The sequence below is a fragment of the Ensifer adhaerens genome, from assembly GCF_001270265.1.
Classification (GTDB): Bacteria; Pseudomonadota; Alphaproteobacteria; order Rhizobiales; family Rhizobiaceae; genus Ensifer; species Ensifer adhaerens_B.
In genome coordinates this window covers 114,927-170,573 of record NZ_LGAP01000013.1, presented here as the reverse complement: position 1 = coordinate 170,573, position 55,647 = coordinate 114,927, and the positions used below count along the sequence as shown (strand labels likewise).

Sequence of the window (55,647 nt, the reverse complement as noted above, 5' to 3'; positions counted from 1 at the left end):
CCTTGTCCGCACCCGCCCCGGCTTCGATGACGTCGTTGCCGGCGTCGCCGTAGATCAGGTCGTCGCCGCCATTGCCGAACAGCATGTCGGCCCCGGTGCCGCCGTGGATCTCGTCATCGCCCGACCCGCCCGAGGCAACGTCTTCGCCGTCACCGCCGGTCAGCACATCCTCGCCGTCCTCGCCGCGCAGCACGTCGTGGCCAGCATCGCCCGACAGGATGTCGCCGGAAGCCCCGCCGAGCAGCACGTCCGCCGCCGCACCCCCCAGCAGCACATCCGCTGCGGACGTGCCGATCAGCGTGCGCGCCGCAACCGGCAACGGTGTCTCACCACCGTCGCCATCGCCATCACCACTACCGTCGCCATCACCGTCACCGTCGCCGGAACCGCAGGTGTCATCATCATCGTCGTCGTCATCGCCGCCGCCAACGGGATCGCCGTCGTCATCATCATCATCATCATCATCATCGTCTTCAGGCTCCTCGGTCCTGAAGATGTGCTCCGGGAGATCCGTCATGCCGGTATTGCGAGCGACGATGTCGGCGAATTCCTCACCGTCGACAATGTTTTCGTAGAAGTCGAAGTTGTCGAAGCGGCTGATGTAGTAGAAGCGGTCGGCTTCCTGCAGGCGGTCGAACTGCTCATGCAGGACGATCCAGAAGGTTTGCCCGACCATGCCGCCGTTGACATGCTTTTCAGCAAGGCCGCCGACCCACAGATCGACGCGGTCAATGCCCTTGACGATGCCGGTGCCATTGGCCTGCATCGCCACCTGGATGTCTGGATTGATCGACTGGAACGCGGCGATATCGCCGGGTTGCAGCACCAGATCCGGATAGGCCTGGCGGAACTGGTTGATGACCGCCTGGCTCAGCCCGTTGCGTGCCTGGAAATCCTCCCAGGAGCTGTAGGGCGAGAGGTTGCCGGCAAAGCCGCGTGCTTCCGAGACATAAGGATCCTGGGAGGCCGCCAGATCCATGCGGACCTGGTTGAGTGTTCCGAGCCCGACATCCCAACCGCGCGCCACGTTGAAGGCGAACAGGTCGGCATTGATGCGAACGAGGTCGTTGCGAACCGCGTTGACGATGTTGAAATCCACCTCTTCGGCCTGCTGGGTTATGATCCCGCCGAGAATGGAGTTGACGCCGAGCTGTTCGTAGCCGGGTTGCGGCACGTACCCGGGAGGCAAGGGACCGGTGAACACGCCGGCTTCATTGCTCGGGTTGAGGAAGGCATCAAACAGAGCCACCTGCTTCGGCTGTCCGTTGGCATCGAGAACGGTCATCGTCTGGCCGATCAGCGAATGTCCGACGCGGTAGACCGCGGCTGCGAACTCATGCGAGATGCCGGCCGTTGCATCCGGGTTGTATTCCTCGAAGCCGTGGGTGCCGTCACCACGCATGCCGCCGAGCAGCATGTCGGCGAACTCGTTGAAGACCACCCGCTGGTATTCGGCCTCGTTGAGCATCTTGGCGGCCTGGAACAGTTCTTCCGCCGTTCCCTCAAAGCCGGCTGCCTCCAGACCTTCCACATGGAAGTTGTGGTTGCGAGCCCAGATCGTATGCATCGAGGTCAGCGCGAAGTTCTCGTTGCCGCGCCCGTCGCCGACCACATAGTGGTCGAGCAGCTTGATGAAGGGGTTGGTATCGAGAAGCAGCGCATGGGTGCTGCCCATGAAGTTGGAGGTCATGGCCGGCAGCATCGCTTCGTTGATGACGCCGTTGTTGACCAGCCCGGCAAAGTAAGTCTGGAACGCCACCTGGCCGCCCGGCAACGAAGCCGAGTGGAAGACCGTGTTGTTCTCCCAGTGGTGCAGGATCAATTCGCGCAGCGTCGGCAGCAGTTTGAAGTTGCTGTTCGACGGATCCGCCGCGCCCTGAAGCAGATGCGAGCCGAGTCCGCCCGAACCGTTGCCCTCACGCAGGAACTGGCCGACCAGGTCGTTGGAACCATAGGCCTGGTTCTGATCGACGAAGGGCGAGGTCTTGTTCAGATGCTGCGGTACCCCGTCGACGATCGAGTTCACCGTCCCGCGGGTGAGATCGGCCGGATTGCCCGATCCCGGTGCGTCGTTGCCCGGTGCGCCGATCTGGATCGTGCCGTTGCCGCCCTTGCCGAGGAAATCCAGGCCGTGGTCGAAATACTGGCCGAACGCCATGAAGAAGATGTTGGCGTCCTTTTCGTTCTTCGGCAGGTCGAGTTCCTGGCTGCCAAGGATGTTGCTGATGTTGCGCGGGTCGAGCCCGGCGAACATCGGATTGACGTTGTGGTTGCCGGTCGCCGGATTGTAGGCGCCGAAATGGGCATTGGTGATGCGGATGAACGGCGTGTCGGCCGCGCCCCATGTGGGGTTGTCGATGTTGTTGCCGTGACCGGATAGCGTCCGCACACCTTCGAAGCCTTCGGTGTCGTCGTCGTCGTCAAAGGCCGGAAGCCCGTTCACGAGGTTCTTGAGGCCGGCAAGGTCGGCCGCCGTGTAAACGAATGGACCAGCGGCCGGGTCGTCTTCTGACGGCAAGAATTGAGGCGGCACCGTACCGGTGAAGGTGATCGAGTGCGTCCCGTTCGAAAGCGTCCTGCTGCCGTTTGCACTGCCGCTCAGCGTGTAGCCCGAGAGCACCGTCCCGGAGGCCAGTTCCACCACGTCTTGTGGGCGCAATGTACCAATAATCGTGTCGTCTCCGCCGTTCGAGCGGAATACGATACGGTGCTGCGAATCGAGCGCCGTGATGTCGATCGTGTCATCGCCAGCGGTGCCATCGATGGTGATCGTACTAGGATCAAGGTCCGTCCCCGCAAAATTGCCGGAGACGACGAAGGTGTCGTTACCGCCGCCACCGTTAACGTCGATCTCATCGATGCCGTTGAGTTCGGCAATCACGGTGCTCGGCCCTACGCCGACGCTGCGCGAAATCACGATGTCGGTAGCTGCCTGCAGGGCGTCAGCCGCGATGCCGGTACGGCTCAGGTAGTCGGCCTTCGATTCGATGAAGAAGGTCTCGTCCTCTCCGGATCCACGGATCCGCAGGCGGTCTGTGCCGGCACCGCCCTCAATGATGTCGCGTCCTTCGCCAGCCTCCCACAAGATCACGTCGTCACCAGCACCGGCGTCGATGGTATCATTTCCGAGGCCACCGACGATGGTATCGTCTCCTGCGAGTGCATTGATCGTATCGTTGCCGCCGAGCGCGTCGATATCGTCGTCGCCCGCCGTCCCCACGATGGTGTCGTTGCCCTCCGTTGGTTGTGTCGGCAAGCCGGCGAGCGCCTGCGCAAGGGTGACGGTGACGTCGTCGAACTGGAATGCTTCGATCCCGATGACGGCATCCTCTTCAGCGACCACCGTGCTGACGACTTCGAGTTGACCTTCCGCGTTGAATTCGAAGGTGTAGTTTTGCCGCGCACCGCTAAAGACGGCAGTATCCTGTCCGTCGCCACCGTCGAGGATGTCGTTGCCGACGCCGCCGGCCAGCGTGTCGTCACCCAAGCCACCGAAGATTTCGTCGTCCCCCGTGCCACCGATCAGTTGATCGGCACTGGCAAGGCCGAAAATCACGTCATTGCCCCCGAGGCCGTCGATCGTGTCGCTCAGCGGGGTCCCGACGAGGACGTCGTCGCCTTCGGTTGCTGCGAGATTGGTCGCGGGAACCAGCGGATCGGTTGGAACGGAGGGAACCGAACTCGGGATGCCGTCGCCATCGGTGTAGCGAACAATTGCGCGGACGCGAACGTCCGCTCCCACCTCGAACTCGCCTTCCGTCGATGGCGTAAACGACACGCCGCGGAAACCGGTATCCACGAAGACGCCGGGATCGGTCTCGATCTGCCACTCAACAATGAAGGGCGAGAAGATCGCACCGGACGGGTTGGTACCACTGACGTTGTCGGCGTCGGTCACGCCGAACAGGGAACCGTCCGCGTTCAGCCGCAGGGTGAGCACCTGGCCCACTTGCGCCAGGCCGTCGATGACCGGCTGCCCGACCGGCAGCGCGTTCAGCCCGGGAACGAGTTCGACAGTTTCGTCGGCGAACTGCAACCGCTCGATGTTGCTGACCCTGTCGACGCCGTCGCTGACCGCTGTCACGGGATCGACGAGATGGCGAACGATCGTCTGCCCGTCGTTGTCGTCGTCGAAATCGATGCCTTCGATCTCATACTGCGCTCTGTTGCCACGGTATACCGCGGTATCGATACTCTGGGGGGCGCCCGGCTCGCCATCGAGCACTTCGCGCACGATGTGCAGTTGGTCGGGCACGATTGTGCGCGATATCATCAGATCGAACAGCGACCTGCCGACCCAGGAGGCAGTCGCGGGATTGCCGCCCACTTCAGCCTGCGTGAACACATGCTTGAGGCTGTCGACGGTTGCAAGCTGGTTACCAGCCGTGTTGGCCTGACCGGTTCCGGTGATGCGGATGCGGACGTTGAGCCAGCGATCGCCATCAATGATGTCGTCGCCGCCGTTGCCTTGTATCAGGTCGCTGCCGGCGCCGCCGAGCAGAATGTTGCCGCTCTCGAAGAAGCCTGTCGTCGGGTTCACGCGGACGATCGCCTCAAGACCGGTGATGCGGTTGAGGCCAGCCTGGTCGAGGCCGTCGTTGAAGAAAATGCCTTCGGTGGTCGCCACCGTCGCATCGGGTCCGACTTCGCCAAAGGTGCGCTCATCGCCGATCAGAGTATCGTTGTGCATCCACCCGGACAGCGCCTCGACCTTGTCGAAGCGGTTGCGCAGGACATCCTCGGCCTCCGTGGTGAAGATGGGAATGCGCATGTCGGCATAGCCGTTGAGTGCCATGCCCTTGAAGATCGCCCAGTCGAAACCGAACATGCCTTCGTTGCGCATGACGCTTTCGCCCTGGACCATGATGTCGTCGCCGGATTCGGCGTCGAAATCCATTTCTTCGTTGCCGGCGAACATGACGTCGTGGCCCTTGATCGCCGAATTGAAGAACAGTTCGGAGTTGTCGCCGGCGATCGTGTCGAAGCCGCCGGCACCTTCGAGCCAGTCGTTGCCCTCGTTGCCCATCAGCAGGTCGACGCCCTCGCCGCCAGCGATGAAGTCGTCACCGGCACCGCCGAACACTTCGGTGTCGTCGACGCCGACGAAGACGACGTCCTTGCCATCGCCACCCATCAGGATGTCGATGCCGTTGGAGTTGGCGATGACGTCGTTGCCTTCCTCGCCCTTGATGAAGTCGCCGGTGTCGCCGCTGTCGGTCAGGATATCGTCGCCACCACCGCCATTGACGAGGTCGACGCCGGCGCCGGATTCGACGCGGTCATTGCCATCGTCGGCCCAGATGGCATCGTCGCCGAAGTCGGTGATGATCGTATCGGCATTGTTGGTGCCGCCGACGACGATGTGTTCGCCACCGGTAAAGCGCAGATAGTTGGCATCCGGACCCACCGTGCCGGGGTTATTGCGGATCACCTTGCCAAGGCCCATGGCCTCGAGCACGGGATCGTTGCCGGTCGGATCGGCATAAGCCTGGTTGGCCTCATTCACTTCGAGCACGAAGTCATACTTCGCAAAGGAATCGACGCCGATGTGGCGTGTAATGATGTCGTCGGCCGTGCCACGGATGCCGTCGGCGCCAGGCTGCGCCAGCTCCGTATTGGCCATCATCATCTTCGAGAAGGAGTTCTGCTCGAGCTGGTTGAGGAAGTTCTGCCCCTGCGTGCGGGTCAGGTAATAGAACCGGTCACCGTCCTGCAGGTTTTCAAGCTGGGCTTCGAAGATGGCGTTGAAGGTCGAGCCGAGCATGCCGCCGAACGGCATCTTCTTTTCGGCAAGACCGCCGATCCACAGGTCAATGAGGTTCAGGCCCGTTTCGACGCCAGCCCAGCTACCTGTTACCGCCGGATCATCGGTTCCGGTGAGGAACTCGATCCGGTCGGCCGGCGGCGTGAAGGTCCGCACGACGCCGCCGATGGTCACGACGACCGGCTGCCCCATGACGATGGCCTGTGCGGCCGCGCGTTTGCCGGCAAGCGTCGTTTCCGCTTCGATCGTGTCATGCGTGCCGTAGGCAGCGATGAAGTTGATCACTGAAGCCGGGTTCTTCAGGTTGGCAGCAAAATCCACCCAATGATCGTAGGGCTTCAGGAAGGTGGAGCCGGACGCCGCATAGAGCTGGGCTCTCGCGTCGTTGAGCGAGGGAATGCCGGTATCGCGACCGCGGGCAATGTTGATCGCCGCAAGGTCGAGCGGCAGGCCGAGCAAATTGTTGCGCAGCGAGCCGACGACGAATTCGTCGATTTCGTTGCCGTGCTCGATCGTCATGCCGCGAACGATGGCGGCGGCCGCGGCATCGTGGCTGATCGTCCCGTCAAGATCGAACTCGACCGGGTTGAGGAACGCCTCGATCAGACCTACGTCTTCACGAATGACAACCCCGTTCTCGTCGATGCGCGGCATGGCATCGGTCAGCATCGAGTGACCGAAGCGATAGACAGTGTTGGCGAATTCCGAGAAGATCGCCGGATTGATGTCGGTGACACTGTTGAAGACGAAGACGTCGATCGCCGGCTGGATCTTGCGGGCGAATTCCTCGAAGACCAGATGCTGGTACTGCATCTCCGTGGCAAAACGGGCGGCCTGGAAGATGCGCTCGCCGTCCCAGGTGAACGAGTTGAGAAGTGCTTCCCGCGCCACCGGATCGGCCGGGAATGTAGCCGGCAGTGCGTCCAGTTGTGCCTGGGTGATATCGACCGACAGCCATTCGTTGATAAAGGCGAGATCGCCACTTTGCAGAATGGTCATCTTCTGCATGTCCGTCTGGCGATTGTGCTCGGAATGGAAGATGTGGTGCACGGTCGTCAGGCCGATGTTCTCGTTGCCGCGACCGTCGCCGGTGATGTAGTGGCGGTCCAGCAGCTCATCGTCATAGGCCGTCGGGCTCGCGGCCACCTCGGCACCATCGATTACGCCGTTACCGTTCGTGTCGCCATTGATGACGTCATCGCCGTCTGCGGCCTTCATCGTCCCCGTCTGACTGTTGAACGGATTGGCATTGTGAGCGATGTCATCGAGGAACGCATGGCCGATGCGGACTGCGCCGGCGGTGAAGGTATTGACCGGTGCTGCCGGGTTACCCTCGACGACAGCGTCGTCGGCCGTATTCGGAATTCCGTCGAGGCCGACGCCGGTGACCAGTTGCGGAAACCCGTTTTCGCCGCGGATGAACTCGCCATAGGCATCGGTGCGCAGCAGCGGGATGTTGAGGGCATCGCCGTCGGTCAGCTCGATACCGAGCACGAGGCGGGCCTGGTCCTTGATGTCTGCCCAGGTCGGCAGACCGTTTGCGCTGCCATCGAGCAGCCGGCCCGTCGCCACCGGCACGCCACCAATCGTCGCGTATTCGCGCAGGAAAACCTGATGCGACGCATGCGAGGTATAGGTCTGGTTCTGGTCGACGAAGGGGGTGGTCGTGTTGATTTGTGAATCGCTGCCCGGAGCCGGGGCCGCGCGGGTCAGCACCATGAAGCGCAGTTGCGGCGGCAGGTCGTCGGCCGTGCCCAAGATCCCATCGCCGCCGAGCACCAGCGGATCGTCGTTCTGCAGCGGAACGAAGACGGTGCCGTTGCCGCCCTTGGCAATCAGGTCGAGGCCATGGTCGAAGAACTGGCCGAAGAAGGTCATCCAGGCGTTGAACGGCGCCGACAGCCCTTCGTCGGGCGCGATATTGGGAATGAGCTTGAGATCGTCATTGGTGATCGCGAGTTCGTTCGCACCGGGCGACTGACCCGGCCGGATCGGCGTCATTCCGGGATTGGCTTCCTCCCAGGCCGCAACCGCCAGCTCGTTGTTGAACCAGGCTTCGACGGCCGCCGGATTGTTGATCGACATATCGACGATCAGGTTGGAGATGATGCGCGGGTCGGCATCGGCGACGTTTCCGCCCGTGCCATAATCGGTGTTGGTCACCACGCCACCGGGGCCGAGGTTCATCGTGTCGCCGTCTTCGTCATCGCGAAAACTGGCATCGAGCAGGCGCGGCATCGGCTGATCGGCCGAGCCCCAGGTCTCGCGGCCGGAGACGATGTTGTTGTAGGTCCCGTCGACGGTGCGCAGGCCGGCGGGAACATGCGGGTCGGGAATGGCAAGCTGAGCGCCCGGCGTGCCCGCCGGAACGACATTGCCGTTCCCATCCACATAGATCGCGGTCAGTTCCTGCGCAGCAGCGCCGGAATGGGCGGTCGAGTTTCCTTCCGCGATCTTGATCTGACGCAGAATGAACATCATGTCCTGAAGATTGAGCTTGAACGCGGCCATTTTCCCCTCCGTCGAGACACAGCGATCCCCCGGAAGGACACATGTCTTTCCGCCCACAGAGGTCGCGTTACTGGTTCTGGCCGCCATTAACGCACCGAAGCCACCGTCGGCGTAGAGAACAAGGTCGGTCTTTCTTTGCGACCAAAGACGCAGACCCGTTTGCAACTTTGGTACCATGGTTTTCAGACCTAGGTCCGAGAGCAGACACGCCAAGACCTGGATGGCCGAAAGGGCAGAGCGCCTCCGTTGGGTCGAAGGGTTCATTTCCGCTGAGACATGATCCAGCCGCTTGTTCGTGAGGTCGGCAATTCGCTCACCAACTCAACCGACACCTCTGAAAACGATCTCGGTCGGCGCCGGGATGTCCGCACTGGATCGTCAAAGGGCGCGAGATGATGAACGAAGACCGCTCGGCTCTGACTGCGGCCGTTCATGCCTGATGTAGTCGGCGAACCCACGCGCCGTCAGACCGCTCGGTGCCATTCGCATATTGTCGTTTGCGAGGTAGACGACGTGCACGGGCCCGATGGAGGCGCCATGGCATATCACGCATCGATCCCACGCTGCAGATGACGTGATTAATCAATTGTTAACCATGTCGGCGCACCTTGGAACGCTGATAGCAGATTGTGCACGATCCGGTCGGATCGTTTCAGTCGGGCGTTTCGAGCCTGGACCAGCCGGGCCTGCCGCGCCGGAAAAGCAGATGCATTCGTTCATTCCTGAGGGAGTAGAGGCAAGGATGTACGAAATGGCAGATCACATGATGAAAATGCTGATGAGCATCATGGCTGCGCTGTCGCTGGGCTCGCTGCTGTTTCTGATGGCTGTCGTCTAAAGCATTTCCAGGAAAAGTGCGAAGCGGTTTTCCGTCGGGAAATGCGTAAAAACAAAGAGATAGAGCGTTTCTGCGACTCCGTCTAAGCCGAAAACGCTCTAAAGCGCGTCGCGATCTCCAGGATTCGCTTATCGCGCTTTAGGCTGTAGTTCTTTCGCATGTCGTTATCGCAAAACCGCTGTGCACCTTTGCGCGACAGGCTGTAGCGATGGCGAAAAGATCGGGGCGGCGTCGTTTGCGGGCGCCCCTTGTCCGGTCCATCAGGGATAGAGGTAGAACTCGTCCCAGCTCTCGTGCGGCACAAGCTCGCCGATCTTGTATTCGAAGGACAGGATATCCAGGTGCTCCGCATCGGTGCGGCACTTGAATTTCAGCTTGTACCATTCCCCCTTGCTACGGAACACCGCACCCGGCGCCTTCATCTTGTCTTCCTTCATGATCGGATCGGCAAAGGTGTAGGCGATCACCTTGTCCGGCTTGAAGTTGGACTTGTCGGCGTTGATGCGCTCCATCGCCTCGGTGTCGCAGCGCTGTTCCAGGCGGGTCTGCGGGTCGAGCTTTTCGAACTGGCGCACCAGGGACTGATCCATCGCCAGCGCCGGGGACATCGTGGCGGCGAAGATGAGCGGGTACGCGATTGCCTTCATGCTCGACGGGCTCCTGCTTATGGAAAGGGTCTGCCCCGGCAAATCACTGCGGGGACGCGACTGCGGTTTCAGTTAAGCTTTGTGGCCATTCCAAGGCACGGATCACGTTTCCGAAACGTCGATCCATTCGGCGCCGGTCAGTTCGACGATGCGCTGGGGATTGATGTGAACGGCTGCATTGGTCGCGCCGGCAGCGGGAACGACGATGTCGTAGGCTTTAAGCGATGTGTCGCAATAGATGTTGTGCGGCTTGGCAAGCCCGAACGGGCAGACGCCACCGACCGGATGTCCGGTTTCCGCCTCGACCTCGTCGAAGCCGAGCATGCGGGCCTTGGTGCCGAAGCGAGCCTTGTACTTCTTGTTGTCCAGCCGCGCATCGCCGCGCGTGACGATCAGGATCACGTCGCCGCCGACACGGAGCGCCAGGGTCTTGGCGATCTGGGCGGGCTCGACGCCGTGGCCTTCAGCGGCAAGCGTCACCGTTGCCGTGCTCTGTTCGAGTTCGATGACGTCGATATCAGGGGCGTGCTGCGAGAAGAATTGCTTGACTGAAGTGAGGCTCATGATGGGGCTTCAGGCTCTGGACATGGTTTCGTGGTGGACGCCGGACTGACGAACGCGTGGGCGGGCGCAAAGCGCCGCGGTCGTTGATGATCGGTGCGACTGTCTCAGTCGTCGTTGGAGGCGTCAAGGTCCTCTGGGCGCATGCCTTCCTGCTGCGGCGGCAGGTAGCCGTGGGTGGTAAACCAGTTTTCGAGGATCGCCGCGATCGCCTGTTCGCGCGTGAGCTTGCCGGGATGGTCGGCCATGAACGCCTTCAGCGCCGTTTCGATGTTGTCGGTGTGGAGTTCGCTCATGGTGTCTTCCTTCCGTTGGTCTGGCACGGCCCGCCGGGTAGGCGAGCCATGCGGTATGGGTCGTGGTAATGCGGCGTCACGCCTGTTTGACGATGCGGATCAGCACCAGCAGGATCACTGCGCCGATCGTCGCGTGCAGGATCGCCGAAAGCACGCCCGTGCCAAGGCTGATGCCGATGGCGGGAAAGAGGAAGCCGGCAATGAAGGCGCCGATGATGCCCACGACCATGTTGCCGATCAGGCCGAAGCCGAACCCCTTGACGATCAACCCGGCCAGCCAGCCGGCGATCGCACCGACTATCAGGAATACGAGAATGCTTTCGATACCCATGAATGGTTCCCTTTCCGTTGGACCTAGAAAGGAAGATAGACCAGGATTTCAAATCAGATAGGGGGCAATTTCATCGCGCGGTGATTTTTTAAGGCATGCGGCGCATTTGTGCCCGGCAATCCAGTGTCGCCCGCCGAAGAGGGCGCGCAAAGTGCGCCATCACGCTCCCAGCTTGCTCCATGATCCTCTCCTGAGATCCGAGCCGATCCGCGAAATCATGCCGAGCAGCGATCGTTGCCCGGCATGTTGCTTGTGGGGTGCGATCGGGTGGATATCAGACGATGCCGCCGCCACCGCCGGCGACGGCCGGCCGCTCGCCGGCCACCTTGGCCCGGTAGCCGCTCGCCCGATAGGTCGCGACCGGCGCGATCGCCCCGCCACTTTCGAGACGGGCCATCGCCAGGATCGGCTCGATGTCGGTCCGAAACGCGGTTTTGAGCGTTTCCGTTGCCATCAGCGCGTCGTTGTCCTGCTGGAAGCCGTCGAGCGCGACACGGTCGACGATGAGCGCTTGCGCATAGGCGCGGCAGACTTCCATGGCGCTGGTCATCAGGCTTTCGATCGGATCGGTGACATTGTGGCTCTGGTCGAGCATATGGGCCGGATCAAAGCCCTCGGCACCCCGCGTTTCCGCATCGACGAGTTCGTTGAAGACGAGGAACAGGCGATACGGGTCGATCGAGCCGGTGTCGAGGTCGTCGTCGCCATATTTCGAATCGTTGAAGTGGAAGCCGCCGAGTTTCCTGAACTGGATCAGCCGGGCGACGATCATCTCGATATTGACGTTCGGCGCGTGATGGCCGAGGTCGACCAGGCAGAAGGCTTTGGGGCCAAGCTCCTGGGCGATCAGGTAGTTGGTGCCCCAGTCCTGCACCACGGTCGAATAGAAGGCCGGCTCGAACATCTTGTGTTCGGTAAAGACGCGCCAGTTCTCGGGCAGCGCCGCATAGACCGATTTCATGGCATCGAGGTAACGCTCGAACGACTTGGTGAAGTTGCTCTGGCCGGGAAAGTTGGAGCCGTCGCCGACCCAGACCGTCAGGGCCTTCGAGCCGAGCTGCCGGCCGATGTCGATGCATTCGAGATTGTGCTCGACCGCTTGGGCGCGCGTGGCCGCGTCGCTGTGCGACAGCGATCCGAACTTGTAGGAATGCGCCTGTCCGGGCGCATCCGAGAAGGTGTTCGAGTTCATCGCGTCGAAGCCGAGGCCGAGGGCTGCGCCCTTCTGCTTCAGTTCCGGGAGATCGCTGACCTTGTCCCACGGAATGTGCAGCGAGACGTTGGGCGTTGCGCGCGTCAACTGCTGGATGACGGCGCAGTCCTCCAGCTTGTCGAAGATGTTGCGCGGCTCGCCCTTGCCGGGAAAGCGGGCAAAGCGCGTGCCGCCGGTGCCCACACCCCAGGAGGGCACGGCGACGCCATAGGCCGCGACCTTGCGCTTGATAGCGTCGATGTCGACGCCGCGGCGCGCCAGCCTTTCGGCTAGGCTGGTGTAGTCCTGGCGGAGTGCCGCGTCGCGACGTTCGTTTTCTGCGTCAACGACGGTTTTGCCGATCATGGTGCTCATCAAAATCTCCGGATCAGCGAGTGAACGACTGGGCATTGCCCGCGTCGACATTGACGATGTTGCCGGTCGATTTCGCCGACATGTCCGAGGCGAGGAAGTAGATTGCCTCGGCAATGTCTTCCGGGAACACGCTGAGCTTCAGCATCGAGCGTTCGCGGTAATGTGCCTCCAGCTCCTCGACATCCATCTTGTAGGCGGCGGCGCGCTGCTCTTTCCACTCGCCGGTCCAGATTTTTGAGCCGCGCAGCACGGCGTCCGGATTGACGACATTGACGCGGATCTGGGTTGCAGCCCCCTCAAGCGCCAGGCAGCGGGCGAGGTGGATTTCGGCCGCCTTGGCGGTGCAATAGGCCGATGCGCCGGGCGAGGCGGCAAGACCGTTCTTGGAGGCGACGAAGACGACGTTGCCGCCGGCCTTCTGATTGCGGAAGATGCGGAAAGCCTCGCGCGAAACGAGGAAGTAGCCCGTCGCGAGAATGTCCATGTTCTTGTTCCAGAGCGCCAGCGTCGTATCCTCGATCGTGGCGGAGGAGGCAAGGCCGGCATTCGAGACCAGGATGTCGAGGCCGCCGAAGGCAAGCAGCGTATCGCCGAAGCCGCCCTCGACCGCCGCCTCATTGGTGACGTTCATGCTGACCGAGCGCACGAAATCCTTGCCGTGGCGGGCTGCAAGCTCGCTCTCGGCAGCGGCAAGCGCCGTTTCGTCGATATCGGCGATGACGACGCAGGCGCCTTCCTGCATCAGCCGGTGGGCTGTTGCCTTGCCGATGCCGCCGGCGCCGCCGGTCACCAGTGCGATGCGCCCGGCCAGGCTCTTCGGCTTCGGCATGCGCTGAAGCTTGGCTTCCTCGAGCAGCCAGTACTCGATGTCGAAGGCCTCCTGTTCCGGCAGGCCGACATAGGTCGAAACCCCGGAGGCGCCGCGCATGACGTTGATGGCGTTGACATAGAACTCGCCGGAGATACGCGCCGTCGCCTTGTCCTTGGCAAAGGTGATCATGCCGACACCGGGCACGAGGTAGACGACCGCGTTCGGATCGCGCATATCAGGGCTGTCCGTGTGCTTGCAGCGCTCGTAATAGGCAGCATAATCGGCGCGGTAGGCGGCGATCGCATCCGGAAGTCCGGCAAGCGTCTTTTCGATATCCGCGGCGGCAGGATCGAAATCGACGACGAGTGGGCGGATCTTGGTTCTCAGAAAATGATCCGGGCAACTGGTGCCGAGCGCTGCGAGCGGCTTGAGATCCTTGGCCGTCACGAAGTCGAGTACCGCCTGGCTGTCGTCGAAGTGCCCGACCTTGCGCTCGTCTGCACCGATCAGGCCGCGGATGACCGGCATCAACCGCTTGGCGATCGCCACCCGCTCGCTAGCATCGAGGGTCGGCTTGGCCACGCCGCCGAAGGCTGGCCTGGTGTTTTCCGTCTCGAACCAGGCAATCGCCTTGTTGATGATTTCGATGGTGGTTTCGTAAGCTTCCCTGGCCGTGTCGCCCCAGGTGAAGAGGCCATGGCTTTCGAGCACGACGCCGCGGGCACCGGGGTTTTCCAGGCAGAACTTCTCCAGCCACAGGCCGAGCTCGTAGCCCGGGCGCTTCCAGGGCAGCCAGCCGATGTCGCTGCCGAAAATCTTCGCCGTCAACTCGCGGCTGTTTTTGGACGCAGCGATCGCGATGATCGCATCGGGGTGCATGTGATCGACGTGCTTCTTCGGCACATAGGCGTGCAGCGGCGTGTCGATCGAGGCGGCGCGCGGGTTGAGGTTGAACGTGCAATGCGGGAGATAGCCGACCATCTCGTCTTCGAAGGCGACGCCACGATAGATGCCTTTCAGGGCATTCAGTTTGTCCATGTAAAGCGTGGCGAAGCCGTCGATCTTGATCGTGCCGACGTCGCCGCCCGACCCCTTGACCCAGAGGACTTCGACGGTGCCGCCGCCAAGCGGATCCTTCTCCATTACCTTGGCCGAGGTGTTGCCGCCGCCGTAGTTGGTGATGCGCTTGTCGGAGCCGAGCAGGTTCGAACGATAGAGAAGACGCTCGGATTCGGTCATGCCCGCCGCCTTCGTCTCATCCCATAGATTGGCAAGTCGCGCGCCCTGTTGCTTGTCGAGCATCTCGAAAATCCTCCCGGTCCGTTGCCTCGCGGCTTGGCGGCCGCGTGGAGATGTGGTTGGCATCAGATCACATGGGCCGAGAGTCATTGTCAATCAAAAACGATCAAGTTCGCGCATATCGCACTGCACAATGAAAAAATATGATTGATTGTGATTGACAATGTTCGGTCGTGATGGAAGCATGCAAATTATCGGAGGAGCGGATGCACGAGAAAGAAAGACATCGGATCATTCTGTCGGCGGTTCAGGAAAAGCCCGTCGTCACGGTGCCGGAACTGGTCGATCTGACTGACAGTTCCGAGGCGACGATCCGCCGCGACATCGCGGCGCTCCACGTGCAGAAGCGGCTGCGGCGTGTGCGCGGCGGCGCGGAGGCGATCAATCCGCCGCAATTCGTCGGACTGGCCGGCCGGCCGTTCAAGGTCAATGAAGGGCTGCATGCCCGCGAGAAGCAGGCGATCGCCAAGGAAGCGGTGGCGCTCTGCGAAGACGGCGAGCCGATCATCATCAACGGCGGCACGACCACCTTCCAGATGGTGCATTTCCTCAGCAATCGCCGGATGCAGGTGTTCACCAACTCGTTTCCGATCGCCGAGCATCTGCTCAAGCATTCGAAGAATACGGTGATGCTGTCGGGCGGAACCATCTACCGCGAGCAGAACATCATCTTAAGCCCCTTCGACAACGACGTGACGCGCAATTTCTATGCGCGCCGCATGTTCATGGGCGCGCAGGGCCTGGGGCCGCTTGGCCTGATGGAGGCGGATCCGCTGTTGATCCAGGCCGAACAGAAACTGATCGATCAGGCCGACGAGCTTGTCGTGCTGGTCGACTCGTCGAAATTTCACAAGCGCTCCAGCCTCATCCTGTGCGGATTGAAGCGGATCGCCACTGTCATCACGGATTCGGGCATCGAGGACAGGCATGCCGCGATGCTCGAAAATGCCGGCGTGCGCTTGGTGGTCGCCAATGCCAGGTCCGGCGCCGATGCGGAGACTGCATCCTCGACCGCTTGAGACGGCCGAGGGGAGGGGAAGATCGGCATCAGTCGGAGAAGGCTGGGCCGGGCTTGAATTGGAGAAGGTCAGTACCGGACGATGCGGTCATCCCGATCGCGTTCCGGTCCATGGGAGGAGTGGAAATGAAGATTCTGAAGTCACTGATGGTCACGGCCGCCGTTTCATTGGCGCTGATGGCCAGTGCCGCGCATGCGGAAGACAAGAAGATCGCGCTGGTCGTCAAGGCGCTCGGCATCGGTTTCTTCGAGGCTGCCAACAAGGGCGCACAGGAAGCCGCCAAGGAGTTGGGCGACGTCGAGGTGATCTATACCGGTCCGACCTCGACGACCGCCGAGGGCCAGATCGAGGTGATCAATTCGCTGATCGCGCAGAAGGTCGATGCCATCGCCGTGTCCGCCAACGACACCGACGCTCTGGTGCCGGCGCTGAAGAAGGCGATGGATCGCGGCATCAAGGTCATCTCCTGGGATTCCGGCGTCGCCAAGGACGGTCGCCTGATGCACCTCAATCCGTCTTCGAGCCCGCTGATCGGCAACATGATCATCAAGCTCGCCGCCGACAACCTGCCGGACGGCGGCGATGTCGCCGTACTCTCGGCTTCGGCGACAGCCACGAACCAGAACACCTGGATCGAGGAAATGAAGAAGGTTCAGGGCAACTACAAGGGCATCAATGTCGTCGCGACCGTTTACGGTGACGACCTGGCCGACAAGTCCTACCGCGAAACGCAGGGCCTCATTCAGTCCCATCCGAACCTGAAGGCGATCATCGCGCCGACGTCGGTCGGTATTGTCGCGGCGGCACAGGCCGTGACGGACGCCGGCAAGATCGGCCAGATCAATGTCACGGGCTTGGGCCTGCCTTCCGAGATGGCCGGCCACGTGAAGTCGGGCGCATCCAAGTCCTTCGCGATCTGGAACCCGATCGATCTCGGCTACTCCGCGACGATGATCGCCTATGATCTCGTCAACGGTGCCGAAGCCAAGCCCGGTGCAGAGCTGAAGATGGGCCGCATGGGTGCCGTCAAGCTCGACGACAACAATGAAGGCGCTATGGCCGACCCGTTCGTTTACGACGCCTCGAATGTCGAAGAGTTCGCGAAGATCTTCTGACCGGCGAGGGGACGTCTGCCCCTCATCCGGCCTGCCGGCCACCTTCTCCCCGTTTGACGGGGAGAAGGGAATACGCGGCGATGCATCGTCCCACGAACCTCGGCGCGAACGGCGACGCCAACGGGCCCCCTCTCCCCGCAAGCGGGGAGAGGCTAGGGTGAGGGGCCTCCTTCTCCGGAAGCAAGGTGAAGGCGGTCTCGTTGCGAAGACCGCTGCCTCCTTGAAACAACTGAATTGGTGGACTCTCTCTTGCTGCAGGATACGATCACATCGCGGATGAAGCCCGCCATTGCGCTCGAGGGGATTTCGAAGTCCTTTCCTGGCGTCAAGGCATTGTCCGACGTTTCGCTGTCGCTTTATCCCGGTTCGGTCACGGCGCTCGTCGGTGAGAACGGTGCGGGCAAGTCGACCCTCGTCAAGATCTTGACCGGTATCTACCAGCCGGACGGCGGCAGCATCCGTGTCGCGGATACGGAAACGACTTTCCCGACGGCCCTTTCCGCCGCGCGCGCCGGCGTCACGGCGATCCATCAGGAAACGGTGCTCTTCGACGAACTGTCCGTCGCCGAGAACATCTTCCTCGGCCATGCCCCGCGCAATCGTTTCGGTCTGATCGACTGGGCGAAACTCAATGCCGATGCGCGCGCGCTTTTGCATCGCGCCGGTGCCGATTTCGATCCGACGATCCGGCTGCGCGACCTCGGCATTGCCAAGAAGCATCTGGTGGCGATCGCCCGCGCGCTGTCGGTCGACGCCCGCGTCGTCATCATGGACGAGCCGACGGCGGCGCTGTCGCACAAGGAAATTCACGAACTCTATGCGCTCGTCGAACGGCTGAAGGCAGACGGCAAGGCGATCCTCTTCATCAGCCACAAGTTCGACGAGATCTTCCGCATCGCCGATCGCTATACGGTGTTTCGCGATGGCTCGATGGTCGGCGAGGGGTTGATCGCCGATGTCAGCCAGGACGATCTCGTGCGCATGATGGTCGGCCGCGCCGTCGGCTCCGTCTATCCGAAGAAGGACGTTGTCATCGGCGACCCCGTTCTCACCGTCTCTGGCTATCGCCACCCGACCGAGTTCGAGGACATCAACTTCGAACTCAGGCGCGGCGAGATCCTCGGCTTCTACGGGCTGGTCGGCGCCGGCCGCTCCGAATTCATGCAGTCGCTGATCGGCATCACCCGCCCGTCGGCTGGCGCCATCAGGCTCGACGGCGAGATCCTGGTGATCCGCAGCCCGTCGGAGGCGATCAGGAGCGGTATCGTCTATGTGCCGGAGGAGCGCGGTCGCCAGGGCGCGATCATCGGTTTGCCGATCTTCCAGAATGTGACGTTGCCGTCACTGTCGCGGACCTCGCGTTCCGGCTTCCTGAAACTCGCCAACGAGTTCGCGCTTGCACGCGAATATACGTCGAGACTCGATCTGCGAGCCGCTTCCCTCGACCAGGACGTCGGCACGCTTTCCGGCGGAAACCAGCAGAAGGTGGTCATCGCCAAGTGGCTGGCAACCAAGCCGAAGGTGATCATCCTCGACGAGCCGACCAAAGGCATCGACATCGGCTCCAAAGCCGCGGTGCACGCCTTCATGAGCGAGCTTGCCGCACAGGGTCTCAGCGTCATCATGGTCTCATCGGAGATCCCCGAAATCATGGGCATGTCGGATCGCGTCATCGTCATGCGCGAGGGCCGCATCGTCGGCCGCTTCGAGCGTGACGAGTTGACGGCGGAAAAGCTGGTGCGTGCCGCAGCCGGCATTGTGGAGGCCGCGTGATGGGCAAGCTGCTGAAAAACCGTGAACTGCTGCTCGTCGGCGCAATCCTGGTGCTGATCGCCCTGATTGCCTGGCGCTTCCCGCCCTTTATCACGCCCGCCAATCTGGCACGCGTCTACAACGACACCTCGATCCTGATCATCCTGGCGCTCGGTCAGATGGCCGTGATCCTGACACGCTGCATCGATCTGTCCATGGCGGCAAACCTGGCGCTTTCCGGCATGGTCGCAGCCATGCTGAACGCGGCCTTTCCCGGCCTGCCGATCCCGATCATCATCCTGTCGGCGATGGCGCTCGGCGCTATCCTTGGCATGATCAACGGCGCGCTCGTCTGGAAGCTCGACATCCCGCCGATCGTCGTCACGCTCGGCACCCTGACCATCTATCGCGGCCTGATCTTCCTCTTGACCAACGGCAAGTGGATCAATGCCCACCAGATGAGCGATGCCTTCAAGAGCTTTCCGCGCACTGATCTTGCCGGCATTCCGGTGCTGTCCTGGCTCTCGGTCGTCATGGTCGTGACGATCTTCCTGGTGATGAGCCGCACGCCGCTCGGGCGCGCCTTCTTCGCCGTCGGCGGCAATCCGCATGCGGCCGTCTACACCGGCATCGATGTCGGACGAACGCGCTTCTTTGCCTATTGCCTCTCAGGCACGCTGGCCGGCCTGTCCGGTTATCTCTGGGTATCGCGTTATGCCGTTGCCTATGTCGATATTGCCGCCGGCTTCGAACTCGACATCATCGCCGCCTGCGTCATCGGCGGCATCACGATTGCCGGCGGCATAGGCTCGGTGCCGGGGGCAGTGCTCGGCGCGCTGTTCCTCGGCGTGATCAAGAACGCCCTGCCGGTCATCAACATCTCCCCCTTCGCCCAGATGGCGATCTCCGGCATGGTGATCATCATCGCCGTTGCCGTCAATGCGCGTGCCGAACGGCGCAAGGGACGTGTCATCCTCAGAAAGGCGGAGGCTGTCTGATGGCCGAAACGCATCTATCCCCCCGCATTATTCCCGACCGGCTTGAGGGGCGCCGCGCGCGCCTGCTGAAGAGCTGGGAAAGCCTGCTGCTCGTCGTCGCCTGCGTCATCTTCCTCGGCAATTCGCTGGCCTCGCCCTATTTCCTCGACCCGTGGAACCTGTCCGACGCCACATTCAATTTCACCGAAAAGGCGATGATCGCCTTTGCCATGGCGCTGGTGATCATTTCCGGTGAAATCGATCTCTCGGTCGCCTCGATCATCGCGCTTGCCTCGACAGCGATGGGCTATGCCGTCCAGCTCGGCTTCGACACGCCGGCTCTGGTGGTTGTCGGGCTTTCGGTCGGGCTGCTTTGCGGCATCGTCAACGGCCTGCTGATCACCGGCCTCGGCCTGCCGTCGATCGTCGTCACCATCGGCACCATGAGCCTGTTTCGCGGGCTTTCCTTTATCATCCTCGGCGATCAGGCCTTCACCGGCTATCCCGACAGCTTTTCCTGGTTCGGGCAGGGCTATGTCTGGTGGGTGTTCTCCTTCGAGTTCACGCTGTTCGTTGTCCTGGCGGTCATCTACGGCGTGGTGCTGCACAGGACCAATTTCGGCCGCGCCGTCTTTGCGATCGGCAACAACCAGACGGCCGCGCTGTTCTCCGGTATCCGCGTCGGCCGTGTGAAGTTCACGTTGTTCCTGCTAACCGGCCTGATGGCCGGGCTTGCTTCGATCTGCCTGACCTCGCGTCTCGGCTCCACCCGCCCGTCGATCGCGCTCGGCTGGGAACTGGAAGTCGTGACCATGGTGGTGCTTGGCGGCGTCAGCATTCTCGGTGGGTCCGGCACTATCCCGGGCGTGGTGCTGGCGGCCCTGATCATGGGCATGGTCACTTTCGGCTTCGGGCTTTTGAACGTGCCGGGCATCGTCATGTCGATCTTCATCGGTTTGCTGTTGATCTCGGTCATTGCCCTGCCCATCCTGTGGCGACGCGCCCGCCGCCGTCTTGCCCACTGAGGTTTCCATGGAAAAATACGCCTTCCGCATGCGGCTCAATCGGGGAATGGCCGCGGAATATACCGCGCGTCACGACGCCATCTGGCCGGAACTGGTGGCCTTGCTGAAAGAGGCAGGCGTCTCGGACTATTCCATCCATCTCGACGAAGAGAACGATCTGCTTTTCGGCGTCCTCTGGCGAACGGACGATCATGGCATGGCCGATCTGCCCTCTCATCCCGTGATGCAGAAGTGGTGGGCGCATATGGCCGACATTATGGAAACGCGTAGGGATAACGAACCTGTCGCCGTGCCGCTCAAAACCGTCTTTCACATGAGCTGACCCGATGCGGATCGTGGGCGTCATCGACATCGGCAAGACCAATGCCAAGGTCGCAGCGGTCGATCTCGATCGCTTCGAAGAGATTGCCGTGCGCAAGACTGCGAACGGCGTGGTCGAGGGCGATCCCTATCCGCATTTCGATGTCGAGCGCCTCTGGGACTTCGTGCTCGATAGTCTGAAGACGCTCCAAGCCGAGCATCCCTTGCAGGCGATCTCGATCACCACCCACGGAGCGACGGCGGTCGTTCTCAATGAAGCCGGCGGACTTGCCTTGCCGGTGCTCGACTACGAATTCGGCGGGCCGGATACGCTCTCGGACGCCTACGAGCGCCTTCGCCCGCCTTTCGCGGAAACCGGATCCGCGCGTCTGCCAATGGGCCTCAATGTCGGTGCCCAGCTGTTCTGGCAGCAGCAGACCTTTGCCGACGCCTTCGCCAAGGTCGCAACGATCCTGACCTATGCGCAATACTGGACCTTTCGATTGACCGGCATCCGGGTCAACGAGCTGACCTCGCTCGGCTGCCACACCGATCTCTGGAATCCGAACGCCGGCACCTTCTCATCATTGGTGGACAGCCAGGGCTGGCGGCACCTGTTTGCGCCGGTCCGCAAGGCAGACGAAATCGTCGGCGCGTTGTTGCCTGAACTTTGTGCGGCCACCGGCATCCCAAGTGGCACACCTGTTTATTGCGGCATTCACGATTCCAATGCCTCTCTGCTACCGCATTTGCTGACCCGGCAAGCGCCGTTTTCCGTCGTGTCGACCGGCACCTGGGTCGTGATGCTGGCGGTCGGTGCCGACGAGGTGACGCTCGATGAACATCGAGACACGCTGATCAACGTCAACGCGCTTGGCGATCCCGTTCCCTCGGCGCGTTTCATGGGCGGTCGCGCCTTCTCGCTGTTGCTCGGCGATGGCGCCGCATCCTCGTCGTTTGAGGACGAAAGCGCAGTTGTTGCAGCGGGGCACATGCTGCTGCCTTCGCTTCCCGAAGGCTCCGGGCCTTTCCCCTCGAACAAGGCCTGCTGGACGATGGACGAAGGCACGTTGACGCCCTCGGAGAAGACCGCGGCCGTCTCCTTCTATCTGGCGCTGATGACGGCGACCTGCCTCGATCTCATCGGCGCGCGAGGGGATATCGTGGTCGAAGGGCCGTTTGCCGCAAATGCCGCCTATCTGCGCATGCTTCAAGCGGCAACCGGGCGCCCGGTTTTTGCCGATGGTCATAATGTGACCGGCACGAGCCTCGGGGCCGCGAGCCTTGTCGACGGGCGTCATGTGCGAACCGGTGTGCAGCCGTTCGCCGGACCCGTTCCCGAAAACTTTGCGCGTTACGCAGAAAACTGGCGGTCGCTAACGAAAAGCCACGTGCAAATTGGCGCGGGCGATCAGCAATCATGAAATATCGGAAAAGTAACGCCGCCGCATGAGAGGCGCGTCGGCGTCGATGGCGCCCGTTTTTCTTCTCAGAAAACTGAGCTGCGGTTCGTCGCGCGGTTATGCTCAAGATTGAGCACGATGGATACGGCCATCATTGTCAGGATTGCTGTGAGAGCGGCGCCTATTCCAAGAACAATCATTGTTCGTTTCCCGTCAGCGCATCGTCATGATGTCGCTCTGCTTGCTGCAAAGGTTTCTTCCGCGCGGTCTGCGCCCACTTCACTTTCGCTTCGATACGCGAGCGCAAGTAGAAGTACAATTCTAAACTCTTGTGAGTGAAAACCTGTTGAAATTCGCGGCTAATAGTGCGGCATTGCTGCACCGCAAAAACAGTGCCCGAAAACACCCGGCGAATGTTAGTGAATCCAGTTACAGGCCATCAACCGTTAACCTTCAAGCAAGGAATTAACCATAAACATTGTCCCACACGTCGGAATGGGAAAATTCACAGTCTCCTCAAGGCATGATGCCGCCCCGCCGTACCGGTTCCGGTCCGGTATCGATTCGTCATCGAATTTACTTGCGGGATGGACGATAGCAGACGCCTAAGCGGCGGGGGCTGATCTCAATGATGTGGCGTGCACGTCCGGTGGACCGTGGACTGTCCTGATCCTCCCCAGGCAAATTCCGAGCATGCAAAGCCGGGGATTGAGCGTTGAGGCAGGAAACATCGTCAGAACAGGCAAGGAAGGGCCAGGCAGGCAGTCTGCTGGAGCGCTTGCGTTTTGCCGGGCTCGACGACGGCAGCTGTTCCCGCGTCCGCAATATCAGGCAGAAACTCTCCCCCCGCATCGACGCGGCACTTCGCGATCTCTTCCAGCGCCTGCAGAGCTATCCTGACGCGGCCCGGCACTTCGATAGCGACCGGCAGCTCGAGCGCCTGCAGGACATCCAGTCCTCGCACTGGAACGTGCTGACCGATGCGCGCTTCGACGGCCTTTATGCCGAGCGCGTCAAGGTGCTCGCCGATACCGCAAACCGCATGGGCCTCGATCCGCGCTGGCAGATGGCGAGCCACGCCGTCGTGCTTGAACATTTGCTGGTCGGCCTCATCGAAGAGGCTTGGCCGAAATCTTTCCTGCCGATGGGCAGGGGGCGTCGCAAGGAACTCTGCGATCTGGTCGCGGCACTCGTCCGTACCGTCTTCGTCGACACCGAGATCGGCGTCTCGCTTCGGTTCAACGCCCTCCGTCAGCAGCACCAGCGCCAGCTCGCCGACCAGCACAGCGCCGACGAGCAGGCGGTAACGGCCCTTTTCGGCGACTTCGCAAAGGGCTTGAACGAGGGCGACCTCGGCGTGCGCCTGTCGCAGAACGCGCCGGATGCCTACCAGCCGATCGTTGCCAGCTTGAATGCAGCACTCGACACGATCCAGCAAAGCCTGCAGTCGGCCGACCAACGCGGCCAGGCGGCGGAGACGTCCATCGGACGTCTTCGCGATGGTGCGGCCGGCTTCTCCGAAAGGGCCGCGGCTGAAGCCGATGCCCTGTCGGGCCAGATTGCAGCACTTGCCGATATGACCGAACGCATGGCCACGGGCTCGAGCCGCATCAGCGTCACCGAGACAAAAGCCAACGAGACGCGGGTCGCCGTCGAGCGCAGCGGCGAGATTGCCGGCCAGGCAATTTCCGCCATGGCCGATATCGAGGCGTCCGCCGAGAAGATCGGCCAGATCATCGGTGTCATCGACGAGATCGCCTTCCAGACCAATCTCCTGGCGCTGAACGCCGGCATCGAGGCTGCGCGCGCGGGCGACAGCGGCCGCGGCTTTGCCGTCGTCGCCCAGGAAGTGCGCGCACTTGCGCAGCGCTCCGGCGAAGCGGCGCGTGAAATCAAGCAGCTGGTGACGGGCACCAAGGCCCAGGTCGAGACCGGCGTCGAGATCGTCGGTCGCACGCAGGATGCAATCAGCAGCATTGTCCAGCAGGTGACGTCGATCAACGCCGCCGTCTCAGGCATTGCCCGCGAGGCGGAGCAGCAGGTCGGCGATCTCAGGGGCGTTGCCTCCGACATCGGAGCGATTTCGCAAGCCGTGCAGGCGAGCGCCGCAATGGCGGGCGAAACGGTCCGGTCTTCGGACGATCTGCACAATGTCATCGTCGAGCTTGGCGAGACGATCCGCAGGTTCCGCGTCGAACGTCGCCACGCGGCTTCGCCAACATCGACTGCCAGCCAGGGACGCAGCCTCGCGGCTCCTCTGGCCGCGGCCGACGATGAACTGACGGCCCCATTGTTCGATGACGGTCCGCAACGTCAGTTCGCCGGTTGGCAACGCTGATCTCAAGGGCACTCAAGAGTTAGCAGTCAAGGAAAACAGGTATGGCCAGCAAGAAGACCGCTCAGAAGACGCTCAGCCTCGCTCCGGTGTTGGACCTGAACGAAGCAACCGCGCTGCATGAGAAGCTTTTGGGCCTGAAGGGCAGCGATCTCACGATCGATGCCTCGGCGGTCGAGCGGGTGGGAACGCTCTGCGTCCAGGTGCTGATGGCCGGCGCCAAGACTTGGGAAGAGGATCATTTGTCTTTCACCTTCAGCAAGGTGTCGGACGCTTTCGAGAAAACGACACAGCTCATCGGGGTCGACATCGACCATCTGATGGCAAAGGAGATTTGAGGAATGAAAAAGCGAGTTCTGACAGTCGACGACTCCCGGACGATCCGGAACATGCTTCTGGTGACGCTGAACAATGCCGGTTTCGAAACGATCCAGGCAGAGGACGGCGTCGAGGGCCTCGAGGTTCTCGAAGAAGCCAATCCTGATGTCATCGTCACCGACATCAACATGCCGCGTCTCGACGGCTTCGGCTTCATCGAAGGCGTGCGCAAGAACGACCGTTGCCGCGCTATCCCGATCCTGGTCCTGACCACGGAAAGCGACGCCGAAAAGAAGAACCGCGCCCGCCAGGCCGGTGCTACCGGCTGGATCGTCAAGCCGTTCGACCCGACCAAACTGATTGATGCAATCGAGCGCGTAACGGCCTGAAGTCCGAGGATAGCCTCCAATGGATATGAACGAAATCAAAGAGATCTTCTTCCAGGAGTGCGAGGAGCAACTCGCCGAACTGGAATCGGGTCTTCTGAAGCTCAATGACGGCGACCGCGATCCGGAAACGGTCAATGCCGTGTTTCGCGCGGTGCACTCGATCAAGGGTGGCGCGGGCGCCTTCGGGCTCGACGACCTCGTCTCCTTCGCCCATGTGTTCGAGACGACACTTGATTGCGTTCGTTCCAACAGGCTCGACCCCGGTCCTGAGGTTCTGAAGGTGATGTTGAAGTCGGCCGACGTTCTGGCCGACCTGACGAACGCCGCCCGTGATGGTGGCGGCGTCGACGAGGCACGCAGCCGCCAGTTGATCAAGGAGCTCGAGGCTCTTGCCAATGGCGAAGTGCTGCAGGCATCGGCCGCTCCTGAGCCTGTCGCCAAGGCTGCCCCGGTTGTTGCCCCCGTCGTCAACGATGAAGGCTTCCAGCCCGTCGCGTTCTCCTTCGACGATTTCGAGGCGGATGAACCGGCGCTGATGGAGATGCCGACCTACGAGATCGTCTTCAGGCCGAAATCCGATCTCTACGCCAAGGGCAATGAGGCAACGCTGCTTCTGCGCGACCTCTCCCGCCTGGGCGAGATGAACATCCATTGCGACATGGACGCACTTCCGACGCTCGACCGCCTGAGCCCGGAGACCGCTTACTTCTCCTGGAAGATCTCGCTGAAGACGGACAAGGGCGAGGACGCGATCCGCACCGTGTTCGAATTCGCCGAGTGGGATTGCGACCTCGAGGTTTCGCTGGTTGCCGACGGTGCTGCCGCTCCGAGCGAGGAGCTGCCGATGCAGCCGGTACCGTTCGACCTCTCGATCCTCGACGACGAGCCGGTTGGCCCGGTCGGCGTGATCGAGGAAGAAGAACAGCTGGCAGCACAGCAGCAGATCCGCGATGCGGCCGTTTCCGCTGCCGGCACCGCCAGCAACGTGTTGCAGATGGCGCAGTCGGCCGCTCGTGCACCCGTTGAAAAATCGGCCGGTGCTGCCGCCAGCGCTGCGGCGCAATCTGCAGCCGCGCAACAGGCAGCAGCATCCGCCGCGACACCGACCATCCGCGTCGATCTCGATCGCGTCGACCGCCTGATCAACCTCGTCGGCGAACTCGTGATCAACCAGGCGATGCTGTCGCAGAGCGTGGTCGAAAACGACGCTAACGGCACATCGTCGATCAACATGGGCCTCGAGGAGCTGCAGCAGCTCACTCGCGAGATCCAGGACTCGGTGATGGCGATCCGTGCGCAGCCGGTAAAGCCGGTGTTCCAGCGCATGTCGCGTATCGTGCGCGAAATCGCCGACATGACCGGAAAATCGGTCCGCCTGATCACCGAAGGCGAAAACACCGAAGTCGACAAGACGGTCATCGACAAGCTGGCCGAACCGCTGACGCACATGATCCGCAACGCCGTCGATCATGGCCTCGAAACGCCGGAGAAGCGGCTTGCCGCCGGCAAGAGCGCCGAAGGCACGGTGCGCCTGACGGCCAAGCATAGGTCGGGCCGCATCGTCATCGAGCTTGCCGATGACGGCGCCGGTATCAACCGCGAGAAGGTGCGCCAGAAGGCGATCGACAACGATCTGATTGCCGCGGACGCCAATCTCTCCGACGAAGAGATCGACAATCTGATCTTCCACGCCGGCTTCTCCACCGCCGACAAGATCTCCGACATTTCCGGCCGCGGCGTCGGCATGGACGTGGTCAAGCGCTCGATCCAGGCGCTCGGCGGCCGCATCAACATCTCGTCGAAGCCCGGCCACGGCTCGGTCTTCACCATGAGCCTGCCGCTGACGCTGGCCGTGCTTGACGGCATGGTGGTCACGGTCGCCAACCAGACGCTGGTGGTGCCGCTGACGGCGATCGTCGAGACCTTGCAGCCGGAAGCCGCCGCAATCCACTCCTTCGGCTCCAACCAGCGGCTGATTTCGATCCGCAATTCCTTCTGCCCGCTGGTCGATGTCGGTCGCATCCTCAACTTCCGCGCCAGCCAGGCCAACCCGGTCGAAGGCGTAGCACTTCTGGTGGAATCGGAAGGTGGCGGTCAGCGTGCGCTGATGGTCGACGCCATCCAGGGCCAGCGCCAGGTCGTCATCAAGAGCCTCGAGGCCAACTATACCCACGTGCCTGGTATCGCGGCCGCGACGATCCTCGGCGACGGTCGGGTGGCACTCATCCTCGACGTCGACACGATCGTGGCCGCCTCGCGCGGCCAGTCGCTGAAGCCTGAAATGTCTCTCGCTGCTGCCGGATGAATGTGATGACCTATGCCGCAAAAAGTCTGACCACGGATGGACGGGAGCTGATCGCTTTCCGCGTCGGCGATCAGGAATTCTGCGTGAACGTGATGTCCGTGCGCGAAATTCGCGGATGGACACCGGCAACTGCGATGCCGCATGCGCCGGCCTACATGCTCGGCATCATCAATCTGCGCGGTGCGGTGCTGCCGATCGTCGATCTGTCGGCACGCCTCGGCATGAAGCCGGCCGAGCCGACGGTCCGCCATGTCATCATCGTCGCCCAGGTGAAGAGCCAGGTTGTCGGACTGCTCGTCGACGCCGTCTCCGACATCCTGACGATCACCGACGACAAGATCCAGCCGACGCCGGATGTCATCTCATCCGAATTCGAACGGAGCTTCGCCCGTGGCGTGCTCGCGATCGAAGGTCGGCTGATCTGCCTGATCGAACTCGAATCTGTCTTCCCGCAGGAAGAAAGGGAAGCAGCATGAGAAACCAGGCCATTCTAGAACAGAAGCAGTCACCCGACGAATGCCTGGCAAGCGGCGAGTATCCGCTGACGCGCCGCGACCTCAGCGAGATCGCAGCGATGATCTATGCCGACGCCGGCATCTACCTCAACGAGACCAAGGCGTCGCTGGTCTATTCCCGCCTGTCGAAGCACATCCGCAACCTCGGTCTCAAGGGCTTCCGCGACTACTGCCAGTTGGTCTCCTCGCCGGCAGGTGCTGCCGCCCGCCGCGACATGCTTTCGCACCTGACGACGAATTTCACCCGCTTCTTTCGCGAAAACCATCACTTCGAGCATCTGAAGACGGAGGTTCTGCCGGAGCTGATTGCCCGCGCCAAGGCCGGCGGTCGCGTGCGCATCTGGTCGGCGGCCTGCTCGGACGGGCAGGAGCCCTACTCGATCGCGTTGACGGTGCTGTCGCTGCTGCCGAATGCGGCTGACTACGACTTCCGCATTCTCGCCACCGATATCGATCCGAAGATCCTGGCGCTGGCCCGGGCCGGTGCCTATGACGCCACCGCGCTTGAGACGGTCAACCCGGCCATGCGCAAGCAATGGTTCAACGAGGTCAATGCCGGTGGCCGCTTCAAGTGGCAGATCGATGACCGCGTCAAGCGGCTCATCACCTTCAACGAGCTGAACCTGATGGCGCAATGGCCGTTCAAGGGGCCGTTCGATGTCATCTTCTGCCGTAACGTGGTGATCTATTTCGACGAGCCGACCCAGATGAAGATCTGGTCGCGTTTTGCCGGAATGCTCGCCACCAACGGCCATCTTTACATCGGTCATTCCGAGCGTGTGTCGGGCGACGCCAAGTCGCAGTTCGACAACATCGGCATCACCACCTACCGCCATACCGGCAAGTTTCATGGAGGACGGGTATGACCGCACCCGCTCGCGTTCTCGTCGTCGACGACTCCGCCACCATGCGTGGCCTGATCACCGCAGTTCTCAATTCCGATCCCGGCGTGACCGTCGTTGGCCAGGCGGCCGATGCAATGGAAGCACGTCAGGCGATCAAGCAGCTCGATCCCGATGTCGTGACGCTCGACATCGAGATGCCGAACATGAACGGCCTGGAATTCCTCGACAAGATCATGCGCCTGCGCCCGATGCCGGTCATCATGGTCTCGACGCTGACGCACAAGGGTGCAGAGGCGACGATCGCAGCACTTGAAATCGGCGCGTTCGACTGTGTCGGAAAGCCGCTTCCGGGTGATCCCAATCCTTTTGCCGGTCTCGTCGACAAGGTGAAGGCGGCCGCACGCTCGCAGCGCAAGTTCATCATCACCGGCAACAAGGCGGCAGCGCCGACAGCAGCCAATGTCAACGGTGCCTCGGAGTATCGGGCAGGGCGCAAGATCATCGCGATCGGCGCCTCCACCGGCGGCGTCGAGGCCCTGATCACCGTGTTGCAGAAGTTTCCGGTGAACTGCCCGCCGACGGTGATCACGCAGCATATGCCGCACACCTTCACCAAGAGCTTTGCCGAACGGCTCAATCGCCTGTGCGCACCGACGGTGCAGGAAGCAACCGATGGCGCGCGCTTGGAAATCGGCAAGGTCTATCTGGCCCCGGGTGGCGAGCGCCACCTGCAGGTTGCCAATCCGACGGCGCCTTGCTGCCGTCTTGTCGATCGCGATCCGGTCAACGGGCACCGTCCTTCGGTTGACGTGCTGTTCGATTCGGTCGCCGAACTTGCCGGCCGCAATGCGATCGGCGTCATTCTGACTGGCATGGGCCGCGACGGCGCATCCGGTCTCCTGAAAATGCGGCATGCCGGGGCAAAGACCTTCGGCCAAAACGAAAAGACATGTGTCGTCTACGGCATGCCGAGAGTTGCCTATGAATTGGGCGCCGTCGAAACGCAGCTCCCCCTCGGTTCCATCGGGGAAGAGATACTGAAGACAGCGGCGCTCCGGAAGGAAGGAAGCGAATAATGTCCATCGCCGAAAAAATAAAAGTACTGATCGTTGACGATCAGGTCACGAGCCGGTTGCTTCTGGGCGATGCCTTGCAGCAGCTGGGCTTCAAGCAGATCACGGCCGCCGGTGACGGGGAGCAGGGCATGAAGATCATGGCCCAGAACCCGCATCACCTCGTCATCTCCGACTTCAACATGCCGAAGATGGACGGCCTTGGCCTGCTCCAGGCGGTGCGGTCCAACCCGGCCACCAAGAAGGCGGCGTTCATCATCCTGACGGCGCAGGGCGACCGCGCGCTGGTCCAGAAGGCGGCGGCGCTCGGGGCCAACAACGTGCTCGCCAAGCCGTTCACCATCGAAAAGATGAAGGCCGCGATCGAAGCCGTATTTGGGGCATTGAAATGAACATGGAAGCCGTCGGCAAGCGCGTGCATGTCATCCAGGGCGAGTACAAGGTCTTCAACGATCCCAATGTGGTGTTGTCGACCATTCTCGGTTCCTGCGTGGCCGCGTGCATGCGCGATCCCGTGGTCGGAGTCGGCGGCATGAATCATTTCCTGCTGCCGGGCTCGGCGTCGTCGCCCGCTTCCGGTGGCGACGCGACCCGCTATGGGGTCCATCTCATGGAGCTCTTGATCAACGGTCTGCTGAAGCAGGGCGCCCGCCGCGATCGGCTCGAGGCCAAGATCTTCGGCGGCGCCAAGACCATCGCACGGTTCTCGAATGTCGGCGAGCAGAATGCCGCCTTTGCCCGGCAGTTCCTGCTGGACGAAGGCATCCGCATCGTCGGCGAGAGCACGGGCGGCGAACACGGCCGCAAGCTCGAATACTGGCCGTCGTCGGGCCGCGCCCGTCAGTACGCGCTGACAGGGGTGGAAACCCAGCGCACGGTCCAGCTGGAAGAGCGTCCGGTGGTCGCACCGCGTCCGGTGGAAAGCTCGATCGAATTCTTCTGATCCTGCGGGGGCTTGCCCCGCAGGCAACCATACGCCTGCACTATCGCTAGAAAAACCACGTGAGAACCGACAATGCAGACTGACTACCAGGCCCACATGCCGCACGTGGAAGAATCGCTGCCCGAAGTCTTGATGCGCGTCGTCACCGAGCTGCACGACGTCGCCTATCTCATCGAGCGGATCGAACCGCAGCTACTCGGCGGTCGGGGCACCGCGGCACTCGACAATCCTGACGACATGATGGTGCTGCAGGGCATCGATCTTGCCGTGCAGAAGACCCGCGGCCTAGCCGAATTCATCGATACCATCACGGCTGCGATCCCTGAGACCTGCCTGGTCGACGTGACCACCGCCGTCAACCTGGTCAAGCTTGCCGACATGAAGAAGGCACTTGGCAACGGCATGCTGCGCCACGGCCATTCGCAGCCGCTGACGAAAGCGGCGGGCGACTTCGAAGCGTTCTAGCCGCCGAGGCTGCATCGATCGTCGACGCAGCCAGATTTATCTACAGATACATCCCCCGAATTCCCCGAGACTGTCGGCGAAAGCCAAGTTCGCGCAAGTTTCGTTTCCTACGGTCCCGATCGGGGCTGATGGATTCGCGTGTATTGGAAGTCGTACGGGGTACGCGAAACCCAGAAAACCAAATGTTGGAACTGCGCAGGGCGCTCGTCGGATGACCGGCTCGAACGTCCTGCGATACTGGGTGCGGAAACAGAATGAGTCTGTTGAATCAATTTTCGATGTTCACGAAGAACCTCGCCAGTCTGGGGCAAGGCAAGCTGATAGCGCTGGCTGCCGCCGGCATTATCGCTGTCGGCATGGTCCTGGGGGCCGGTATCTACGTCAACAGGCCATCGTTCGAGACGCTCTATGTCGGGCTCGAGCGAAGCGACGTCACTCAGATCAGCATTGCGCTTGCGGAAGCCAACATCGACTTCAATGTCGGGGCGGATGGCGGCAGCATCCAGGTTCCGGTCGGCATGACCGGCAAGTCCCGTCTGCTCCTGGCCGAGCGCGGCCTGCCGAGCAGCGCCAATGCCGGCTACGAACTCTTCGACAATGTCGGCTCGCTCGGTCTGACCTCCTTCATGCAGGAAGTCACCCGTGTTCGCGCGCTTGAGGGTGAAATCGGTCGCACCATCCAACAGATCTCCGGTATCGCCGCCGCCCGCGTCCACATCGTGATGCCCGAGCGCGGCAGCTTCCGTAAGGCAGACCAGAACCCGACCGCCTCGGTGATGATCCGCGCCAGCGCCACGGTCGGCCGCAATGCCGCCGCTTCCATCCGCCATCTCGTCGCCTCGTCCGTACCGGGGCTCGACGTCGATGACGTCACCATTCTCGATTCGACCGGTCAGCTTCTCGCTTCGGGCGACGACCCAGCCAACAGCGCCCTCAACCAGTCGCTGGGTGTCGTGCAGAACGTCCAGACCGAGCTCGAGAAGAAGATCGACAACGCGCTCGCTCCATTCCTCGGCATGGATAACTTCCGCACCAGCGTCACGGCTCGCCTGAATACCGACACGCAGCAGATCCAGGAGACGATGTTCGACCCGGAATCGCGTGTCGAGCGCTCCACCCGCGTGACCAAGGAAGAGCAGAAGTCCAGCCAACAGCAGCCGGACAATGCCGCGACCGTACAGCAGAACATTCCGCAGGCCGCCCCGCGCGGCGGCGCCGGCCCGCAGTCGAACGACCAGGCCGAGAAGAAGGAAGAACAGACCAACTACGAGATCAACAGCAAGACGATCGCGACCGTGAAAAACAGCTACACGGTCGAGCGCCTGTCGATTGCCGTGGTCGTCAACCGCGGCCGCCTTGCCGCCATGGTCGGCGAGCCCGCCGATCAGGCGAAGATCGATGCCTATCTCCAGGAGATGCAGAAGATCGTGTCGTCAGCCGCCGGCATCGATGCGAACCGTGGCGACGTCGTGACGTTGAACGCGATGGACTTCGTCGAGACGCAATTGCTCGATCAAGCCATTGCCGGCCCGGGCATCATGGAGACGCTGACGCGCAACCTTGGCGGCATCATCAATGCGCTTGCCTTCGTGGTCGTCGCCTTCCTGGTGGTGTGGATGGGCATGCGGCCGCTCGCCCGGCAGCTCGGCCTCGGCGGAAACGCCGGCCAGCTCGAAAGCGAAGCTGCCGGCCTTGAGCTGCCCGACTTCTCTCCTGCAACTGCAGGCGCTGGTGGCGCCCTCATGGACGGCTTCGGTTCGGACTTCGGCTTCGACAGCGGCGACGATCTTCTCAGCATGGGTGAAGACGCCGGCAGCTTCAACCGCCGCGTCAAGGAAGGGCCGGAAAGGCGCCTTGCACGCATGGTCGAGATCAGCGAAGAGCGCGCCGCAAAGATCCTGCGCAAATGGGCTCTCGAGAAAGCCGCCTGATCACACACAGAAATCGTCTGGTAGAGAAAAATCCCGCCGCTCCGGCGGGATTTTTCGTTTCCAATGGCGTTGCGGATGCGGGGGATTGCCGCCATGTCCGGTGCAAATATTGTGCGAGTCTCTGCGGCTGCCGGTATCGGCCGCTGAATCCGCGGCAAGAATCATTGCATCGTCGCCGGAGTCATGGGTGCGGCCCGCGATTGTAATACTTTAACGAGATCTTAATTTTTAGATTCCGCCGTCGCTGCCCGGATGCGGGCGGTGGGCCGGTTTACTGCTTCTGCTCGGGTCAATACCTAGGTTAATTGGAATATAAATTGGATTATTCGATAATAACCGGTGACGTATTCGAATTTTATATATTGATAGACTGCAGTTGTTCGATCGAACAATTGATGCATTTCCGCCACAGGCATCACTCTAAAGTAAAATCTGCCTCTATTCGAAGCTTCTCCTGAGTCTCCTGAATGGCGAGATTTGGGCTGGATTTGCGCTCAGCGAGGCACACGGCGCTGCGCGAAGTCGATGCGGCAGCGGAGCAGGGGCAATTCGAGCAGTAAAACTCTTTTATATATCAATGCTATGTCAAAAGATGCGCTGCGCGGGGCCGGGATCCGGTGATGACGAAGCGGCATCTTGGCGAATCGTTTCATGAACGGGGGGTGAAGTAAAATAGCGAGAAGATGGCGGTGGTTTTTTTTGAGGACGGATGTACATTTTTAACAGTTGATTCGCGTCCTGAATTGCGACTGGTGGTAATATTCGGCTTGGGCCGGCTGTTGGCGGCGACAGTGCAAGCGCAGGTTCCAGGGCGGTGAATCCGGCACGGGGGCTGACATCATGGACATTTCGCAAGCAGACATAGCTGTCTGGCCTTTGCCGACAGCGTCGACACGCATACGCGGTGGCGGGCTCACGCGTGATCAGTTGTTCCGGCGGCTGCGCGAAATGGCGGGGCGCGCCAATCTGGCAAGCGGGCTTGCGGCGCTGACCGAATATGTCGGAGCGAGCCATTATCTCCTGGCACGATACGATCTCTCTCAGGACAACGGCCTCGACTTCGTCGTCTGTTCGGACTGGCCGTTCGACATTGTCAGGCGCCTTTCGGGCATCGTTACAGGGCTTCACGCCAAGACGACCGAGCTTGAAAAATGCCTCTCGGTGCTGCAGCCAATGTTCTATTTGCTGCCCGATGACATCGACCTGCCGCGCGGCATCAGCCGCGAATATTGCGCGGTCACCTTCAATGTCGGGCGGCTGCGCTTCTCGTTGATGCTGCTCGTTCCCGAGGATGTGATCCTCTCGCAGGAGAGCCTGCGCGATGTGACCTTGCTTGCAGGATACCTCGCAAGCTTCACCACCCGCGCCGAAGTGCGGCACGATCGCGACTTCGAACTCACCGACCGTGAACTGGAGTGCCTCTTCTGGATCGCCGAGGGCAAGACGAGCGAAGAGATCGCCGTCATTCTCGGGATCTCGCGCAACACGATCAACAACTACATCACCAGCGTCATGCGAAAGACGGCCACGCGAACCCGCTCGGAAGCGATTGCCTATGCCGTCCGCAACAACCTGGTCTGAGAGGCGAGGCCGATGACCCATTTTCTCGCCAATGGACGCAACGACGACGACCAACGACACAGTCGCAGCGGCAGGGCGGCGCGCGCGGCGACCCTGATCACGCGATTGCAGGCGATGCAGCGTCAGATCAACGCCAAGCATTTCGCCGTCCTGCGCCTCAATGGCAAGGGCATGGGCGCGGTGCGCAAGTTGACCTGCGTGCTCGACAACTGGGGCATCTCCTCGGAAGCGAATGCGCACGACCTCATCACCGTCTACGGCGAGGAGTTGACGGCGCATCTCGATACGTCACTGCTGCCAGTGCTTTGGGACGGCCTGGGCGAACACCAGGCAGCGGAGATGTCTGAATTCGGACACTTCGCCCACCGTCTGAAAGGGCGCAAGCTGTCCTATTCCGGTATCGCTTTTCCCGTGCGGCTCGGTGCCCAGGGCAACGGATATGTCGTCTTCGCCGGCAGCTACGTCGATGCGACGACCGAACAGGTCGTCGACCTGCATGGCCGCAGTTGCACCATCATGACCGACCTTCTGGCGGCCGACGAGAAGCGCATGGTGCAGGCCGAGACGCTCAGCGATCGTGAGATCGCCTGCCTGCAAATGGCGGGTGACGGTCATATCAGCGAAGAGATCGCCGAACGGATGGGGCTCTCCGTCCACACGGTCAACGCCTATCTCGGCGCCGCGACGACCAAGCTCGATTCGGTCAACCGTATCCAGGCGATCGCCAAGGCCATTCGCCTCGGCTACATCAGCTGACAATCGGAACGGCCTACTGCATAATTCCTTAAATCGGAATCGATTTAGGGACAAAATTATGCAGCAGATCAAAGTGTTACAGCGACCTTTGCGCGCCTGAACAGGCGCGCGGCGCTGTAAAGCAGATCGCGTGCGAGCCGGTTCATCTGACCTGCTTTAGGCCGTTGTTCTGATGCATGTCGTCGTCCCGAAACCGGTGCACACTTTCGGGCGCCATGCATCAGCTCGCCAGAGGCAACTGATAGGTCTTGATGAACTTCGCTTCGGTGAGGCTCCTTGCAAGAAAGGCGGTATTCTCGTCCGGATCCGCCGATGGGTTCTGGAAGGCGATGTGGCTGATCTCGATGCCGGCGGTGTCGTTGCCGAGCGAGAGGCGCACGTAAATGGTCACGCCGCGCGGCTTGAGCTCGAGATCGAGCACGATTTCCGGTTCGCTGTCCCAATCCAGGTTGTAGTTGCCGCCGAGACCGAAATTGACCGTTCCGGGCAGGAAGTAGAGCTCGGCGGCCGATTCAACGAGGTCAGCGAGGCTGGCGTAGGATTCGAACCGCAGGAGAGCGATGAAGTCCGCAGCGTCGATGAGACGCAACTCGGTCGCCACTGGGCGGATCGCTTCGGCTACTATCTGTTCCCGTCTCTCGGAGAATTCGCACTTTTTCATCGGCGTTACGTCATCCGTTTTGGTTGCGATTGCGCATGCACCCTGTGAATGAGTTCGGCAACTGCCTTGTAAAACACGGGTGGAATCACACTATCGACCGAGACTTGTGCAAACATGGAGCGCGCAAGCGGCGGATCCTCGAAGACGGGGATGCCGTTTTTCTCTGCAATCTCGCGGATTTTCAGGGCGACGAGATCCTGGCCGAGCGCAACCACCACCGGTGCGTCGCTTTCTTCGCGGACGTAACGCAGCGCGACGGCATAATGTGTCGGGTTGGCGATCACCAGCGTCGCCCGTGGCACGGATGAAATCATGCGTTTGCGCGCCCGGTCGCGCTGCATGGAACGCAGGCGCGACTTGACGATCGGGTCGCCCTGGGACTGCTTCATCTCCTCCTTCACTTCCTGCTTGGTCATCATCAGTTCGGTGTACCAATGATGACGTGACCAGAAGAGATCGGCGATCGCCAGCACGGCCGTCGCCAGCATGATGACGATCATCACCTGATTGAGATCGGACGTCATCGCCGAGAAGATCGTCACCGGATCGGAGAACATCAGGTCGAGCGTCGCGAAGTAGTCGTTCCAGAGAACGAGCAGCACGAGGATCGACACGATGATGATCTTGAACAGCGACTTTCCGAACTCCACCAGGCCCTGTACGCCGAAGATGCGCTTCAGGCCGGCCATCGGCGAAATCCGGTTCATCTTCGGCTGGATGCGATCGAGCACCGGGCGCGGCAGGTTCTGAAAGATCGACGAGCCGACGCCGAAGACGATGAGCAGTACGAAGACCGGAACGAGCAGCGCCGTCGACTTCCAGGCGAGGTGCGTCATCAAGGCGACGACATCCGTGGCGTTGTTCAGCCGCCAGGCTTCCGGCTGTTCGAAAATGTCCTTGAGCGCCGCGGCGACCGTGCTGGCGCCGTCGGTCAGGAAGAACACGAAGAAGATGTAGATCGCCACCGTCGAGGCAAACGTGGTCGCCTCGCGGGAGAAGGGCACGTTGCCCTTGTCGGCGGCATCGGAGATCTTTTTCTCCGACGGGGACTCTGTTTTGCTGTCCTTATCCTGATCGTCCGACATGCGACAGGAAGTCTCCCGACCGGTTTCCGCAAGCCAGCGCTGATCTTGCGCTGTTTGTAGTGAACCCGGAAACCAGGGCAGACAAGGGTTTCGTCGGGGCAATCATGCAGGGTCAACAGGAAATGCGGGCCGTTGATCCCGCCAACGCAAAAACGCGGGCTCAGGGCCCGCGTTATGGTTCTACGAGCCGGGGTTCCGGCCGTTCTGGAAAGGTGACCGCAGCGGTCGGGATGGATCAGGCAGCCTGCGCTTCCTTTTCCTTCAGCTCCAGCTGGCCGCTTGCAGCAAGGCGGATCGCCTCCTGGGTGATCGAGCGGCGGGCGATGGCGATATCGCGCGGGTTGATGCCGGCATCGCCCATGGCAAGATCGGATTCGATCATGCGGCGCTGGCGTGCGCCGATGGAGGCGAGCACCGATTCGCGCAGGTCCGAGGTCGAACCGCGCAGCGCCATGGTGATGATGTCGGTCGAGACATCGTTGAAGAGCTGAACGCGGCTGCGCTGCGGCATGTAGAGAACGTCGTCGAAGAGGAAGATCTTCGGGCGAACCTTCTTGGCTGACTCGGTGCTGAGAGATTCGAGCGAAGCGAGCAGCGTGTCGACCTGCGGCTTGTCGAGCTCGTTCATCACCTCGGCGATCTTGGTCGGGCCGGCGGAATTGCGCTCGGCTTCCATCTCGCCGATCATTTCCATGACGCGGTTCTCGATGATCGCCGCTGCCTTCGCGCTCACGTCCTTCATGTTGACGGCACGCTTCAGGATATCGGGCCGCTGCGCTTCGGACAGCTGCAGCAGCACCTTCGCGCCGAAGCTCGAAGGCATCATCGACAGGACATAGGCAATGGTCTGCGGATGTTCCTTGGCCAGCTGCAGCGCGACCGCAATCGGGTCGCATTCCTGCAGCCGGTCCCAAATATTGGCTTCGTAGGACTGGAAGGTGGCGCGGCGGCCGAGCAGGCCGTCGACCTCATCAGGCGTCAGGCCTTCCTCCAGAATGCTCTCGATGGCCTTGGCATTGTCCATGAGGCCGGCGCCCTCGGTGAAGAGGTCCTCGAACTCGTTGACCAGCGCTTCCAGTTCGTGGGGAGGGATGGCCCGCAGCGACTGCGCGGAGGCGATGATCGCCTGCAGTTCGCTCTGGGTGAAGAACTTCAGCAGCTTTCCGGCGACGGACTTGCCCATCGCCAGGAGAACGGCCGCTGCCTTATCCGTCTGGTTGAGAGGCCTGGAAAGTGCCTGTGCCTCAAAACTCTCGAAATCCATCATGGATTCATCCCTCGCCCAATCATCGGGCTCTATGACTTCTTGCTGCCCTTGATCTCGATGAGCTTGACGCCGAACCGGGTGTCGTCGCCTTCGAGAACGGTAATTTCGCCGCGGCCGATGATGCGGCCGTTGACCATGATTTCGACCGGTTCGCCGATCCGCCGGTCCAGCGAAATCGTGGCGCCTTCGGTCAGGTTCATGAGACCCGAGACCTGCATGCGGCTGGTGCCGAGAACGATCTGGACATCAATCGGAATGTCCATGATCAGGTCGAGATTGGCGGTCATGCCGCTGCCGGGCGGCGTATCGGTGGCGGTTTCACCGGCATCGAAGGCCGATGCGCCGAAATCGCCGGCGCCGAAGCTGCTGCCGCCGAAATCCGTGGCGGCCGGGCTGGCCGACAGGTCGCTGCCGAAGCTGTCCGAACCGAAGTCGCCACCAAAGGCGCCAAGGCCATCGGCAGGAGAGGCGAAGTCGCCGCCGAATTCGGCGGTGCCGCCGAGCGTGTCTTCGCTGCCGAAATCAGCGCCGAAGCCAGCCGGCGCGTCCGTGTCCTTCTTGAGAACACCGCGCAGATCGTCGATCGCCTGGTCGAGTTCCATGTCTCCGACAGCGACTGCGGCCTGTTCGTTGATTGGTGCTTTCTTGGGTGCCATGTGCGAACTATTCCAGTTGAAGCTTGCCTCAGGCCTACTGCCTGGCGACGGCGAGCCGAATTAACTCATGATGTGGCGAAGGATGTCCTGTTCGGAACCGTGGGTGTCCTTGACCCGCACGGTATATTTCGCACCCGATCGACCGAACTCGCAGACATAGAGATCGCGGCCGTTGGCATTCACGTCGACGCGAACGTCCTGGGCATCGTGGAAGGGAATGACGTCGCCGGCCTGGAGGCGACTGATCGTCTCGAGCGTCAGGCTCTCGAGCCGGATCCGCGCCTCGATGGTGACGGCGGAGCGGCGAACCTGCTCCTCCATCTGTTCGGTCCATTCGGACTTCTGCTTGCGGTTCTGTCCGGCGCCCCTTGGAAACACGATCTGCGTCTTCAACAGCACGCTTTGCGGCACGATGATCGAGAAGGTCGACAGCACCGGGCCGAAACCGATCGTCATGTCGATCGCTGCCGCATGAACGTCCTCGACCACGGGGTCGGGTTTGCCGCGGGCCGCGCTGTTGTGGGCACGGGCAACGATCGGTTCAAAGCCGCCCGATGCATTGACGGCCGTGCGGAGCACGTCGGCAATCTTTTCGAAGATCGGTTGGGCGACATCGATTTCGATCGGGGAAAGCGTCCGCGGCTGCGGCTCTTCGATATCGGTCGGCTCAGCACCAAGCAGCGCCTCGACCATGGTGATAATGATCGGGCTGTCACAGCTGATTTGAAAGTCCGGGCACCAGTTGCGCAAGGAGACGTCGCTGATCAGCACGCCGTGGCCGAGCTCGGTGATCAGATTGTTGCGAAGTCCGGTGCGGAAGCCAGCGTAGCCGATGGCGATATCGAGGCCGGTTTCCGCTTTGCAGATGTCGGGGAGGAATTCGCCGAACACCTGGCCGAGATCGAGTGCCACTCGACCGATCGCGCGGTCGTCGCCGAGCGCGCCGGTCATGCGCGCCAGCAGTTTCCTGTCGAACGGATGAACGTTTGTTGTTGTTCCTGACGTCATCGGATCAAGCCGCCTTGCTTTCGCTGCCGCCGCCGGGGTTCATCATCTCCTGCTCGACGGCGTCGATCGAAGGACGCTCATAAGCCGAGATCGTCTTGCGGCCGTATTCGAGTGCGACCTGCGGAACCGAACCGTTCATGTAGGCAAGCAGCGTCTGCTTGACGATGATGTAGAGCCGGTTCTGCTTCTCGCGGACGGATTTGATGTTGGCGACCAGCGGAGCGACGATCGAGTAGGAGAGGAACACGCCGAGCAGCGTTCCGACGAGTGCGGCGGCGATCTTGGCACCGAGAACCTCCGGCGCTTCGCTGATCGCGCCCATCGCCTTGATGACGCCGAGAACCGCCGCGACGATGCCGATCGCCGGGAAGGCATCGCCCATGATCGTCAGCGCGTGGTAGGACTTCATCTTGTCGTGGGTGATGGTCTGGATTTCCTCATCCATCAGCGCCTCGATCTCGTGCGAGCGGGCATTGCCGATGATGATCAGGCGGACGTAGTCGCAGATGAAGGCCGTCAGTTCCTTGTTCTTCAGGACGGTCGGCGCCGACTGGAAGATCGAGGATTCCTCGGGGTTGTCGATGTGGCTTTCGATCTCGTTGCGCGACTTTGTTCGGAGATCCCGCATCAGCGAGTAGAGAACGCCGAGTGTATCGAGATATTCCCGCTCCTTGGGAACCTTATGGCGAAACGCTTCGCCAAGGGCCTTGCCGGTATCCTTCACCACCTTCATGGAGTTGGCCATGATGAAGCCGCCGATACCGGCGCCGCCGATAATCAGCAGTTCGAAAGGCTGGTTGAGGACTTCCATGTGGCCGCCCATGGCCACGTAGCCGCCGAGAATACAGCCGAAAGTCACAAGAAGCCCGATGATGATGTTCATTTTCGATACCCGTCACGATCCCATTTTCGTCTAACGGGATAAGGTTTCTTCCTTGCGTGAGGCTGGCCGCCGAGGCCGCGGAAATCATTGCGTGGAACAGGTTCGCGCAAGCCAATTCGGTCAGGATTTGGTATGGCCGGCTCTCCAGTCGCGCCCGTCTCACTCCGCTAAGGGCGACCGATCGTGACTACGACCTATACGAGCTACAAGCTGATCACAGCCGACTTGGGCAAGTCGCTGGAGCGCGTCGCCAAGGAGCCGGACGTCGCCCGCGAGACCGAATATTATCTCTCCAAGATCGGCGATATCAAAACCATCGACCAGTTCTTCGCCGACACGCGCCTCTACGACTACGCGATCAAGGCACACGGCCTTGAAGACATGGGCTACGCCAAGGCCTTCATGCGCAAGGTGCTGACCGAGGGCGTCGACAACGAGGACGCCTTCGCCAATAAGCTGACCGACAGCCGCTACAAGCAGCTGGCCGAATCGCTGAATTTCGCCCGCCAGGGTGAGGCTGCCACCTCCTTCGATCGCGCCCAGAAGGGCGTTGTCGACAAATACGCCCGCCAGACGCTCGAGCAGAGCGCCGGCGAGGAGAATGCCGGCGTGCGGCTCGCGCTCTATTTCGCCCGCATGGCGCCATCGATCACCAGCGGCTACGCTATCATTGCCGACGAGGCGCTGGCGCAGGTGGTACGCACCGCGCTGCAGCTGCCCGACGAATTCGCCGGCACCGAGGTCGACCGTCAGGCGGCTACCTATGAGGCGGCAATCGACCTCAAGGACTTCCAGGATCCGGCCAAGCTGACGGACTTTCTCGATCGCTTTACCGCCCTCTGGGAAATCAACAATTCAACGGACGGTTATGACCCGCTTGCGGTTTTCGGCTCGTCGAGCGGCTACGGCATCTCTTCCGATCTGCTCCTGTCCATCAACAGTCTGAAACTCGGGGGACGCTGAACGTGCAGACCGGTCTTTACGTCGCGATTTCGTCGCAGATGGCGCTTGAAAAGCGCCTCAATACACTTGCCGACAATATCGCAAACTCGGGCACCGTCGGTTTCCGCGGCACGGAAGTGAAGTTCAACCAGATGCTCGGCGATACCAAGCCGACCAAGGTTTCCTACGTCAGCAAGGGCGAAGAGTTCCTCAATACCAGCAACGGTTCGCTGACGCGCACCGGCGGCGCGCTGGATTTCGCCGTCAAGGGCGACGCGTGGTTCCAGATCGACACGCCCTCGGGTCCGGCCCTGACGCGTGACGGTCGCTTCACCCTGACCGAAACCGGCGAACTGGTCACTATTCGCGGCTATCCGGTTCTCGACACCGGCGGGGCGCCGATCCAGCTCAATGGCTCGGCCGGCGACGTGACCGTCGGCGCAGATGGTGCCCTGCACCAGAACGGTGTCGCCGTCGCCTCGCTCGGCCTCTACCAGGCGGACTTCAGCAAGGGCTTCATGCGCCTCGACAACAGCGCCGTGCTCCCGGCGGTACAGCCGGAACCGGTCGTCGATCGCTTCGACGTCGGCGTCATGCAAGGGTTCCTCGAGGAATCCAACGTCAACGCCGTCGCGGAAATGTCGCAGTTGATCATGGTCACCCGCGCCTTCGACAACATCACCGCGCTGATGCGTGACAGCGAAGGGTCGCTCGATGAAGCGATCAAGACGCTCGGTGGCAGCCGCTAAGGCGTGACGGGAAACGGAATGGAACGCGAAGGCCTGAAGACGAGCGCCGCATCGACATCGCTGGCTGCCCTTGCCGGCCTGGTCGAACGCTACGCCAAACCTGAACACTCGATTGCGCCGGGCGGCCACGTCCAGACAATTTCTCCGGGCCACTATACCGTGACCGGCCTGTCGCGACATGTTCGGCTTGGCGATTTCGTCGCACACAAGAGTTCGACTGGAACGCATCTCGGCGAAGTGGTCCGGGTGGAGCCCGAGCGTGTGGTCGTCTGCCCGATCGAGCCGGGCGACCCCATCGGCATCCACGACACTGTCATCCGCAAGGGCGCCTTCCGCATTGCGCCGACCGACCAATGGTGCGGCCGGGCCATCAACGCGCTTGCCGAACCGATCGACGGCCTCGGCCCGCTGCTGCAGGGCGATGTCCGCCGCTCGATCTCCAATACGGCGCCGCCGTCGATGACCCGCAAGCGCGTGGAACAGGGATTCCGCACCGGTGTGCGGGCGATCGACATCTTTTCGCCGCTCTGCCTCGGGCAGCGCCTCGGCATTTTTGCCGGTTCCGGCGTCGGTAAATCAACGCTTCTGTCGATGCTTGCGCGCGCCGATGCCTTCGACAAGGTGGTCATCGCGCTGGTCGGCGAACGCGGCCGCGAAGTGCGCGAGTTCATCGAGGACACGCTCGGCGACAATCTTTCCAAATCGGTGGCTGTTGTCGCGACCAGCGACGAAAGTCCGATGCTGCGCAAGATGGCGCCGCTGACCGCCGTCACCATCGCCGAGCATTATCGCGACAACGGCGACAACGTGCTGTTGATCGTCGACAGCGTCACCCGTTTTGCCCATGCCATCCGCGAAGTGGCGACCGCGTCCGGCGAACCGCCGATCGCCCGTGGCTATCCGGCCTCGGTCTTTACCGAATTGCCGCGCCTGCTCGAGCGTGCAGGCCCGGGCGCCGAGGGGGCGGGCACCATCACCGCGATCATCTCGATCCTGGTGGACGGCGACAACCACAACGATCCCATCGCCGACTCGACGCGCGGCATTCTCGATGGACACATCGTGCTCGAACGCAGCCTGGCGGAAGAGGGGCGCTATCCGCCGATCAATCCGCTGGCGTCGATCTCGCGTCTGGCGCGCAAGGCCTGGACGCCGGACCAGGAAAAGCTGGTGTCGCGGCTGAAGGCGTTGATCCACCGCTTCGAGGAAACACGCGACCTGCGCCTGATCGGCGGCTATCGCCCGGGCGGCGACCCCGATCTCGACATGGCGATCAAACAGGTGCCGGTGATCTACGACGTCCTGACGCAGACGGCGAGTGAGCCGCCGACGCAGGATGCATTTTCCGACCTTGCCGGCGCGCTGAAAGCCGCGGCGATGGGCAATCAGCCGGGTGCAGCAGGGATGAGGCCGAGGTAATGGGTTTGACCGACTACGACGCGGACGAAACGATCCATCAGCGCAAACGCGATTCCGGCATGCCGATGATCGACAAGGCGCTGGCCGCGACCGGCATCATGCTGGCGGCTCTCGCGACCTTCTTTCCCTGGTATGCCTTCTTCAACCAGGACAAGTTCACGATGCCGCCGCTCTGGCAGGGCTCGACACGCGATCTGCCGGAGCGACCGGCGCGCAGCGTTCTGTCCGTCTCGCCGTTGGCAATGTCCGACATGGATGGCGAGACCGTCGCGGCGATCGACCAACTGACGACGGCGACCATTCCAAGCCTTGGCGGCGGTCCGGCCGCCGATGGTGCGGAACCGAAGGAAGGGCTTGAGCAGCCGTTCCCGGGCAAGTCCGGTTTCAAGCTGATGCATGTGGCCAACGGCCGCGCTCTGATCGAGGATACGACCGGCATGTACATCGTGCGCATCGGCTCGATCCTGCCCGACAACACGCGCCTCGCGACACTCGAAGAGCGCGATGGACGCTGGGTGATGATCACTTCGAGCGGCGACGTCTATCAGGCCGACTGACCAGCCACTGCATTTATTGAAAGTCTTTCTCTGCCGCGGATTCATCGTAATCCGCAGCGGATGATGTCGTGCGCATCCGGACGTGTTCCGGCGCCCGCGCCAAGCTTGTTTCCAACGACAAGTCCCACGCAAGATTACCGACCTAGGTTCGCATCACCAAGCATGGAGCTTTTGATGCAACCGATTCAGCTTTTCGAACTCGCGTCCCGGCAGGCCCAGTGGCTGACCGTCCGCCAGAACGTGGTGGCCGGCAACATCGCCAATGCGAATACGCCGCATTACAAGGCCAAGGACGTCAAGCCGTTCGAAAGCGTGTTGGAAAACACCGGCATCCAGATGGCCGCGACCCACAAGGCGCACTTCACCGAGAGCCTCGAAGCCTCGCAGGTGGCCGAGGTCGGCATGCTCGACGGCGTTCAGATCCAGCAATCCGGCAACAGCGTCGCGATCGAGCAGGAAATGATGAAGACCGGTGAGATCAAGCGCGACTACGAGCTCAGTGCCGGGCTCGTCAAAGCGTTTCACCGAATGATGCTCATGACGGTACGGAAGTAACAACCATGGATCCTTTGACTTCGGCCATGAAGGTCTCGGCCTCCGGTCTGCAGGCAGAATCGACCCGCCTGCGTATCGTTTCCGAAAACATCGCCAATGCGCGCTCCTCCGGCGACGTACCCGGCGCCGATCCGTACCGGCGCAAGACGATCAGCTTTGCAGCCGAGGTCGACAGGGCCAGCGGCGCGTCGCTTGTCGAGATCGAGCGGCTCGGCACGGACGATTCGAACTTCACCATCGAGTTCGATCCGGGCAACCCGGCCGCCGACGAGAAGGGCATGGTCAAGATGCCGAACGTCAACATCCTGGTCGAAATGGCGGATATGCGCGAAGCCAACCGCGCCTACGAGGCCAACCTGCAGACGATCAAGCAGTCGCGCGACCTGGTTTCCCAAACAATCGACCTGTTGAGAGCATCACAATAATGATCGACGCAATTAATTCTGTCGGCGCATTTTCGGTCATGAAAGAGGCCGAAGGTACTCGCCTTACGTCCTCTTCGTCGTCGGTTTTCGGTGCAGCTGCCGCTACCCAGGCCGCCCCGCAATCCCAGAGCTTTGCCTCGGTTCTCGGCGACATGGCGACCGACGCCATCGGCGCCATGAAGAAGGCCGAAGGCGCATCGCTCGACGGCATCCGCGGCCAGGCGAACACCCGTGAAGTCGTCGATGCGGTGATGAATGCCGAGCAGTCGCTCCAGACCGCAATCGCGATCCGCGACAAGGTGGTGACCGCCTACCTCGAAATCGCGCGCATGCAGATCTGAAGGAACGAGACATGAAGGCCCTTTCCATTGCCGCAACCGGCATGAACGCCCAGCAGCTGAACCTTGAAGTGATCGCGAACAACATCGCGAACATCAACACGACCGGCTACAAGCGTGCCCGCGCAGAGTTTTCCGACCTGCTCTATCAAACCGAGCGCGCCCAGGGCGTGCCGAACCGTTCCAACCAGGCGATCGTTCCGGAAGGCGCGATCATCGGTCTCGGCGTCCAGACGGCCGCGGTGCGCAACCTGCATATCCAGGGCAGCCTCGTCAGCACCGGCAACGACTATGACCTCGCGCTGGTCGGTCGCGGCTGGTTCCAGGTCGAAACGCCGGATGGAGAGACGGTCTATACCCGTGCGGGCGCCTTCAACAAGAATGCGCAGGGCCAGCTGGTCACCATCGACGGCTACACCGTCGTGCCGGGCATTACCGTTCCGCAGGACGCCACCGAAATCGCCTTTACCAGCTCCGGCCAGGTCATGGTGCGCATCGGCAACGATCCGGCGATGCAGGAGATCGGCCAGCTGACGGTTGCCAACTTCGTCAATGAAGCGGGCCTCGAGCCACAGGGCGAAAACCTCTTCAAGCAGACGCCTGCCTCCGGCGAGCCGATCGTCGGCACGCCGGCCGATCCGGGCTTTGCTCTGATCAAGCAGAAGTATCTCGAAGCGTCGAATGTCGATCCGGTCAAGGAAATCACCGACCTGATCTCGGCCCAGCGCGCCTATGAGATGAACTCCAAGATCATCCAGGCCGCAGACGAAATGGCGGCTACGGTGAGCAAGAACCTCAGGTAACGGAAGAGGGGGCAAACATGACGTTTCGCCGAGCCGCAGGAATGACAGCTCAGAAGGACGGTTCCGCGCCAAGGGCGCGGCACGTGGTGGCAGGCATTTTGCTTGCCGCCGCTTTCCTGTCGCCTTCGGCAGGCTTTGCGGAACGGCTGACGGCGGTCATCCCCAAGCAGACCATCTACCCCGGCGAAGCGATCGACGCGAGCAGGCTCGAGGTCGTCGACGTGACCAACCCCGATTTGACGGACGGCTACGTCAGGACGTTGAGCGAAATCGACGGCAAGGTCAGCAAGCGCACGCTGCTCCCAGGCCGCGTCATCCTGGCCTCCGCTCTGCGCGAGCAATACGCGGTCGAGCGCGGCTCCACGGTCCGTCTGGTCTTCAGCAATGGCGGCCTGACCATCAGCGCGGCCGGTTCGCCCCTTGAGGACGCCGCGATCGGCGACCTGATCCGGGCTCGCAACATTGATACTGGCGTTATCGTTTCCGGAACGGTGATGGCCGACGGCACGATACATGTGGTGGCGAAATGAAAATGCTTGCCTGCAAATGGTTCCTGACGCTGGCCGTCGCGCTGTCCACAGCGGTGACGCCCGCCTTCGGCGCGTCGCGGATCAAGGACGTTGCCTCGCTGCAGGCCGGCCGTGACAACCAGCTCATCGGCTATGGCCTCGTCGTCGGCCTACAGGGAACGGGCGACAGCCTGCGCTCGTCACCGTTTACCGATCAATCGATGCGCGCCATGCTGCAGAACCTCGGCATCTCGACCCAGGGCGGCGAATCGCGCACGCGCAACGTCGCGGCCGTTCTCGTCACGGCGAACCTGCCGCCCTTCGCCAGCCCCGGCAGCCGCGTCGACGTGACGGTCGGATCGCTCGGCGATTCCACGTCGCTGCGCGGCGGCACTCTGGTGATGACCTCGCTTTCGGGCGCCGACGGCCAGATCTATGCAGTAGCTCAGGGCTCGGTCGTCGTCACCGGTTTCAATGCGGAAGGCGACGCGGCAACGCTCAATCAGGGGGTGACGACCTCAGGCCGCGTGCCGAACGGCGCCATCATCGAGCGCGAACTGCCGTCGAAGTTCAAGGACGGTTTCAATCTTGTGCTGCAGTTGCGCAACCCTGATTTTTCCACCGCGGTCGGCATGGCGGCGGCAATCAACAAATATGCCGCCGGGCAATATGGTGGTCGTATCGCCGAAGCTCGGGACTCGCAGGCCGTTCTCGTTGAAAAGCCGAAGATGGCGGATCTCGCGCGGCTGATGGCGGACATCGAAAACATCGTCATCGAAACCGATGTCCCGGCAAGGGTCGTCATCAACGAGCGCACCGGCACGATCGTCATCGGTCAGGACGTGCGCGTCAACGAGGTGGCCGTCAGCTACGGCACCTTGACCGTGGAGGTCAGTGAAACGCCGACCGTCGTTCAGCCGCTGCCGTTCTCGCGTGGCCAGACGGCGCTGGAGCCGAACACCACCATCCAGGCACAGTCCGACGGGGGCACGGTCGCCATTCTCAACGGCTCGAGCCTCCGGTCTCTCGTTGCAGGTCTCAACAATATCGGCGTCAAGCCCGACGGCATCATCGCCATCCTGCAAAGCATCAAAACGGCCGGGGCCCTTCAGGCGGAGCTTGTCCTGCAATGATGAACATCGATCGTCTACTCGGAAGATCCTGCAATGTCCTGCTCGCCTCGGCTGCCGTCGCTTCGATGCTGGCGATGCCCGGCGCGTTTGCCCAGGACGTCACCGCGCCGCCTGCCAGCAACGCCACCGCCAATGAAATCCAGCAGTTCTGCACCAATATCGCCGATGCTGCCCGCGACCAGCGCTACGTTCTGCAGCGCAAGGAGCTGGAAGCTCTTCAGGCGAATGTCGACGACCGGATTGCTACGCTCGAAAAGCGCCGCGAGGAATACGAAGACTGGCTGAAACGCCGCAACGAATTCCTCAAGCAGGCCGAGATCGGTCTCGTTGGCATCTACAAGACGATGAAGCCGGATGCTGCCGCGGGTAAGCTTGAAATGGTCAATCCGGAGATTGCGGCCGCGATCGTCATGCGCCTGCCGGCGCGCCAATCGTCGCTGATCCTCAGCGAAATGAGCGACGAAAAGGCGGCCATTCTGACCAACATCATCTCGAGTGCCAGCGATCCGAACACCTCGAAGGAACCATCATGAAAATGCGTCTAACGGCCGTCTTGGCCGCGGGCCTCCTCGCAGGATGTCAGAACCAGGCTTTCAACGAGATCGGCCGCGCCCCTGCCATGAGCCCGATCGGCAGCGGTCTGCAGTATACCCAGACGCCGCAGCTTGCCATGTACCCCAAGGAGCCGCGCCACGTGGCCAACGGTTTCTCGCTCTGGAACGACCAGCAGTCGGCGCTCTTCAAGGATGCGCGCGCGCTTAACGTCGGCGACATCCTGACTGTCGAGATCGCCATCAACGACAAGGCGTCGTTCGACAACAAGACCGACCGCAGCCGCAAGAACACCAGCGGCTTCAACATCGGCGCGAGCGGCCAGTCGGAGGCCAGCGACTTCGGTTGGTCGGGTGAACTGGAATATGGCTCCAACACCAAGACCGAAGGCGACGGCACGACCGAGCGGTCCGAAAAGCTGCAGCTGCTTGTCGCAGCGGTTGTCACCGGAGTGCTCGAGAATGGCAACCTCTTGATCAGCGGTTCGCAGGAGGTTCGCGTCAACCACGAGCTTCGCATCCTCAATGTCGCCGGTATCGTGCGCACGCAGGACGTCGATGCCAACAACGTGATCTCCTACGACCGCATTGCCGAGGCGCGCATTTCCTATGGTGGCCGCGGCCGCCTTACCGAAGTGCAGCAGCCGCCTTACGGCCAGCAGATCATGGATTTGATTTCGCCGATCTGATCGGCAGGGAATGGCAAGATGGAAGAACTCGAAACCGCCGCGCCCGCGAAATCACCGTCGAAGGTGATGACGATCGCGATTGTCGCCGTCCTGACGCTCGTCGCCGGCGGCGGCGGCTGGCTGGTCGGCGGCATGCTGGCGCCACCGCCGCCCAAGGAACAGGTGGAAGCGACCAAGGACGTCGCTCCGAACGCGACCGGCGAGGAGGGCGTGCCGAAGATCGCCACCGAGGCCAACGGCGTCGTCCAGCTCGAGCCGATCACCACGAACCTTGCCTATCCCTCGGAAAACTGGATCCGGATCGAGGTGGCTTTGCAGTTCGACGGCGCTCCGGACCCGGCCATGGCCGAGCAGATTCACCAGGATATCGCCGCCTATCTGAAAACCGTGTCGCTGCAGCAGATCCAGGGGCCGCGCGGCTTCCAATATCTGCGGGATGACATCCAGGAACGGGTTGACCTGCGCTCAGATGGGCGCGTAACCAATGTTATGTTCAGAACCTTCGTCATTCAATGATTCGCTAAATGATCCGGCTCATCGCCTTCATAGTCGCCATGATGGCGATGTCCGGAATTGCCGGCGCCCAGAGTTTTCCCTCTGACATCCTGAACACCCCCATCGACGGCTCGGCCGCGTCCTGGATCATCCGGACGTTCGGCCTTTTGACCGTTCTTTCGGTCGCGCCCGGCATCCTCATCATGGTCACCAGCTTTCCGCGCTTCGTGATCGCCTTCGCCATCCTGCGCACCGGTATGGGCCTGGCAACGACGCCGTCGAACATGATCATGGTTTCGCTGGCGCTGTTCATGACCTTCTACGTCATGGCGCCGACTTTTGATCGCGCCTGGCGCGACGGCATCGATCCGCTGATGAAGAACCAGATTACGGAAACAGAAGCGCTGCCGCGCATCGCCGAGCCGTTCCGTGAATTCATGCTTGCCAATACCCGCGACAAGGACCTGCAGCTCTTCATCGATATCGCCAAGGAAAAGGGCCAGACGGTCGTCGTCGACGACAAGGTCGACCTGCGTGCCGTCGTTCCCGCCTTCATGATCTCTGAAATCCGCCGCGGCTTCGAGATCGGCTTCCTCATCATGCTGCCGTTCCTGGTGATCGACCTGATCGTCGCCACCATCACCATGGCGATGGGCATGATGATGCTGCCGCCGACGGCAATCTCTCTGCCCTTCAAGATCCTCTTCTTCGTGCTGATCGACGGTTGGAACCTGCTCGTCGGCAGCCTGGTACGCTCGTTCAGCTGAGCGACTGTCTCCATTCCCCTTTGTCGTTGTCGCATTGGCCTGCTGACACGTCCGCCTTTTGCGAGTGGCCGCTGCTCCGGCCGAATGCCCGAGGTCGACCTCGCCAGGGAACATACGGCAAGTTAGAAGCACGGCGGCGTCATTGCCGCGCCATGCTTGACGCGTGCCGCCGTACGCAATTTGCCGGTTCTTCTCTGGTCTCGAACGAAAAACCCCGCCGGGCGGGCGGGGTTTCAGGCGAAGCAAGGCGTGTCGGCGGCTGAGCCCGCCCTCTGGCTTTACAGGGCGAAGGACCCAGCGCGGGGAGGCAGGGCCGGCACGTCGATCAATGCGGGCTCCAATCCCTTCCTTGCGCGGTCTGCCATCGCCTCGTAGGCCTGCTCGAGGTGGCGGCAGAAGCGTTCTGCGTCGAAGAGCGGCATCTGCAGCCGGTTGTCGTCGAGCCTCTGCTTGTATTCGGTAATCTTGTCGCGGTTTGCGTAAAGAGCGACCGCCTGCTCGATGTAGTCGTCGACATCGGCGGTAACGAGTTCCGGCAGTCCGATCGCGCGCAGCAGGCTTTCGCTGACGCGCGAGGCGAAGTGCGTGCCCTTTGGCGTCAGCACCGGCAAGCCCATCCACAACTGCTCGGACGTCGTGGTGTGTCCGTTACAGGGGAAAGTGTCGAGGCCGAGGTCGGCGGCTGGGATACGCGCCAAGTGTTGTTCGTACTCGACCTTCGTGCAGAAGATGATGCGTTTTGTGGTGATACCGTAGCTCTGGAAACGCCGAAGAATATGGGCCTGGGCTTCCGGCTTGGGGCACATCAGCCAGAGAACGCTGTCAGGCGTCCTGCGCAGGATCTCGGCCCATGCCTTCATGGTTTCAACGGTGATCTTGCGGTTGGCGTTGAATGATGCGTAGACGAAAGCGTCTTCCGGTAGGCCCGCTTGCGTACGTGTCATCGCTGCCGGCCGTGGCCGACCGGCCGGGTCGTTCGGCTGGTAGGTTTCGGGCAACCGGCAGAAGCGCTCGTAGTAGTGGTCCTCGCTGCCATCGGGAAGGACGTGGCGGTCGCCGATGATGTAGTCGAGGTCGACGTTGACGGTGGTGCCGGGGAAACCGAGCCATGTGGTCTGCACAGGTGCGGTCTTGTGGTTGAGGATGGCAACGCGACTGTTCATCGTATGGCCCTTGAGATCGACGAGGATATCGATCTGCTCGTCGCGAATCGTCTGGGCCGCCTGCTCGTCGGAAAGGCTTTCGATGCGGACGATTTTGCCCCAGGTCTGACGCCCTTCGCCAGCAACGGCGAGGTGTTTTTCCGGCGTGTAGCAGAAGAGCGTCACGTCGAATTTCTCGCGATCATGCGAGGTCAGCACGGCTTGCAGAAGCTTCATGGTCGCGTGCGGTCCCCAGAAGTCGTTCGAAAGGTAACCCAGCCGTATCTTCTTGCCCCACACGTGCTGCATCTTGCGGCGTTCCTCGGGCAATGTTGGCGGGAACGGCTGATCAAGCGCAGCGGCCAGGCGGTTCAGCCTTTCATCGCGGCACCAGTGCACATTGTAGAAAGGCGTTTCTGCGCGCAGGAATTTGCGGTTGGTCGCTTGGACCGCACGCTCCAGCGCTTGCGCATAGTTTTCGATTTCGTTGAAGTTGTTCACTTCCTGCATGAAAACGAGATAGGCCGACAGCAGGACCGGGTTCGATGGCGTCCGCCGGAACAGGTTGGTGACGATCTCGCGATCATCGTTGTTTCCGACATCCGACGTCAGCAGCTTTGCCGCAAGCACCTGGTGTTCCTGCCGGGCGCTCGCCGAGAGTGTCGATTTGAAAGGACCGAGAATATCGGCCTGGTCGCGCTTCAGGAACAAGGTCACGATGATGTAGGCAAGTTCGGGATCGGTCTTTGCCTGCTCGAGCAAGGGCCGGCCGAGGCTCAAGGCCTGATCATCGTTGCCGCAGGCGAAATGCAGCTTCATGGCCTCCGCCAGGAAATGCTCGGAACGCAATCCGCCTTCTTCGCCGGCCAACTGATAGGCTTGCGCGGCGTCGCTGCGGAAGCCGAGTTTCAGCAGCACCTTTGCCAAAAGCGCATATGTCTTGGCATCGCGGGTAAGATCGAGCAACTGATTAAGGGAATCGAGTGCCTCGGTGTACTGACCTTTTTGATACTGCCGCGAAGCGGAAGAAAAGATGGTGTGGGCGTTCAAGGGAAGCTCCATGGAAAAAGCGCAACCGTTGTCACCGCGCAAGCCTGTGCAACGTCAATGTACCAAGATACCGTTTTGAAGCAGAAACCTTGCCCCAGGCGGGATTGCTGAACGAATTGCGTATTGTTTCCCAATAAATTCAGTCTCGCTGAAGTCATTCGTACGAAGCGAGCTGAGGTGAAAGTAACGTGCTGTTAACCATAGGATTTTGCTTCGAAAATATCTTGCTGCCTTAATGAAATCGCAAGCATTGGAGGCGATATTCACCGTCACATGACGGGTTTGGTTTCCTTCACTTGCGTGAGCGGAGCCGAGTGGCATGAAGCCGGTCCGTCATTACCGGTAGGCGTTTTCAGTCCGGTATGTCCCCAACCGTGTAACCTTGTAAATTTGAGGGACAGTCTCATGACTTCTATTATGACCAACAACTCGGCAATGGCCGCACTTTCGACGCTGCGTTCGATCAATTCCTCGATGGAAACGACGCAGGACCGTATTTCGTCCGGCTACCGCGTTGGCAACGCTTCCGACAACGCTGCTTACTGGTCGATCGCAACGACCATGCGTTCGGACAACAAGGCCCTCGGCACGGTTCAGGACGCACTCGGCCTTGGCGCTGCCAAGACCGACGTTGCTTACACCGGCATGAAAGCCGCGATCTCCGTCGTCGACGAAATCAAGGCAAAGCTCGTTGCTGCCAGCGAGCCGGGCGTTGACAAGTCCAAGGTCCAGAAGGAAATCACGCAGCTTCAGGAACAGCTGAAGAGCGTCGTCAAGTCCGCTGGCTTCTCCGGCGAAAACTGGCTCTACACCGCTTCCGGCGCAACTGCTCCGGGCACGAAGTCGATCGTCGGTTCGTTCAACCGTGACTCCAACAGCAATGTCAGCCTGACGACGCTCGACGTCGACACGACCAAGACCATGCTGATCGACGAAGCAGCAACCGCAAACGGCCTGCTCACAGACGCACTCCTTGACTCCACTGGCACGGCCATCGCCGGCGTCAGCGTTCTGACCCTCGACATCAGCACTGGGGTAACTGCAACGACACTGGCCAACTACCTCAGCGGCGTCGACACCGTCCTGAAGAGCATGACCGATGCCGCTTCGGACCTCGGTGCCGTCAACAAGCGCGTCGACCTCCAGAAGGACTTCGTCGACAACCTGATGGACTCGATCGAATCGGGCGTCGGCAAGCTGGTTGATGCCGACATGAACGAAGAGTCGACCCGCCTGAAGGCTCTGCAGACACAGCAGCAGCTCGGCATCCAGGCTCTCTCGATCGCCAACAGCAGCTCGCAGAACATCCTGTCGCTGTTCCGTTAATCGGTTCAGATACCGGCGACTTCGGTTCCGGATTGCAATACGAAAAACCGCGTCTCGATCGAGGCGCGGTTTTTCTTTTGTCGTTATGTTTTTTTCGTCTGCGGTTTCAAGCTTCGTTAACCATCTTGGTGTTTTCTGTGGCTATCGAAACGGCGGGTTAACCAACAAGATTAACGCGTTAGCAGGCATGAAGCTGGCCGCCGGTTCCCGGTAATCCCGGAATGTCCCTTTCAATCCAGTTTTCCCAAGGGGCACTCAGCCAATGACGTCTATCATGACCAACAACGCGGCAATGGCCGCACTTTCCACGCTGCGTTCGATCAATTCCTCGATGGAAACGACGCAGGACCGTATTTCGTCCGGCTACCGCGTTGGCAACGCTTCCGACAACGCTGCTTACTGGTCGATCGCAACGACCATGCGTTCGGACAACAAGGCCCTCGGCACGGTTCAGGACGCACTCGGCCTCGGCGCTGCCAAGACCGACGTTGCTTACACCGGCATGAAAGCCGCGATCTCCGTCGTCGACGAAATCAAGGCAAAGCTCGTTGCTGCCAGCGAGCCGGGCGTTGACAAGTCCAAGGTCCAGAAGGAAATCACGCAGCTTCAGGATCAGCTGAAGAGCATCGTCAAGTCCGCTTCGTTCTCTGGCGAAAACTGGCTCTACACCGCTTCCGGCGCAACTGCTCCGGGCACGAAGTCGATCGTCGGTTCGTTCAACCGTGACGCCAACAGCAATGTCAGCCTGACGACGCTCGACGTCGACACGACCAAGACCATGCTGATCGACGAAGCAGCAACCGCAAACGGCCTGCTCACAGACGCACTCCTTGACTCCACTGGCACGGCCATCGCCGGCGTCAGCGTTCTGACCCTCGACATCAGCACTGGGGTAACGGCAACGACACTGGCCAACTACCTCAGCGGCGTCGACACCGTCCTGAAGAGCATGACCGATTCCGCTG

Annotated in this window: 51 protein-coding genes (1 of these 51 cut by a window edge); 37 read left to right on the top strand and 14 right to left on the bottom strand. The window is 61.5% G+C overall.

Annotated elements, in window-relative coordinates; all coding sequences use genetic code 11:
* Window positions 1-8,275: peroxidase family protein (locus tag AC244_RS19625; protein WP_053250500.1), on the bottom strand; the 8,275-nt coding region annotated here is incomplete at its 3' end.
* A 526-nt stretch (window positions 8,276-8,801) separates the two neighbouring features.
* On the opposite strand from AC244_RS19625, the gene AC244_RS37825 reads away from it, so the two are divergent.
* The gene (locus tag AC244_RS37825) at window positions 8,802-9,113 is read left to right on the top strand and encodes a hypothetical protein (RefSeq protein WP_152976029.1); all 312 of its coding nucleotides are present in this window, start codon (window positions 8,802-8,804) and stop codon (window positions 9,111-9,113) included.
* Window positions 9,114-9,373: 260 nt separating this feature from the next.
* Here AC244_RS37825 and AC244_RS19620 read toward each other — a convergent pair whose 3' ends face one another.
* The 6 genes from AC244_RS19620 to AC244_RS19595 form a co-directional block, all read right to left on the bottom strand.
* Window positions 9,374-9,760: a DUF930 domain-containing protein gene (locus AC244_RS19620; protein WP_053250499.1), complete on the bottom strand. Its 387-nt coding sequence runs from the start codon at window positions 9,758-9,760 to the stop codon at window positions 9,374-9,376.
* Between the two features lie 102 nt (window positions 9,761-9,862).
* Window positions 9,863-10,324, bottom strand: a complete 462-nt coding sequence (locus tag AC244_RS19615; protein ID WP_053250498.1) for a YbaK/EbsC family protein — start codon at window positions 10,322-10,324, stop codon at window positions 9,863-9,865.
* A gap of 104 nt (window positions 10,325-10,428) precedes the next feature.
* Window positions 10,429-10,617: a hypothetical protein gene (locus AC244_RS19610; RefSeq protein WP_053250497.1), complete on the bottom strand. Its 189-nt coding sequence runs from the start codon at window positions 10,615-10,617 to the stop codon at window positions 10,429-10,431.
* Window positions 10,618-10,693: 76 nt separating this feature from the next.
* Window positions 10,694-10,948, bottom strand: a complete 255-nt coding sequence (locus AC244_RS19605; RefSeq protein ID WP_053250496.1) for a GlsB/YeaQ/YmgE family stress response membrane protein — start codon at window positions 10,946-10,948, stop codon at window positions 10,694-10,696.
* 274 nt (window positions 10,949-11,222) lie between these two features.
* Window positions 11,223-12,515 carry an L-rhamnose catabolism isomerase gene (gene rhaI / locus AC244_RS19600; RefSeq protein WP_053250495.1) on the bottom strand — a complete coding sequence of 431 codons (1,293 nt, stop codon included), beginning with the start codon at window positions 12,513-12,515 and terminating at the stop codon, window positions 11,223-11,225.
* A 13-nt stretch (window positions 12,516-12,528) separates the two neighbouring features.
* Entirely contained in the window at window positions 12,529-14,628 is a 2,100-nt protein-coding gene (locus AC244_RS19595) for a bifunctional rhamnulose-1-phosphate aldolase/short-chain dehydrogenase (protein ID WP_053250494.1), read from the bottom strand.
* 203 nt (window positions 14,629-14,831) lie between these two features.
* On the opposite strand from AC244_RS19595, the gene AC244_RS19590 reads away from it, so the two are divergent.
* From AC244_RS19590 to visR, 20 genes are all read left to right on the top strand, one after another.
* The gene (locus AC244_RS19590) at window positions 14,832-15,644 is read left to right on the top strand and encodes a DeoR/GlpR family DNA-binding transcription regulator (RefSeq protein ID WP_053250493.1); all 813 of its coding nucleotides are present in this window, start codon (window positions 14,832-14,834) and stop codon (window positions 15,642-15,644) included.
* Window positions 15,645-15,769: 125 nt separating this feature from the next.
* The gene (gene rhaS / locus AC244_RS19585) at window positions 15,770-16,759 is read left to right on the top strand and encodes a rhamnose ABC transporter substrate-binding protein (RefSeq protein ID WP_053250492.1); all 990 of its coding nucleotides are present in this window, start codon (window positions 15,770-15,772) and stop codon (window positions 16,757-16,759) included.
* Window positions 16,760-17,035: 276 nt separating this feature from the next.
* The gene (locus tag AC244_RS19580; protein ID WP_053250512.1) at window positions 17,036-18,532 is read left to right on the top strand and encodes a sugar ABC transporter ATP-binding protein; all 1,497 of its coding nucleotides are present in this window, start codon (window positions 17,036-17,038) and stop codon (window positions 18,530-18,532) included.
* Entirely contained in the window at window positions 18,529-19,509 is a 981-nt protein-coding gene (locus AC244_RS19575; RefSeq protein ID WP_053250491.1) for an ABC transporter permease, read from the top strand. The genes AC244_RS19580 and AC244_RS19575 overlap by 4 nt, the downstream gene beginning before the upstream one ends.
* Window positions 19,509-20,513, top strand: a complete 1,005-nt coding sequence (locus tag AC244_RS19570) for an ABC transporter permease (RefSeq protein ID WP_053250490.1) — start codon at window positions 19,509-19,511, stop codon at window positions 20,511-20,513. The genes AC244_RS19575 and AC244_RS19570 overlap by 1 nt, the downstream gene beginning before the upstream one ends.
* Window positions 20,514-20,520: 7 nt before the next feature.
* The gene (gene rhaM / locus AC244_RS19565; RefSeq protein WP_053250489.1) at window positions 20,521-20,835 is read left to right on the top strand and encodes an L-rhamnose mutarotase; all 315 of its coding nucleotides are present in this window, start codon (window positions 20,521-20,523) and stop codon (window positions 20,833-20,835) included.
* Between the two features lie 4 nt (window positions 20,836-20,839).
* Window positions 20,840-22,237 (top strand): FGGY-family carbohydrate kinase, encoded by a 1,398-nt coding sequence (locus AC244_RS19560; protein ID WP_053250488.1) that lies wholly within the window; start codon window positions 20,840-20,842, stop codon window positions 22,235-22,237.
* Between the two features lie 694 nt (window positions 22,238-22,931).
* Window positions 22,932-24,554: a globin-coupled sensor protein gene (locus AC244_RS19555; RefSeq protein WP_053250487.1), complete on the top strand. Its 1,623-nt coding sequence runs from the start codon at window positions 22,932-22,934 to the stop codon at window positions 24,552-24,554.
* Window positions 24,555-24,595: 41 nt separating this feature from the next.
* Window positions 24,596-24,889: an STAS domain-containing protein gene (locus tag AC244_RS19550; protein ID WP_025425896.1), complete on the top strand. Its 294-nt coding sequence runs from the start codon at window positions 24,596-24,598 to the stop codon at window positions 24,887-24,889.
* Between the two features lie 3 nt (window positions 24,890-24,892).
* The gene (locus tag AC244_RS19545; protein ID WP_053250486.1) at window positions 24,893-25,258 is read left to right on the top strand and encodes a response regulator; all 366 of its coding nucleotides are present in this window, start codon (window positions 24,893-24,895) and stop codon (window positions 25,256-25,258) included.
* A gap of 19 nt (window positions 25,259-25,277) precedes the next feature.
* Window positions 25,278-27,563 carry a chemotaxis protein CheA gene (locus AC244_RS19540; protein ID WP_053250485.1) on the top strand — a complete coding sequence of 762 codons (2,286 nt, stop codon included), beginning with the start codon at window positions 25,278-25,280 and terminating at the stop codon, window positions 27,561-27,563.
* A 5-nt stretch (window positions 27,564-27,568) separates the two neighbouring features.
* Complete coding sequence (locus tag AC244_RS19535; RefSeq protein ID WP_053250511.1) at window positions 27,569-28,039, top strand: chemotaxis protein CheW; 471 nt, start codon at window positions 27,569-27,571, stop codon at window positions 28,037-28,039.
* The gene (cheR, locus tag AC244_RS19530) at window positions 28,036-28,944 is read left to right on the top strand and encodes a protein-glutamate O-methyltransferase CheR (RefSeq protein ID WP_053250484.1); all 909 of its coding nucleotides are present in this window, start codon (window positions 28,036-28,038) and stop codon (window positions 28,942-28,944) included. Before AC244_RS19535 ends, cheR begins: the two co-directional genes overlap by 4 nt.
* The gene (locus AC244_RS19525) at window positions 28,941-29,999 is read left to right on the top strand and encodes a protein-glutamate methylesterase/protein-glutamine glutaminase (RefSeq protein ID WP_053250483.1); all 1,059 of its coding nucleotides are present in this window, start codon (window positions 28,941-28,943) and stop codon (window positions 29,997-29,999) included. The genes cheR and AC244_RS19525 overlap by 4 nt, the downstream gene beginning before the upstream one ends.
* Window positions 29,999-30,388, top strand: a complete 390-nt coding sequence (locus tag AC244_RS19520) for a response regulator (RefSeq protein ID WP_025425902.1) — start codon at window positions 29,999-30,001, stop codon at window positions 30,386-30,388. Before AC244_RS19525 ends, AC244_RS19520 begins: the two co-directional genes overlap by 1 nt.
* On the top strand, window positions 30,385-30,939 hold the full coding sequence (cheD, locus tag AC244_RS19515) for a chemoreceptor glutamine deamidase CheD (RefSeq protein WP_053250482.1): 555 nt from the start codon (window positions 30,385-30,387) through the stop codon (window positions 30,937-30,939). The genes AC244_RS19520 and cheD overlap by 4 nt, the downstream gene beginning before the upstream one ends.
* A gap of 72 nt (window positions 30,940-31,011) precedes the next feature.
* On the top strand, window positions 31,012-31,404 hold the full coding sequence (cheT, locus tag AC244_RS19510; protein WP_053250481.1) for a chemotaxis protein CheT: 393 nt from the start codon (window positions 31,012-31,014) through the stop codon (window positions 31,402-31,404).
* Window positions 31,405-31,658: 254 nt separating this feature from the next.
* Complete coding sequence (gene fliF / locus AC244_RS19505) at window positions 31,659-33,335, top strand: flagellar basal-body MS-ring/collar protein FliF (RefSeq protein WP_053250480.1); 1,677 nt, start codon at window positions 31,659-31,661, stop codon at window positions 33,333-33,335.
* Window positions 33,336-34,175: 840 nt separating this feature from the next.
* Window positions 34,176-34,916 carry a transcriptional regulator VisN gene (visN, locus tag AC244_RS19500; protein WP_053250479.1) on the top strand — a complete coding sequence of 247 codons (741 nt, stop codon included), beginning with the start codon at window positions 34,176-34,178 and terminating at the stop codon, window positions 34,914-34,916.
* 12 nt (window positions 34,917-34,928) lie between these two features.
* A complete protein-coding gene (gene visR / locus AC244_RS19495) occupies window positions 34,929-35,672 on the top strand; it encodes a transcriptional regulator VisR (protein WP_053250478.1) in 744 nt (247 codons plus the stop codon).
* 220 nt (window positions 35,673-35,892) lie between these two features.
* Here visR and AC244_RS19490 read toward each other — a convergent pair whose 3' ends face one another.
* The 6 genes from AC244_RS19490 to motA all read right to left on the bottom strand — a co-directional run bounded on the left by AC244_RS19490 (window position 35,893) and on the right by motA (window position 41,232).
* Complete coding sequence (locus tag AC244_RS19490; RefSeq protein ID WP_053250477.1) at window positions 35,893-36,333, bottom strand: hypothetical protein; 441 nt, start codon at window positions 36,331-36,333, stop codon at window positions 35,893-35,895.
* Window positions 36,334-36,338: 5 nt separating this feature from the next.
* The gene (flhB, locus tag AC244_RS19485; RefSeq protein ID WP_053250476.1) at window positions 36,339-37,418 is read right to left on the bottom strand and encodes a flagellar biosynthesis protein FlhB; all 1,080 of its coding nucleotides are present in this window, start codon (window positions 37,416-37,418) and stop codon (window positions 36,339-36,341) included.
* A 235-nt stretch (window positions 37,419-37,653) separates the two neighbouring features.
* On the bottom strand, window positions 37,654-38,685 hold the full coding sequence (gene fliG / locus AC244_RS19480) for a flagellar motor switch protein FliG (protein WP_053250475.1): 1,032 nt from the start codon (window positions 38,683-38,685) through the stop codon (window positions 37,654-37,656).
* A 29-nt stretch (window positions 38,686-38,714) separates the two neighbouring features.
* Entirely contained in the window at window positions 38,715-39,341 is a 627-nt protein-coding gene (gene fliN, locus AC244_RS19475; RefSeq protein WP_053250474.1) for a flagellar motor switch protein FliN, read from the bottom strand.
* A 60-nt stretch (window positions 39,342-39,401) separates the two neighbouring features.
* Window positions 39,402-40,349 (bottom strand): FliM/FliN family flagellar motor switch protein, encoded by a 948-nt coding sequence (locus AC244_RS19470; protein WP_053250473.1) that lies wholly within the window; start codon window positions 40,347-40,349, stop codon window positions 39,402-39,404.
* A gap of 4 nt (window positions 40,350-40,353) precedes the next feature.
* Window positions 40,354-41,232, bottom strand: coding sequence for a flagellar motor stator protein MotA (motA, locus tag AC244_RS19465; protein WP_053250472.1), 879 nt, complete (start codon window positions 41,230-41,232; stop codon window positions 40,354-40,356).
* 183 nt (window positions 41,233-41,415) lie between these two features.
* Between motA and AC244_RS19460 the strand changes: the two genes are divergently transcribed.
* The 14 genes from AC244_RS19460 to fliP all read left to right on the top strand — a co-directional run bounded on the left by AC244_RS19460 (window position 41,416) and on the right by fliP (window position 51,164).
* Window positions 41,416-42,195: a DUF1217 domain-containing protein gene (locus tag AC244_RS19460; RefSeq protein ID WP_053250471.1), complete on the top strand. Its 780-nt coding sequence runs from the start codon at window positions 41,416-41,418 to the stop codon at window positions 42,193-42,195.
* Window positions 42,196-42,197: 2 nt separating this feature from the next.
* On the top strand, window positions 42,198-42,923 hold the full coding sequence (gene flgF, locus AC244_RS19455; RefSeq protein ID WP_053250470.1) for a flagellar basal-body rod protein FlgF: 726 nt from the start codon (window positions 42,198-42,200) through the stop codon (window positions 42,921-42,923).
* A gap of 18 nt (window positions 42,924-42,941) precedes the next feature.
* Complete coding sequence (gene fliI / locus AC244_RS19450; protein ID WP_025425916.1) at window positions 42,942-44,342, top strand: flagellar protein export ATPase FliI; 1,401 nt, start codon at window positions 42,942-42,944, stop codon at window positions 44,340-44,342.
* On the top strand, window positions 44,342-44,899 hold the full coding sequence (locus AC244_RS19445; protein WP_053250469.1) for a hypothetical protein: 558 nt from the start codon (window positions 44,342-44,344) through the stop codon (window positions 44,897-44,899). The genes fliI and AC244_RS19445 overlap by 1 nt, the downstream gene beginning before the upstream one ends.
* Window positions 44,900-45,073: 174 nt before the next feature.
* Window positions 45,074-45,454 (top strand): flagellar basal body rod protein FlgB, encoded by a 381-nt coding sequence (gene flgB, locus AC244_RS19440; protein ID WP_053250510.1) that lies wholly within the window; start codon window positions 45,074-45,076, stop codon window positions 45,452-45,454.
* Window positions 45,455-45,459: 5 nt separating this feature from the next.
* Entirely contained in the window at window positions 45,460-45,879 is a 420-nt protein-coding gene (gene flgC, locus AC244_RS19435; protein ID WP_053250468.1) for a flagellar basal body rod protein FlgC, read from the top strand.
* Window positions 45,879-46,220 (top strand): flagellar hook-basal body complex protein FliE, encoded by a 342-nt coding sequence (locus tag AC244_RS19430; protein WP_053250467.1) that lies wholly within the window; start codon window positions 45,879-45,881, stop codon window positions 46,218-46,220. The genes flgC and AC244_RS19430 overlap by 1 nt, the downstream gene beginning before the upstream one ends.
* A gap of 11 nt (window positions 46,221-46,231) precedes the next feature.
* Window positions 46,232-47,020, top strand: coding sequence for a flagellar basal-body rod protein FlgG (gene flgG, locus AC244_RS19425; protein WP_053250466.1), 789 nt, complete (start codon window positions 46,232-46,234; stop codon window positions 47,018-47,020).
* 17 nt (window positions 47,021-47,037) lie between these two features.
* Window positions 47,038-47,550 (top strand): flagellar basal body P-ring formation chaperone FlgA, encoded by a 513-nt coding sequence (gene flgA, locus AC244_RS19420; RefSeq protein ID WP_053250465.1) that lies wholly within the window; start codon window positions 47,038-47,040, stop codon window positions 47,548-47,550.
* Window positions 47,547-48,662: a flagellar basal body P-ring protein FlgI gene (locus AC244_RS19415; RefSeq protein ID WP_053250464.1), complete on the top strand. Its 1,116-nt coding sequence runs from the start codon at window positions 47,547-47,549 to the stop codon at window positions 48,660-48,662. Before flgA ends, AC244_RS19415 begins: the two co-directional genes overlap by 4 nt.
* Window positions 48,662-49,195: a MotE family protein gene (locus AC244_RS19410; RefSeq protein ID WP_414735938.1), complete on the top strand. Its 534-nt coding sequence runs from the start codon at window positions 48,662-48,664 to the stop codon at window positions 49,193-49,195. The genes AC244_RS19415 and AC244_RS19410 overlap by 1 nt, the downstream gene beginning before the upstream one ends.
* Window positions 49,192-49,902, top strand: coding sequence for a flagellar basal body L-ring protein FlgH (flgH, locus tag AC244_RS19405; protein WP_053250462.1), 711 nt, complete (start codon window positions 49,192-49,194; stop codon window positions 49,900-49,902). Before AC244_RS19410 ends, flgH begins: the two co-directional genes overlap by 4 nt.
* Window positions 49,903-49,920: 18 nt before the next feature.
* Window positions 49,921-50,418, top strand: a complete 498-nt coding sequence (locus AC244_RS19400) for a flagellar basal body-associated FliL family protein (protein WP_053250461.1) — start codon at window positions 49,921-49,923, stop codon at window positions 50,416-50,418.
* Window positions 50,419-50,426: 8 nt separating this feature from the next.
* A complete protein-coding gene (gene fliP / locus AC244_RS19395; protein ID WP_053250460.1) occupies window positions 50,427-51,164 on the top strand; it encodes a flagellar type III secretion system pore protein FliP in 738 nt (245 codons plus the stop codon).
* Window positions 51,165-51,442: 278 nt separating this feature from the next.
* Here fliP and AC244_RS19390 read toward each other — a convergent pair whose 3' ends face one another.
* Window positions 51,443-53,356: a glycosyl transferase gene (locus tag AC244_RS19390; protein ID WP_234716983.1), complete on the bottom strand. Its 1,914-nt coding sequence runs from the start codon at window positions 53,354-53,356 to the stop codon at window positions 51,443-51,445.
* 405 nt (window positions 53,357-53,761) lie between these two features.
* Here AC244_RS19390 and AC244_RS19385 point away from each other — a divergent pair, with 405 nt between their 5' ends.
* Complete coding sequence (locus tag AC244_RS19385) at window positions 53,762-54,682, top strand: flagellin (RefSeq protein ID WP_053250458.1); 921 nt, start codon at window positions 53,762-53,764, stop codon at window positions 54,680-54,682.
* Between the two features lie 262 nt (window positions 54,683-54,944).
* Window positions 54,945-55,647 carry the 5' portion of a flagellin gene (locus AC244_RS19380; RefSeq protein ID WP_053250457.1) on the top strand. Its footprint extends 218 nt past the window's final position, so the window shows 703 of its 921 coding nt (coding positions 1-703); it begins with the start codon at window positions 54,945-54,947; the stop codon falls past the right edge of the window.

What these genes read in the sequence shown, in the direction of transcription:
- AC244_RS37825 (WP_152976029.1), top strand. Translation starts at nt 8,802, where the DNA reads ATGGAGGCGCCATGGCATATCACGCATCGATCCCACGCTGCAGATGAC.
- AC244_RS19620 (WP_053250499.1), bottom strand. Translation starts at nt 9,760, where the DNA reads ATGAAGGCAATCGCGTACCCGCTCATCTTCGCCGCCACGATGTCCCCG.
- AC244_RS19615 (WP_053250498.1), bottom strand. Translation starts at nt 10,324, where the DNA reads ATGAGCCTCACTTCAGTCAAGCAATTCTTCTCGCAGCACGCCCCTGAT.
- AC244_RS19610 (WP_053250497.1), bottom strand. Translation starts at nt 10,617, where the DNA reads ATGAGCGAACTCCACACCGACAACATCGAAACGGCGCTGAAGGCGTTC.
- AC244_RS19605 (WP_053250496.1), bottom strand. Translation starts at nt 10,948, where the DNA reads ATGGGTATCGAAAGCATTCTCGTATTCCTGATAGTCGGTGCGATCGCC.
- rhaI (WP_053250495.1), bottom strand. Translation starts at nt 12,515, where the DNA reads ATGAGCACCATGATCGGCAAAACCGTCGTTGACGCAGAAAACGAACGT.
- AC244_RS19595 (WP_053250494.1), bottom strand. Translation starts at nt 14,628, where the DNA reads ATGCTCGACAAGCAACAGGGCGCGCGACTTGCCAATCTATGGGATGAG.
- AC244_RS19590 (WP_053250493.1), top strand. Translation starts at nt 14,832, where the DNA reads ATGCACGAGAAAGAAAGACATCGGATCATTCTGTCGGCGGTTCAGGAA.
- rhaS (WP_053250492.1), top strand. Translation starts at nt 15,770, where the DNA reads ATGAAGATTCTGAAGTCACTGATGGTCACGGCCGCCGTTTCATTGGCG.
- AC244_RS19580 (WP_053250512.1), top strand. Translation starts at nt 17,036, where the DNA reads ATGAAGCCCGCCATTGCGCTCGAGGGGATTTCGAAGTCCTTTCCTGGC.
- AC244_RS19570 (WP_053250490.1), top strand. Translation starts at nt 19,509, where the DNA reads ATGGCCGAAACGCATCTATCCCCCCGCATTATTCCCGACCGGCTTGAG.
- rhaM (WP_053250489.1), top strand. Translation starts at nt 20,521, where the DNA reads ATGGAAAAATACGCCTTCCGCATGCGGCTCAATCGGGGAATGGCCGCG.
- AC244_RS19560 (WP_053250488.1), top strand. Translation starts at nt 20,840, where the DNA reads ATGCGGATCGTGGGCGTCATCGACATCGGCAAGACCAATGCCAAGGTC.
- AC244_RS19550 (WP_025425896.1), top strand. Translation starts at nt 24,596, where the DNA reads ATGGCCAGCAAGAAGACCGCTCAGAAGACGCTCAGCCTCGCTCCGGTG.
- AC244_RS19545 (WP_053250486.1), top strand. Translation starts at nt 24,893, where the DNA reads ATGAAAAAGCGAGTTCTGACAGTCGACGACTCCCGGACGATCCGGAAC.
- AC244_RS19540 (WP_053250485.1), top strand. Translation starts at nt 25,278, where the DNA reads ATGGATATGAACGAAATCAAAGAGATCTTCTTCCAGGAGTGCGAGGAG.
- AC244_RS19535 (WP_053250511.1), top strand. Translation starts at nt 27,569, where the DNA reads ATGACCTATGCCGCAAAAAGTCTGACCACGGATGGACGGGAGCTGATC.
- cheR (WP_053250484.1), top strand. Translation starts at nt 28,036, where the DNA reads ATGAGAAACCAGGCCATTCTAGAACAGAAGCAGTCACCCGACGAATGC.
- AC244_RS19525 (WP_053250483.1), top strand. Translation starts at nt 28,941, where the DNA reads ATGACCGCACCCGCTCGCGTTCTCGTCGTCGACGACTCCGCCACCATG.
- AC244_RS19520 (WP_025425902.1), top strand. Translation starts at nt 29,999, where the DNA reads ATGTCCATCGCCGAAAAAATAAAAGTACTGATCGTTGACGATCAGGTC.
- cheD (WP_053250482.1), top strand. Translation starts at nt 30,385, where the DNA reads ATGAACATGGAAGCCGTCGGCAAGCGCGTGCATGTCATCCAGGGCGAG.
- cheT (WP_053250481.1), top strand. Translation starts at nt 31,012, where the DNA reads ATGCAGACTGACTACCAGGCCCACATGCCGCACGTGGAAGAATCGCTG.
- fliF (WP_053250480.1), top strand. Translation starts at nt 31,659, where the DNA reads ATGAGTCTGTTGAATCAATTTTCGATGTTCACGAAGAACCTCGCCAGT.
- visN (WP_053250479.1), top strand. Translation starts at nt 34,176, where the DNA reads ATGGACATTTCGCAAGCAGACATAGCTGTCTGGCCTTTGCCGACAGCG.
- visR (WP_053250478.1), top strand. Translation starts at nt 34,929, where the DNA reads ATGACCCATTTTCTCGCCAATGGACGCAACGACGACGACCAACGACAC.
- AC244_RS19490 (WP_053250477.1), bottom strand. Translation starts at nt 36,333, where the DNA reads ATGAAAAAGTGCGAATTCTCCGAGAGACGGGAACAGATAGTAGCCGAA.
- flhB (WP_053250476.1), bottom strand. Translation starts at nt 37,418, where the DNA reads ATGTCGGACGATCAGGATAAGGACAGCAAAACAGAGTCCCCGTCGGAG.
- fliG (WP_053250475.1), bottom strand. Translation starts at nt 38,685, where the DNA reads ATGATGGATTTCGAGAGTTTTGAGGCACAGGCACTTTCCAGGCCTCTC.
- fliN (WP_053250474.1), bottom strand. Translation starts at nt 39,341, where the DNA reads ATGGCACCCAAGAAAGCACCAATCAACGAACAGGCCGCAGTCGCTGTC.
- AC244_RS19470 (WP_053250473.1), bottom strand. Translation starts at nt 40,349, where the DNA reads ATGACGTCAGGAACAACAACAAACGTTCATCCGTTCGACAGGAAACTG.
- motA (WP_053250472.1), bottom strand. Translation starts at nt 41,232, where the DNA reads ATGAACATCATCATCGGGCTTCTTGTGACTTTCGGCTGTATTCTCGGC.
- fliI (WP_025425916.1), top strand. Translation starts at nt 42,942, where the DNA reads ATGGAACGCGAAGGCCTGAAGACGAGCGCCGCATCGACATCGCTGGCT.
- AC244_RS19445 (WP_053250469.1), top strand. Translation starts at nt 44,342, where the DNA reads ATGGGTTTGACCGACTACGACGCGGACGAAACGATCCATCAGCGCAAA.
- flgB (WP_053250510.1), top strand. Translation starts at nt 45,074, where the DNA reads ATGCAACCGATTCAGCTTTTCGAACTCGCGTCCCGGCAGGCCCAGTGG.
- flgC (WP_053250468.1), top strand. Translation starts at nt 45,460, where the DNA reads ATGGATCCTTTGACTTCGGCCATGAAGGTCTCGGCCTCCGGTCTGCAG.
- AC244_RS19430 (WP_053250467.1), top strand. Translation starts at nt 45,879, where the DNA reads ATGATCGACGCAATTAATTCTGTCGGCGCATTTTCGGTCATGAAAGAG.
- flgG (WP_053250466.1), top strand. Translation starts at nt 46,232, where the DNA reads ATGAAGGCCCTTTCCATTGCCGCAACCGGCATGAACGCCCAGCAGCTG.
- flgA (WP_053250465.1), top strand. Translation starts at nt 47,038, where the DNA reads ATGACGTTTCGCCGAGCCGCAGGAATGACAGCTCAGAAGGACGGTTCC.
- AC244_RS19415 (WP_053250464.1), top strand. Translation starts at nt 47,547, where the DNA reads ATGAAAATGCTTGCCTGCAAATGGTTCCTGACGCTGGCCGTCGCGCTG.
- AC244_RS19410 (WP_414735938.1), top strand. Translation starts at nt 48,662, where the DNA reads ATGAACATCGATCGTCTACTCGGAAGATCCTGCAATGTCCTGCTCGCC.
- flgH (WP_053250462.1), top strand. Translation starts at nt 49,192, where the DNA reads ATGAAAATGCGTCTAACGGCCGTCTTGGCCGCGGGCCTCCTCGCAGGA.
- AC244_RS19400 (WP_053250461.1), top strand. Translation starts at nt 49,921, where the DNA reads ATGGAAGAACTCGAAACCGCCGCGCCCGCGAAATCACCGTCGAAGGTG.
- fliP (WP_053250460.1), top strand. Translation starts at nt 50,427, where the DNA reads ATGATCCGGCTCATCGCCTTCATAGTCGCCATGATGGCGATGTCCGGA.
- AC244_RS19385 (WP_053250458.1), top strand. Translation starts at nt 53,762, where the DNA reads ATGACTTCTATTATGACCAACAACTCGGCAATGGCCGCACTTTCGACG.